The organism is Corynebacterium sp. ACRPH, assembly GCF_022347285.1.
Lineage (GTDB): Bacteria > Actinomycetota > Actinomycetes > Mycobacteriales > Mycobacteriaceae > Corynebacterium.
Map to the genome: position 1 here is coordinate 172,119 of NZ_JAKRND010000001.1, position 48,970 is coordinate 221,088.

General features: G+C 63.4%; 44 protein-coding genes (1 of these 44 running past the window's edge). 2 read left to right on the plus strand and 42 right to left on the minus strand.

The features are described from left to right. From nusB to aspS, 15 genes are all read right to left on the minus strand, one after another. Window positions 1–49 carry the beginning of a transcription antitermination factor NusB gene (gene nusB / locus MHX66_RS00790; protein ID WP_239198536.1) on the minus strand. The gene continues 569 nt to the left of window position 1, outside the view, so 49 of the gene's 618 nt are visible here — the first part of the coding sequence; its start codon is at window positions 47–49; its stop codon lies beyond the left edge, outside the window. A gap of 21 nt (window positions 50–70) precedes the next feature. Next, window positions 71–634 carry an elongation factor P gene (efp, locus tag MHX66_RS00795; protein ID WP_034987927.1) on the minus strand — a complete coding sequence of 188 codons (564 nt, stop codon included), beginning with the start codon at window positions 632–634 and terminating at the stop codon, window positions 71–73. 76 nt (window positions 635–710) lie between these two features. Next, window positions 711–1,787: a Xaa-Pro peptidase family protein gene (locus MHX66_RS00800; RefSeq protein WP_239198539.1), complete on the minus strand. Its 1,077-nt coding sequence runs from the start codon at window positions 1,785–1,787 to the stop codon at window positions 711–713. Window positions 1,788–1,815: 28 nt separating this feature from the next. Continuing rightward, the gene (gene aroQ / locus MHX66_RS00805; protein ID WP_239198542.1) at window positions 1,816–2,268 is read right to left on the minus strand and encodes a type II 3-dehydroquinate dehydratase; all 453 of its coding nucleotides are present in this window, start codon (window positions 2,266–2,268) and stop codon (window positions 1,816–1,818) included. A 46-nt stretch (window positions 2,269–2,314) separates the two neighbouring features. Beyond that, on the minus strand, window positions 2,315–3,421 hold the full coding sequence (gene aroB, locus MHX66_RS00810) for a 3-dehydroquinate synthase (RefSeq protein ID WP_239198545.1): 1,107 nt from the start codon (window positions 3,419–3,421) through the stop codon (window positions 2,315–2,317). Window positions 3,422–3,478: 57 nt separating this feature from the next. Beyond that, window positions 3,479–4,036 (minus strand): shikimate kinase, encoded by a 558-nt coding sequence (locus MHX66_RS00815; RefSeq protein WP_239198548.1) that lies wholly within the window; start codon window positions 4,034–4,036, stop codon window positions 3,479–3,481. Then, a complete protein-coding gene (gene aroC / locus MHX66_RS00820) occupies window positions 4,033–5,292 on the minus strand; it encodes a chorismate synthase (protein WP_239198551.1) in 1,260 nt (419 codons plus the stop codon). The genes MHX66_RS00815 and aroC overlap by 4 nt, the downstream gene beginning before the upstream one ends. A 54-nt stretch (window positions 5,293–5,346) precedes the next feature. Continuing rightward, entirely contained in the window at window positions 5,347–5,802 is a 456-nt protein-coding gene (locus tag MHX66_RS00825; protein ID WP_370646240.1) for a prepilin peptidase, read from the minus strand. A gap of 100 nt (window positions 5,803–5,902) precedes the next feature. Further along, window positions 5,903–6,787 carry a shikimate dehydrogenase gene (locus MHX66_RS00830; protein WP_239198554.1) on the minus strand — a complete coding sequence of 295 codons (885 nt, stop codon included), beginning with the start codon at window positions 6,785–6,787 and terminating at the stop codon, window positions 5,903–5,905. A 97-nt stretch (window positions 6,788–6,884) separates the two neighbouring features. Continuing rightward, a complete protein-coding gene (gene mltG / locus MHX66_RS00835; RefSeq protein WP_370646242.1) occupies window positions 6,885–8,021 on the minus strand; it encodes an endolytic transglycosylase MltG in 1,137 nt (378 codons plus the stop codon). A 136-nt stretch (window positions 8,022–8,157) separates the two neighbouring features. Further along, window positions 8,158–8,625, minus strand: coding sequence for a Holliday junction resolvase RuvX (gene ruvX / locus MHX66_RS00840; RefSeq protein ID WP_239198560.1), 468 nt, complete (start codon window positions 8,623–8,625; stop codon window positions 8,158–8,160). 21 nt (window positions 8,626–8,646) lie between these two features. Next, window positions 8,647–11,310 (minus strand): alanine--tRNA ligase, encoded by a 2,664-nt coding sequence (gene alaS, locus MHX66_RS00845; protein WP_239198563.1) that lies wholly within the window; start codon window positions 11,308–11,310, stop codon window positions 8,647–8,649. Window positions 11,311–11,363: 53 nt separating this feature from the next. Then, window positions 11,364–12,758: a replication-associated recombination protein A gene (locus tag MHX66_RS00850; RefSeq protein ID WP_239198566.1), complete on the minus strand. Its 1,395-nt coding sequence runs from the start codon at window positions 12,756–12,758 to the stop codon at window positions 11,364–11,366. A gap of 19 nt (window positions 12,759–12,777) precedes the next feature. After that, the gene (locus tag MHX66_RS00855) at window positions 12,778–14,064 is read right to left on the minus strand and encodes a phosphotransferase (protein ID WP_239198569.1); all 1,287 of its coding nucleotides are present in this window, start codon (window positions 14,062–14,064) and stop codon (window positions 12,778–12,780) included. A 10-nt stretch (window positions 14,065–14,074) separates the two neighbouring features. Beyond that, window positions 14,075–15,877: an aspartate--tRNA ligase gene (gene aspS, locus MHX66_RS00860; protein WP_239198572.1), complete on the minus strand. Its 1,803-nt coding sequence runs from the start codon at window positions 15,875–15,877 to the stop codon at window positions 14,075–14,077. 100 nt (window positions 15,878–15,977) lie between these two features. Between aspS and MHX66_RS00865 the strand changes: the two genes are divergently transcribed. Next, entirely contained in the window at window positions 15,978–16,937 is a 960-nt protein-coding gene (locus tag MHX66_RS00865) for a neutral zinc metallopeptidase (protein ID WP_347933862.1), read from the plus strand. A gap of 42 nt (window positions 16,938–16,979) precedes the next feature. Here MHX66_RS00865 and MHX66_RS00870 read toward each other — a convergent pair whose 3' ends face one another. The 4 genes from MHX66_RS00870 to MHX66_RS00885 all read right to left on the minus strand — a co-directional run bounded on the left by MHX66_RS00870 (window position 16,980) and on the right by MHX66_RS00885 (window position 24,295). Continuing rightward, window positions 16,980–19,784, minus strand: coding sequence for an ExeM/NucH family extracellular endonuclease (locus MHX66_RS00870; RefSeq protein WP_239198575.1), 2,805 nt, complete (start codon window positions 19,782–19,784; stop codon window positions 16,980–16,982). Between the two features lie 84 nt (window positions 19,785–19,868). Beyond that, window positions 19,869–22,007 carry a bifunctional UDP-sugar hydrolase/5'-nucleotidase gene (locus MHX66_RS00875; protein WP_239198578.1) on the minus strand — a complete coding sequence of 713 codons (2,139 nt, stop codon included), beginning with the start codon at window positions 22,005–22,007 and terminating at the stop codon, window positions 19,869–19,871. A 250-nt stretch (window positions 22,008–22,257) separates the two neighbouring features. Beyond that, window positions 22,258–23,598, minus strand: a complete 1,341-nt coding sequence (gene hisS / locus MHX66_RS00880; protein ID WP_239198581.1) for a histidine--tRNA ligase — start codon at window positions 23,596–23,598, stop codon at window positions 22,258–22,260. Between the two features lie 22 nt (window positions 23,599–23,620). Continuing rightward, on the minus strand, window positions 23,621–24,295 hold the full coding sequence (locus MHX66_RS00885; protein ID WP_239198584.1) for an MBL fold metallo-hydrolase: 675 nt from the start codon (window positions 24,293–24,295) through the stop codon (window positions 23,621–23,623). A gap of 113 nt (window positions 24,296–24,408) precedes the next feature. Between MHX66_RS00885 and MHX66_RS00890 the strand changes: the two genes are divergently transcribed. Beyond that, the gene (locus tag MHX66_RS00890; protein ID WP_239198587.1) at window positions 24,409–25,275 is read left to right on the plus strand and encodes a peptidylprolyl isomerase; all 867 of its coding nucleotides are present in this window, start codon (window positions 24,409–24,411) and stop codon (window positions 25,273–25,275) included. A 22-nt stretch (window positions 25,276–25,297) separates the two neighbouring features. On the opposite strand, the gene MHX66_RS00895 is transcribed toward MHX66_RS00890, so the two are convergent. The 23 genes from MHX66_RS00895 to MHX66_RS01005 form a co-directional block, all read right to left on the minus strand. Further along, window positions 25,298–27,565, minus strand: a complete 2,268-nt coding sequence (locus MHX66_RS00895) for a bifunctional (p)ppGpp synthetase/guanosine-3',5'-bis(diphosphate) 3'-pyrophosphohydrolase (protein ID WP_304504305.1) — start codon at window positions 27,563–27,565, stop codon at window positions 25,298–25,300. 74 nt (window positions 27,566–27,639) lie between these two features. Continuing rightward, window positions 27,640–28,230, minus strand: a complete 591-nt coding sequence (locus tag MHX66_RS00900) for an adenine phosphoribosyltransferase (RefSeq protein WP_239198590.1) — start codon at window positions 28,228–28,230, stop codon at window positions 27,640–27,642. A 96-nt stretch (window positions 28,231–28,326) separates the two neighbouring features. After that, window positions 28,327–29,973, minus strand: a complete 1,647-nt coding sequence (locus MHX66_RS00905; protein WP_239198593.1) for an ABC transporter substrate-binding protein — start codon at window positions 29,971–29,973, stop codon at window positions 28,327–28,329. Window positions 29,974–30,069: 96 nt separating this feature from the next. After that, the gene (gene secF, locus MHX66_RS00910; protein ID WP_255717064.1) at window positions 30,070–31,332 is read right to left on the minus strand and encodes a protein translocase subunit SecF; all 1,263 of its coding nucleotides are present in this window, start codon (window positions 31,330–31,332) and stop codon (window positions 30,070–30,072) included. 60 nt (window positions 31,333–31,392) lie between these two features. Then, on the minus strand, window positions 31,393–33,300 hold the full coding sequence (gene secD, locus MHX66_RS00915; RefSeq protein ID WP_239198596.1) for a protein translocase subunit SecD: 1,908 nt from the start codon (window positions 33,298–33,300) through the stop codon (window positions 31,393–31,395). A gap of 113 nt (window positions 33,301–33,413) precedes the next feature. Continuing rightward, a complete protein-coding gene (gene yajC / locus MHX66_RS00920) occupies window positions 33,414–33,728 on the minus strand; it encodes a preprotein translocase subunit YajC (RefSeq protein ID WP_239198599.1) in 315 nt (104 codons plus the stop codon). A gap of 45 nt (window positions 33,729–33,773) precedes the next feature. Continuing rightward, window positions 33,774–34,865, minus strand: coding sequence for a Holliday junction branch migration DNA helicase RuvB (gene ruvB, locus MHX66_RS00925; protein ID WP_239198602.1), 1,092 nt, complete (start codon window positions 34,863–34,865; stop codon window positions 33,774–33,776). A gap of 64 nt (window positions 34,866–34,929) precedes the next feature. Continuing rightward, window positions 34,930–35,565, minus strand: a complete 636-nt coding sequence (gene ruvA / locus MHX66_RS00930) for a Holliday junction branch migration protein RuvA (RefSeq protein WP_239198605.1) — start codon at window positions 35,563–35,565, stop codon at window positions 34,930–34,932. After that, window positions 35,562–36,125 (minus strand): crossover junction endodeoxyribonuclease RuvC, encoded by a 564-nt coding sequence (gene ruvC, locus MHX66_RS00935; RefSeq protein ID WP_239198608.1) that lies wholly within the window; start codon window positions 36,123–36,125, stop codon window positions 35,562–35,564. Before ruvC ends, ruvA begins: the two co-directional genes overlap by 4 nt. A gap of 31 nt (window positions 36,126–36,156) precedes the next feature. After that, window positions 36,157–36,912, minus strand: a complete 756-nt coding sequence (locus tag MHX66_RS00940) for a YebC/PmpR family DNA-binding transcriptional regulator (RefSeq protein ID WP_239198611.1) — start codon at window positions 36,910–36,912, stop codon at window positions 36,157–36,159. A 129-nt stretch (window positions 36,913–37,041) separates the two neighbouring features. Next, window positions 37,042–37,629, minus strand: a complete 588-nt coding sequence (gene pdxT, locus MHX66_RS00945; RefSeq protein WP_239198614.1) for a pyridoxal 5'-phosphate synthase glutaminase subunit PdxT — start codon at window positions 37,627–37,629, stop codon at window positions 37,042–37,044. 4 nt (window positions 37,630–37,633) lie between these two features. Continuing rightward, window positions 37,634–38,506, minus strand: a complete 873-nt coding sequence (locus tag MHX66_RS00950) for an acyl-CoA thioesterase II (protein ID WP_239198617.1) — start codon at window positions 38,504–38,506, stop codon at window positions 37,634–37,636. Further along, on the minus strand, window positions 38,506–39,408 hold the full coding sequence (gene pdxS, locus MHX66_RS00955) for a pyridoxal 5'-phosphate synthase lyase subunit PdxS (RefSeq protein WP_297666572.1): 903 nt from the start codon (window positions 39,406–39,408) through the stop codon (window positions 38,506–38,508). Before pdxS ends, MHX66_RS00950 begins: the two co-directional genes overlap by 1 nt. A gap of 84 nt (window positions 39,409–39,492) precedes the next feature. Then, the gene (locus tag MHX66_RS00960; RefSeq protein ID WP_239198620.1) at window positions 39,493–40,017 is read right to left on the minus strand and encodes a hypothetical protein; all 525 of its coding nucleotides are present in this window, start codon (window positions 40,015–40,017) and stop codon (window positions 39,493–39,495) included. After that, complete coding sequence (locus tag MHX66_RS00965) at window positions 40,014–41,195, minus strand: glycosyltransferase family 4 protein (RefSeq protein WP_239198623.1); 1,182 nt, start codon at window positions 41,193–41,195, stop codon at window positions 40,014–40,016. The genes MHX66_RS00960 and MHX66_RS00965 overlap by 4 nt, the downstream gene beginning before the upstream one ends. Beyond that, window positions 41,192–42,160: a phosphatidylinositol mannoside acyltransferase gene (locus tag MHX66_RS00970; RefSeq protein WP_239198626.1), complete on the minus strand. Its 969-nt coding sequence runs from the start codon at window positions 42,158–42,160 to the stop codon at window positions 41,192–41,194. The genes MHX66_RS00965 and MHX66_RS00970 overlap by 4 nt, the downstream gene beginning before the upstream one ends. Then, window positions 42,160–42,825: a phosphatidylinositol phosphate synthase gene (gene pgsA, locus MHX66_RS00975; RefSeq protein ID WP_070487582.1), complete on the minus strand. Its 666-nt coding sequence runs from the start codon at window positions 42,823–42,825 to the stop codon at window positions 42,160–42,162. The genes MHX66_RS00970 and pgsA overlap by 1 nt, the downstream gene beginning before the upstream one ends. Before the next feature lie 33 nt (window positions 42,826–42,858). After that, a complete protein-coding gene (locus MHX66_RS00980) occupies window positions 42,859–43,428 on the minus strand; it encodes an HIT domain-containing protein (protein ID WP_297666574.1) in 570 nt (189 codons plus the stop codon). A 7-nt stretch (window positions 43,429–43,435) separates the two neighbouring features. Then, a complete protein-coding gene (gene thrS, locus MHX66_RS00985; RefSeq protein ID WP_239198674.1) occupies window positions 43,436–45,439 on the minus strand; it encodes a threonine--tRNA ligase in 2,004 nt (667 codons plus the stop codon). Between the two features lie 145 nt (window positions 45,440–45,584). Beyond that, entirely contained in the window at window positions 45,585–46,838 is a 1,254-nt protein-coding gene (locus tag MHX66_RS00990) for a Dyp-type peroxidase (protein ID WP_239198629.1), read from the minus strand. A 5-nt stretch (window positions 46,839–46,843) separates the two neighbouring features. Further along, entirely contained in the window at window positions 46,844–47,521 is a 678-nt protein-coding gene (locus MHX66_RS00995) for a copper chaperone PCu(A)C (protein WP_239198632.1), read from the minus strand. A 100-nt stretch (window positions 47,522–47,621) separates the two neighbouring features. Further along, the gene (locus MHX66_RS01000; RefSeq protein WP_239198635.1) at window positions 47,622–47,942 is read right to left on the minus strand and encodes a hypothetical protein; all 321 of its coding nucleotides are present in this window, start codon (window positions 47,940–47,942) and stop codon (window positions 47,622–47,624) included. 66 nt (window positions 47,943–48,008) lie between these two features. Continuing rightward, window positions 48,009–48,593 (minus strand): copper resistance CopC family protein, encoded by a 585-nt coding sequence (locus tag MHX66_RS01005; RefSeq protein WP_239198638.1) that lies wholly within the window; start codon window positions 48,591–48,593, stop codon window positions 48,009–48,011. Between the last annotated feature and the right edge of the window lie 377 nt (window positions 48,594–48,970).

The window sequence follows — 48,970 nt, forward strand, 5'->3', positions numbered from 1 at the left end:
AGGAAGCCGCCTTAGCTGCGTTGCTTCCAGCTGTGTGTTCCTCAGTCATGGGTGAAAAACAGTCGCTGACCTAGTTGTTTACGCGGGACAGGTACTCGCCGGTGCGGGTGTCCACCTTAACGACGTTGCCGGTCTCGAGGAACAGCGGCACCTGAATCTCGGCGCCGGTCTCCAGGGTGGCGGGCTTGGAGCCGCCGGTGGAGCGGTCGCCCTGCAGGCCTGGGTCGGTGTGCTCGATCTTCAGCTCCACGGATACCGGCAGCTCGGCGAACAGCGGCTCGCCCTCGTGGAAGGAAACCTGGACGCTGGTGTTCTCTAGCAGGAACTTCGCGCCTTCGCCCATCAGGTGCGGAGCCAGCTCGATCTGGTCGTAGGTCTTCTCGTCCATCAGGACGAAGCTGGTGCCGTCGTTGTACAGGTAGGTCATGTCGCGGCGGTCAACGGTAGCGGTCTCCACCTTCACGCCTGCGTTCCAGGTCTTGTCGATGGTCTTGCCGGAGACGACATCCTTGAGCTTCGTGCGCACGAAAGCGGGGCCCTTGCCCGGCTTGACGTGCTGGAATTCGACGATCTGCTGCAGCTTGCCATCAACCTTGAGGACAAGGCCGTTCTTGAAGTCAGCGGTGGTTGCCACGAATGGTCTCCTTATTGAGATTGCGATTGCGAGTATTAAAAATTTTTGGCTGCTACAGTCTAGCAGCCGCCCAAACCTAAACGACGATGAGTTCCGTCGGCGAGACGTTGAAGCTACGCGCCCCATCGTTGGTGATAACGTACGTGTTCTCGATGCGCAGGCCCGTCTTGCCGGGGATGTAGATGCCCGGTTCGACCGTTACCGTCATGCCTTCTACTAGCTCGTCTTCGGGATTGACGCCCGCCGCTGCCCGCGGGGCTTCATGCACGTCGAGGCCCACGCCGTGTCCCGTGGAGTGCACGAAGAATTCCCCGTAGCCGGCGTCGGTGATCACGTCGCGGCAGGCGGCGTCCACGTTGCGCAGCGCCACCCCCGGGGCCAGGATCGCCTCGCCGGCCTTCTGGGCGCGGTAGACCACGTCGTAGAGTTCGCGGGCCAGCTCGTCGGGCTCGCCCACGCAGACCGTGCGGGTCTGGTCGGAGGCGTAGCCGTCCAGGTACACGCCGAAGTCCACGGTCACCAGGCCGGGAACGATTCTTTCGCGGGAGACTCCCGCGTGCGGCTTGGTGGCGTTCAATCCGCTGGCCAGGATCGTGTCGAAGCTCAGCCCGTCGGCGCCGGCGGTGCGCAGCTGAAACTCCAACTCGGCTGCCGCCTGGATCTCCGTGATGCCCTCGCGGATGCCGTCGTCCTCGATGAAGGAGCGCCACACGCTGTCGGCCAGCTCGCCGGCCGCGGCCAGAGCCTCAATCTCCAGTTCGTCCTTGACCAGGCGCAGATCCTCTACCACTGAGGAAAGCACCGGCGGGTTGTCCAGTGCCCGGGCCTGCCCGTAGTCCAGGCTGGGTTCCACGGCGAAGTCCTTCCCCGCAAACTCGGCGGCATGGTCGAACAGCTTGCCGCCGATTTCGATGGAGATGTCTTCCGGCTCGCCGGTCTCGACGCGGATCTGCGTGTCGTAGCGCCCGTCCGTCAGCAGCAGATGGTGGCCGTCTTCGCGGATCACCATAAGCGCGTTGGAGCCGGAGAATCCGGTCAGGTAGCGGACGTTCTTCAGGTTGCTGATCAGCAGGGCCGCATGCGCTGAGTCCTGGATTCTTGCTGTGGCCTTGTTGCGGCGGGCGCGATAGGCGGCAGAAAATTCTTTAGACATAAACTTCCAACTCTCCTTCCGACAGTTTCTACTGTGCGAAGAACCGCAGGGCGGCGACGTATCCGTAGATGCCCAGGCCGGCGATCACTCCGCTGGCCAGGGGGCTTAGGTAGCTGTGGTGGCGGAACTCCTCGCGTGCGTGCACGTTCGAGATGTGAACTTCCACGAAGCCCGCTCCGTCGGCGATCTCCGCCAGCGCGTCGCGCAGCGTGACGGATGTGTGGGTAAAGCCGCCGGGGTTGATGATTACCGCGGCTCCCTCGTCGGCGGCGCGGTGCACGCGATCCAGCAGCTCGCCTTCGTGGTTGGACTGGAAGAAGTCTACCTCGATGCCCAAGGACGCCGCCTCGCGGGCCAGCAGGTCCTCCACATCGGCCAGCGTGGTGGTGCCGTAGACTTCCGGCTGGCGTTTGCCTAGGCGGTTGAGGTTCGGGCCGTTGATCACGCACACCTTCGGCGCCTGCGGCTGTGCTGCATTCATCGCTGTCTCCTCCTAGTTGGTTGTCTCTAGTTGGCTGTCGCCCCTCTTAAGCTTTCACGCTAGCGGCGTAGGCCGCGCGCAGCAGCTCCTCGCTGGGGCCTTCCAGGCGGGTGGGCTTGCCGATCTGCTCGAGCACCACGAAGCGAATCTTGCCGTCCTTGTTCTTTTTGTCGCGCCCCATCGCCGCCAGCAGCTCGTCGAGCTCGGCGCCGTCGTAGCTGGTCGCCAGACCTATCGCGTTAAGGATGTCTCGATGACGCCGAACGTCTGCCTCGCTCAGCAACCCAGCCGCCTTGGCCAGTTCCGCATCGAAGATCATGCCCACGGCAACTGCCTGGCCGTGGCGCCAGCGGTAGTCCTCGTGGTGTTCGACCGCGTGGCCGTAGGTGTGGCCGTAGTTGAGGATCTCGCGCAGGCTGGATTCCTTCAGGTCCACCGCCACAACGTCGGCCTTCACCTGGATGGCTCGGGCGATCAGCTCCGGCAAGCTGCCGTGCGGATCCAGCGCGGCCTGCGGGTCGGCCTCGTAGATGTCCAGGATCTCCGTGTCCGCAATGAAGCCCGCCTTGACGATCTCTGCCGAGCCGGCGACCATCTCTGCATCCGGCAAGGTTTCCAGAACCTCCAGGTCGACGATGACCGCGCTGGGCTCGTGGAAAGCGCCCACCAGATTCTTGCCGGCGGGCGTATTGATGCCGGTCTTGCCGCCGACTGCAGCGTCCACCATCGCCAGCAAGGTGGTGGGATAGTGCACGACCTTGATCCCGCGCATCCAAGTGGCGGCGATGAAGCCCGCTAGGTCCGTGGCGGCGCCGCCGCCCAGGCCGATGATGGTATCGGCGCGGCTCAGGCCAACTTGCGCGCAGACATCCCAGCACTCGGCGGCGGACTGCGCCGTCTTCGCCGACTCTGCGTCCTCGATCTGGTGGGTGTGCGCGGCGTAGCCGGCATCGGTCAGGCGCTGGGACAGCTCGGCGGCGCGGTCTGCGAGTGCGGGCTGGTGAATGATCAGGTAGTTGGCCGTGGTTCCCGCGGCCTTCAGGATCTCCTCGGTGGCGAAGTCGATGCCCCGGTCGATGACCACTTCGTAGGGCGACTGGGAGGCCACCTTAATGCGCTGCTGCTGAAAGTCTGCGGGCTGTGTGTTGGTCATGGTTGGAGAGGATCCTTATGTGAATTCTGATTACGGGGCCGGAATATTGGACCCGGACTAAATGGTCCGGGTTGGGTGGGAAGCATCGCGCTCGTTGAGCCGCTCCAGGCGCACTTCTTCGATGAACATCAGAATGTCGGTGACCACGCGGCGGGGCTCCTTGCCGTCGCAGCGCACCATAAAGTTGGAGACTTCCTCGTAGTACGCCGACCGCTGCGCAAAAAGCTGCGCGTACTTGCCACGCGGGTCGGCGACGTTCAGCAGTGGGCGGGTGTTAGAGCCGGACGTGCGCCGCACGCCCTCGTCGATGGAGACGTTGAGGTACACCACCGTGTGGTCGGCGAGCAGCTTTCGGGTGCTTTCGGTGACCACTGCCCCGCCCCCGAGGGAGACGATTCCGTCGGTCTGCAGGGCTTCAGCCACCACGATGGCCTCTTGTTCGCGAAAACCCGGCTCCCCGAGCTCGCCCATGATCTGGTTGCAGGTCTTGCCGAGCTTCTCCTCGAGCATGTGGTCGGTGTCCACGAGCTGCAGGTTTAGCGCGTTGGCCAGGCGCTTACCGATGGTCGTCTTACCGGAGCCCGGAAGCCCCACCAGTACCGCGCGGGGGCTCATCGGATTTCTCCGTCCGCCACTTCCCCGTCGGCCAGTTCGCTGGCGTCAGCGGACCAGTCGAGGCGGGTATCTACGTATTCCAGGTAGGACTGCACGTTGCGCTTAGTCTCCTCCACGGAGTCGCCGCCGAACTTCTTCAGTACGGCGCGGGCCAGCACCAGGGCGACCATGGTCTCGGCCACCACACCGGCAGCCGGCACTGCGCACACGTCGGAACGCTGGTGGATGCCCGTGGCGGCCTCGCCAGTGGCCATATCCACGGTCTTCAGCGCGCGCGGGACTGTGCTGATCGGCTTCATGGCGGCGCGGACGCGCAATTCCTCGCCGTTGGTCATGCCGCCTTCCAGTCCTCCGGCACGGTTGCTCAGGCGGTGTACGCCACCGCCAGCAGCTGCCTCCATCTCGTCGTGCGCCTCGGAGCCACGGCGGCGGGCCTCCTCGAACCCATCGCCGATCTCCACGCCCTTGATTGCCTGAATGCCCATAAGAGCGGCGGCCAGCTGGGCATCCAGGCGCTCGTCACCGGAAATGTGGGAGCCCAGGCCGATCGGCAGGCCCTTAACAACGACCTCGACGATCCCGCCGAGGGTATCGCCGGACTTCTTGGCAGCCTTGATCTCGTCGATCATGGACTCTTCCGCTGCGGAATCGAAGGCGCGCACCGGTGAAGCGTCGATGCCTTCAAGGTCGGAGAACTCCGGGCTCGGCCCCTCGTAGGGCTCCGAGCGGCCAATGCTGATGACGTGCGAGAGCACCTCCACACCCAGCACCTCGCGCAGCAGGGCGCGGGCAAAAGTACCGGCTGCTACGCGCGCGGCGGTCTCGCGGGCAGAGGAACGCTCCAGAATGGGGCGTGCCTCTACGTGGTCATACTTCACCATGCCGGAGAAATCGGCGTGGCCCGGTCGCGGGCGGGTCAGCTTCGCGCCGCGGCCACTGGCCATCTCCTTTGCGACCTCCGGATCGGACTCATCGATCGGGTCTGCGGACATGATCGTGGTCCACTTCGGCCACTCAGTGTTACCGATCATCACGGCAACCGGGCTGCCCAGGGTCTTACCGTGGCGCACACCGCCGACGAAGGTCACTTCGTCCGCCTCAAACTTCATACGCGCGCCGCGACCGTATCCCAGTCGACGGCGTGCCAGCTGATAAGAAACGTCTTCCCGAGTTACCGACAAACCGGCCGGGAGGTTCTCGATTATCGAAATGAGGGCCTGGCCGTGCGATTCACCTGCAGTAGTCCAACGAAGCATAAAGAGCATGATACAGGCCATATGCAGCCTTAGCTTCAATGACGTCCCGGATTATTAACGGAAGATTAATGACGCCACCACCACCGCCCCCGACGCCACCAACATCGCTGGGCCGTGGGGACTCGCCCGATCCCCGCCTCCCTGGTGCCCACCGTGGAAGAAGCAGTGCAGCACACCGCTCACCCCAATCGCAGCCAAGGCCCCCAGAGGAGTAGCGAGAGCTGCCAGAGTTCCCGTCGTAAGCGCAAGCTTTGCATCTCCGCCACCGGCTACCAACCGAGGATGTAGCAGTGGAAGTCCGAAGGCAACCACCCACCAGATCACACCGCCGAGTAAAGCCCAGCTGTTAAGACCGGGGATGAGCACAGGCATGACCCCGGCGGCGGGTATCGCGGGAAGGGTTAGATAGTTGGGCAAGCGGGAGGTGCGGGCGTCAATAGTAAAAAGGGCGATACCCCACGGCACGAAAGGCAGCAGCGGCCACCAGGGAAGAAGCGAAGTCGCATACACGCTTCGGAAGAATAGCCAGGCGCGCGGACAGACCCCGTGCGCACGGCCTCGAGAAAGTCCGGCCTGTGGATAGCGAAAAGTTATCCACAAGGGCGAGAAACTAGGCTTGCCCCTTGGCTCGCAGCACGGTATCCAACATCAGCCCCTCCGGAGCCGGGTGGCCCGTGAACAGGCGGAACTGTTCCTCAGCCTGGCCCGCCAGCATGCGCAGACCGTCGGCGTGCGGGATCGACTTCGCCTTGGCCGCGGAAAGCAGCGGCGTGGGATAGGGATCGTATATCACGTCCACGATGCCCGCGGCCGCGCACAGCCCCTCGGCCAGCTCCTCGGCGGCATGGGCTGGGATCGTGGAGATCACGGCGGCGGCATCGGCGCAGATCCCAGCGATGTCGGCCTCCTCGAAGCGGGACCAGGAAAAATCCATGCCCATAGTTTCCACCATGGCCTGCAGGTTCAGGGCGCGCTCGGAACGCGCCAGTACCGTCATCTCGGTGACCCCGGCTGCCGCCAGTGCTGCAACGGCCGGGCGGGCAGTGCCTCCGTTGCCGACGATCACCGCTTTGGCACCCTGCAGAGCGGAAGTGTCCCCGTCGTAGAGGTGCTCCAGGCAGCGGGTCACACCGTCCACGTCCGTATTGTCGGCCAGCCACTGGCCATCGCCCTGCGGCACCAACGTGTTGGCGGAGCCGATCTCCTGGGCACGGTTCGTCGCCAAATCCGCCAACTCCAAGGCCGCCTGCTTGCCGGGCATCGTCACGGAGAAGCCGCGGACCTGGTCGCCGGACTCGCTCAACAGGCGGCGAATATCGCGCGATTCCCCCGCCTCCACGCGGAAGTAATCCATCTCCAACCCCAGCGCACGGTATCCGGCGCTGTGCAGCTGCGGGGACAGCGAGTGCTCGATCGGGCTGCCCAGCACCGCGCAGCGCATACCGGGCGTCTCCAGGAACTCATCTACCGACAGCACGTGGCCTGCGGCGGACATACAAATTCACCCTTTGCTTATGAAGATTGCTCTTGAGTCTCGGCTAGTTTTAGCCAGTGCTAGCTAGTTCTGGCTAGCTAGCGGTTTAGCTCGAAGACTAGCGGTTCGAATCCAACACACCGTTGCGGCGGGATTCCTCAATAGCCCGTTCGTGGGCATCGAAATCGCGGTTGAAGACCGTTCGACCGTCCTTGTCCACCGTAACGAAGTACAGCCAGTCGCCCTCGGCCGGGTTCTCGATTGCGTGCAGAGCCTGTAGGCCAGGCGAGGAAATCGGAGTTTCCGGCAGGCCCTCCTTGGCGTAGGTATTCCACGGGGTCGACCGCCTACGATCCTCGTCCGTGGTGGCGACCTCAACTTCGCTCAGGTCGTAGTTCACCGTCGAGTCGAACTCCAGCTTTTGGTTTTCGTGCAGGCGGTTCAGGATCACGCGGGCGACCTTGTCGAAGTCGCCTTCCGGAGCCTCGCGCTCCACCAGAGATGCCGCCACCAGCATATCGTAGGGGCTTAAGCCAACCTTTTCTGCGGAAGACAACAAGCCGGTGTTTTCGTACTGCTCCTTGGAAGTCTTCAGCAGAGTCTTGAGGATTTCTTCCGGGCTGCTGGTCGGGTCGAAGAGATGCACGCCGGGAGAAATCAAGCCCTCGATGCGCTTCGGATCATCGCCGCGCGCATTCACCTTATCCAAAGCCCAGTCAGCGATCTCTAGCTGCTCCGGCGGGGTCTGTGCCGCCGCCTTCTGCAGATCCTCGACGGACACACAGTTTTGTTCGTCCTGGCAAGTCTGTTCGGAGACCAACGTGAAGATACCCTTGCGGTTATCTCCGTCTACCACCTGGACGTCATGGAGGGTCAGGCCATTCGGAATGTCAACCACGCCCCGGCGGCGTTCATCGCTAGACAGCCACTCCAGGGCCTTGTCGGCGGACATCTGCTCTTGCAGTGAGTAGTAGCCTGCCTGCAGCTCCGGTTCCTTACGCTCCGCAGCGGACATCAGCGCTCGGCGGGAACCCACCACGTCCTTTTCCACCAGCTGCTCTGACAAGCTATCCACAGAGTCACCGGGGCTCACGCGAACCATGACGACGTTGCCATTACCCTCACCCTCGTAGTCGCGCACAGCCACAACGTCGCGCTGGTACCAGACGTAGGCACATGTACCGATCAGGAGGACGACCAGAGCGAGAGCCAGCGCGGCGGCAAGCTGACGGCGCCGTCTAAACTTCGGCTGCATTTTACGGGTCGGTCCCATAGGTCAGTGTGGCCTTTCGTACAGGGTTAAACTCTTAGGTTTTCTCTTTGACGTCAGATACAAGCTGAGCCTGACGGTGTTAAGCGTCGCCGGTCATTTTCTCACGAATTGGTAAATTTTAGGAAAGCGCGCGCCGCCGCGTGTCTAACCACCCCTGCAGAATATGTACCGCTGCTGCCTGGTCGATCTTCTTTCTGCCTTTTTTACTATTGACGCCAGAGGCGTGAAACGCCTGCGTAGCGGCCATCGTAGACATTCTTTCGTCCACCATGCGCAGCGGAATGTCCGGCAATTCATCTTTAACCAAGCGGGCAAATTCCTCGGCATTAAGGGTGCTTTGTGTATGGTTCCCGCGCAGCGCGACCGGCAGACCAACAACGATCTCCACCACGAAATTCTCGCGGCAGATCTCCGCCACGCGCTGCACATCCGCGTCGTCCGCGGTGGCCTGGACGGTCTCCACGGGTGTGGCGAGGATGCAGTCCGGATCCGAGATCGCCACCCCAATGCGCACGGTGCCCACGTCGAGGCCGAGCCTCCGGCCACGGCCGGGGTCGGTGGCTGGGTCTGGCCTTTCGGTCTGCATCAGCGAAAACTCCCCGGCCGACTATCCGCGCAGCGCGCTCTTGACGGCCTCGATGCCGGCGGGGATGCCGGCGGCGTCCGAACCAGAGCCCTGCGCCATGGCCGGCTTACCGCCACCGCGACCGGCAACCTTCTCCCCGAAGGCCTTGACGAGCTCGCCGGCCTTGATGCCCTTGTCCACGGCAGCATCGTTCGCAGCGGCGACGAAAGGAACCTTCTCCCCGTCCACGGAGGCGAATACCACGACGGCGGGCTCGGAGCCCAGGCGGTTCTTCGCATCCATGGCGAGGGTGCGCAGGTCGCCTGCGGCCACGCCTTCCGGCAGCTCCTCGGCCAGGACCTTGACCTCGCCGATAGTCTCAGCCTTCTCTACCAGCTGGCCTACCTGCCCCTGCAGCTGCTGGGCGCGCAACTGCTGGATCTGCTTCTCGGCGGCCTTCAACTTGGCGGTGAGCGCGTCGATGCGCTCCGGCAGTTCCTCGCTCGGGGTCTTCAGGCTGGTTGCCAGGCCGGCCACCAGAGACTTCTCGGTGCTGAGGAAGCGGAAGGAATCCATGCCGGTGTAGGCCTCGATGCGGCGCACGCCGGAGCCGACGGAGGACTCACCGAGTACAGAGATCGGGCCGACCTGGGAGGAGTGCTCCACGTGGATACCGCCGCACAGCTCCATGGAGAACGGTCCGCCGATCTCCACGACGCGCACCTCGGAACCGTAATTCTCGCCGAACAGAGCCATGGCGCCCATCGCCTTGGCTTCCTCCAGGGAGGTCTCGATGGTGTTCACCTGGTAGTCGCTATCCACGGCGCCGTTGGCGATCTCCTCGATCTGGTTCAGCTGGTGCTCGGTCAGCTGCTCGCCGTAGTTGAAGTCGAAGCGCAGGTAGCCCGGCTTGTTCATGGAGCCCGCCTGGACGGCTGTCGGCCCCAGCACCTCACGCAGGGCGGCGTGGATCAGGTGCGTGCCGGAGTGCGCCTGGCGTGCCTGGTGGCGCCACGCCTTGTCCACCGTGGCCTGCACCTTCTGCCCCACGGCCAGCTCGCCGCCGCTGACGGTCACGTGGTGTACCCAGACCTTCTTACCGACCTTCTGCACGTCCTCCACCCGGGCAGCACCGGAGGTGGTGGACAGCTCGCCGCGGTCGGCCATCTGGCCGCCGGCCTCGGCGTAGAACGGGGTGCGGTCCAGGATCACCTGAGCGGCAGCGCCCTCCGGGGCAGTCTCCACCAGTGCGCCGTCGCGGATGATGCCCAGCACGGAAGCTTCGTCAGCCAGGTTCTCGTAGCCGGTGAACACGGTCGGGTGGTTATCCACGAATGGACGGTAGATCGTCTGATCCACGTGGCCCAGCTTCTTGGCGTTGTTATCGGCCTTGGCGCGGGCCTTCTGCTCCGCCATCAGGTCGTGGAAGCCGTCGATGTCCACCTTCAGGCCGGCCTCGGCGGCCATCTCCTGGGTCAGGTCGATCGGGAATCCGTGAGTGTCGTGCAGGGAGAAAGCAACGTCGCCCGGGACTGTATCCTCGCCGCGTTCCTTCGCGCCGTGGGCCCAGTTGTCGAACATCTGGGAGCCGGATTCCAGGGTCTTCAGGAAGGACTTCTCCTCGGACAGAGCTACGGCGCGAATGCGCTCGTAGTTCTCGGCGATTTCCGGGTAGGAGGGCGTCATGGTCTCCCGCACGGTGTCCATGAACTTCTCCAGGGTCTCCCCCGTTGCACCCAGCAGGCGGGCGGAGCGGATGATGCGGCGCAGCAGGCGGCGCAGAATGTAGCCGCGTCCCTCGTTGCCGGGGGTCACGCCGTCGAGCATCAGCATCAGACCGGTGCGGGAGTGGTCGGCGATCACGCGGAAGCGCACGTCGTTGGCCTGGTCTGCGCCGTAGTTGGCGCCGGTGACCTCCTGGGCCACGTCGATGACGGGGCGCAGCAGGTCGGTCTCGTACACGTTGTCCACGTCCTGCAGGATGCAGGCGACGCGCTCGATGCCCAGGCCGGTATCGATGTTCTTCTTCGGCAGCTTGCCGACGATCTCGAAGTTGCCCTTGCCCAGGCCCTCGCCGCGCTCGTTCTCCATGAACACGAGGTTCCAGATCTCGATGTAGCGGGTGTCGTCGACGATCGGGCCACCCTCCTGGCCGTGCTCCGGGCCGCGGTCGTAGTAGATCTCCGAGCAGGGGCCGCACGGGCCGGGAATACCCATGGACCAGTAGTTATCCTCCATGCCGAGGCGCTGGATTTTGTGCTCGGGTACGCCGATCTTCTTGTTCCAGATCTCCGCAGCCTCGTCGTCGTCGGTAAAGACGGTGACCCACAACCGCTCCGGGTCGAGGCCCAGACCGCCTTCTTCCACCGGATCGGTCAGCAGCGTCCAGGCGTGCGTGATCGCACCTTCCTTGAAGTACGCGCCGAAGGAAAAGTTGCCCGCCATCTGGAAGAACGTGTTATGGCGGGTGGTAATGCCAACCTCGTCGATGTCCAAAGTGCGCACGCACTTCTGGATGGAGGTCGCCGTGCCGTTCTCAAACGGTGGGTTCTGCTGGCCCAGGAAGTAGGGCTTGAACGGAACCATGCCGGCGTTCACGAACAGAAGGTTCGGGTCGTCCAGGATCAGCGATGCGCTGGGTACCTCGGTGTGCCCGGCCTTGGTGAAGTGCTCGATGAAGCGCTGGCGGATCTCATGCGTTTGCACGGTGGCTTTACCTCGTAGAGTTCTATGTCGACTGTAAATGGAATGCGTACATTCTACCCCCGGGTCAGGAAGGAGCGAACGATAGCCCTAAGGCTACTCAAGCGCGCGGCAATGGTCTTTTCGTTGCCGTGGGTTGTCGGCCGGTAGTACACCGCGTCCTTCAGATCGTCCGGCAGGTACTGCTGCGGCACCACGCCCTTCGGATCGTCGTGCGGATAGACGTATCCCACCGCGTTACCCAGCGCCTTCGCCCCTTGGTAGTGGCCGTCGCGCAGGTGAGCCGGAACGGCCCCGCCTTTGCCCGCCTGCACGTCCCCAATGGCGGAGTTGATGGCCGCGATCACCCCGTTGGACTTCGGCGCGGTCGCCAGGTGGATCGTAGCCTGCGCCAGGTTGAGCCGTGCCTCCGGCATGCCGATGAAGCTCACCGCGTGATACGCCGCCACCGCCACCTGAAGCGCCTGCGGGTCGGCCATGCCGATGTCCTCGCTGGCGTGGATAACCAGCCTACGGGCGATGAAGCGCGGATCTTCGCCGCCTTCCAGCATGCGGGCTAGGTAGTGCAGCGCGGCGTCCGGATCCGAACCGCGGATGGATTTAATGAAGGCACTGGTGATGTCGTAGTGCTGGTCGCCGTCGCGGTCGTATCGCGCCACTGCCTTGTTAAGGGACTTTTTTACTTGTGACGCCACCAGCTCCGCCACTCCGTCCTCCCCTTGCGGCTCGACTCCCTCGGCCGCGGCCTCCAGGTACGTCAGGCTACGGCGGGCATCACCGGCAGCCATGGCGACGAGCTGGTCCATGGCCTCGGGGGTCACCCGCAGTTGGCCGGCGTATCCGCGCTCATCGTCGAGAGCGCGCTGCAGTACGGTGCGGATGTCGGCGTCACTAAGAGAAGAAAGTTGGACGAGCAACGAGCGCGACAACAGCGGCGACACCACGGAAAACGACGGATTCTCGGTGGTGGCGGCGACCAATAGGACGGTGCGGTTTTCGACGGCGGCGAGTAGCGCGTCCTGCTGGGTCTTGGAAAAGCGGTGCACCTCGTCGATGAACAGCACGGTGTGCTCGCCCATGACCAGGCGCTTGCGGGCCTGCTCGATGATCGCGCGGACTTCCTTGACGCCGGAGTTCAGGGCGCTTAAGGCCTCGAAGCGGCGACCGGAGGCCTGGGAGATGAGGCTGGCGATGGTGGTCTTGCCGGTGCCAGGCGGGCCGTAGAGGATGACGGAGGTATCGCCGTGGCCCTCGATCAGGCGGCGCAGCGGCGAGCCTGGGCCCAGTACCTTATCCTGGCCGACCACCTCGTCGAGGCTGCGGGGTCGCATGCGAACCGCCAATGGGGCGTGGGAGCCGGGGTGAAAATACGCCTCGGCGGCGTGCGCGTCGGTTCCGTCTGTGGCACCGGCGCCACTGCCCTGCTGACCTTGGGAAAACAGATCGTCCATCGGCTTTAAGCGGCGGGCGCTACGCTTCGCGCTCGTTCGGGAAGGCTCTCAGCTGCGACAGCACCTTCAACAGAACCTGCGCAAACTCGCCGATCGCCGCGAAGTCTTGGGAGTCGCGGCGGCGGGAGAAACGCTTGATGGCTTCCACCGTCGTGGCCAAATCCTCAAGCTGCTCCTCCGACATGTGGCGGATAGAGCGCGAGACCTCCTGGTTGTCTGATTCATCGCCGAAGACGAACGAGGGGTGCTTGGCCACGGAAAGCCGACCGTAGTACATCATGATCAACGACAGGAAAGCCCAGCCGATGAGGGCGGACATGACCCAGTCGTGGAAGACCCTATCTTCGGAAATGGCAGGCCAGATTTGCTGTGCCTCCGCACGCCAGGCGGCGAGGAACTCCGTGGTCTCCGGCTCGTCCAAAGCCGGGGTGGAATTGTCCTGCGGGAAGCCCGCCACCACGCAGGCGACGTCGAAGGCTGCGTCCCGGAACCCGGCCCATTCATAGTCCAGCAGCACGATGTTGTCCGTGAGCATGACGTTGTCGGGCGCCAGGTCGAAGGGTGTGAAGACAAGGAACTCGGACTTGCTCTGACGCTCGACGGCCTTGGTGGCGTAGCGCTGCACCACCGGGTCGATGGTCAGGCCGTTCGAAATCATGAGGTCCACGCCAGACTGGATGAGCTCGCCGACGTTGATGTCGGACTCTTCAATCGCCTCGGGACTGATGTGGTGGCGCTGGCACTGGCGGCGCATCAGGGTGGAGTAAGACTGCGCGCCACCGAAAGTGGCAGCGTGCATCTTGCCCAGTGAACGGCCGAGCTTACGCAGGGCTCCGATGCGGGACTTGGAATCTTGCAGGGTCAGCACGTCTGTAAAGCTCGTGCCATCGCCCGCGTCCGACAGAACCAGCAGGCGCTGGTCGATGTCATAAGCCAGCAGTACCGGGCCGGGGCGTACCGTCTCCGCCAGGGTGTTGGTGTACTGGTAGGCCACGACCTCGCGGAGCATGCCCAGGGCATCCGGGCCGAACTCCCCTGCGTCGCCGGCACCCTCGTTGGAGCCATCGCCGGCCCCGCCGCTGCCATCAGCGTTCGCGGCGCCCGCGTCCCCTTCGCTTTCCGGCGGCAGCTGCTTGATAACCACCGTGCGTTCCTGCAGGAAGGGGTCGGCGGAAATCCGGCAGCGCAGAACCATCGAGGAGCCACTCCCACCCAGATCCTGCGGATCGCTGAGTTCGGGTGAACCTCCGAAGCGGTTCGCCAAAACCTGGGTTGCCGCCTCGACAGTGGACTCGACTGATTGCACTACTACTCGCCTACTTTTCCTTCTGGCCCTTGGGGCCCTTCTTCGGCTTGAAATCGATACCGGATTCCTTACGCTGCTCCGCGGAGATCTCGCCCGGGGCGTCGGTCAGCGGATCCACGCCGCCACCGGACTTCGGGAAGGCGATGACGTCGCGGATGGAATCGAAGCCGCCCAGCAGGGAGACGATGCGGTCCCAACCGAACGCGATACCACCGTGCGGCGGGGCACCGAAGGCAAACGCATCCAGCAGGAAGCCGAACTTCTCGCGGGCCTCCTCCTCGGTGATGCCCATGACCTTGAACACGCGCTCCTGCACATCCGGCTGGTGGATACGAATAGAACCGCCGCCGATCTCGTTGCCGTTACACACGATGTCGTAGGCGTAGGCCAGCGCTTCGCCCGGGTTCTCGTCGAAAGTATCCAGGTACTCCGGCTTCGGGGAGGTAAAGGCGTGGTGCACTGCAGTCCAGGCAGAGTGACCCAGGGCCACGTCGCCAGACGCGGCGGCATCCGCAGCCGGCTCGAACAGTGGGGCGTCAACAACCCAGGTGAAGGCCCAGTCGCCTTCCTTGATCAGGCCCAGCTTGTTAGCGATCTCGCCGCGGGCAGCACCCAGCAGGGCGCGGGACGGCTTGGTCTCGCCTGCGGCGAAGAAGATGCAGTCGCCCGGCTTGGCACCGACGTGCTCGGCAATGCCCGCACGCTCTTCGTCAGTAATGTTCTTGGCAACCGGTCCGGACAGCTCGCCGTCCTCGCCCACCAGAATGTAGGCCAGGCCCTTCGCGCCGCGCTGCTTAGCCCACTCCTGCCAAGCATCCAGCTGGCGGCGGGGCTGGTCTGCGCCGCCTTCCATGACCACTGCGCCGACGTATTCGTTCTGGAACACGCGGAAGGTGGTGTTCTTGAAGAAGTCGGTGCACTCAGTGATCTGGATGTCGAAGCGCAGGTCCGGCTTGTCGGAGCCGTAGTACTTCATGGCATCGGCGTAGGTCATGCGCGGGATCGGGGTGGAGATCTCGTAGCCGATCTCCTTCCAGATCGCCACCAGGATCTCCTCTGCCAGAGAGATCACGTCTTCCTGGTCCACGAAGGACATCTCGACGTCCAGCTGGGTGAACTCCGGCTGGCGGTCGGCGCGGAAGTCCTCGTCGCGGTAGCAGCGGGCGATCTGGTAGTAGCGCTCCATGCCAGCCACCATCAGCAGCTGCTTAAACAGCTGCGGGGACTGCGGCAGGGCGTAGAACGTGCCCGGGCGCAGGCGTGCAGGCACCAGGAAGTCACGGGCGCCCTCTGGGGTGGAGCGGGTCAGCGTCGGGGTTTCGATCTCCGTGAAGTCGTGCTCGGCCAGAACCCCGCGGGCAGCCTGGTTAACACGGGAGCGCAGGCGCAGCGCATCGCCCTGGGTCTTGCGGCGCAGATCCAGGTAGCGGTACTTCAGGCGGGTTTCCTCGCCCACCTCGCCGGAGGAGGACGGATCGTCGATCTGGAACGGCAGCGCCGCCGCCTCGTTCAGAACCTCCAGGGCGAACACGTTGACCTCGATGCCGCCAGAGGCCAGGTTCGGGTTCTCGGAACCCTCCGGGCGAGCCTCGACCACGCCGGTTACCTTCAGGCAGTACTCGCTGCGCAGGTCGTGCGCACGCTCCGCCACCTCGGACTCGCGGAAGACGACTTGTGCCACGCCGCTGCGGTCGCGCAGGTCGATGAAAATGACGCCACCGTGGTCGCGTCGACGACCAACCCAGCCGGTCAGGGTCACTTCATCACCAATATTCTCTGGGCGCAGTTCGCCCGCCAGGTGTGTGCGCAGCACGTTCCTATAGTCCTTCCTCGATTTTTAGCCTTTTCGGCCTTACAGCTTACCTTGTCCGCAATAGGGTGTATACGTCGCCCGGGTATGGCACGATTCACTTGTGACTTTTAACAACAATCTGAACAACTATTCCGATCGTGGGCAGCGCGGAGGCACGGGATCCGGCGGGGGCGGATTCGGCTTCGGCGGTGGGGGTGGCAATCAGGGTGGAGGTGGCGGCTTGTTCACCGGCCTGCTTTTTGGCGCCCTCGCCCGCCGCTTCGGCATTCCCGGAATCATCGTTGCCGCTGTTCTCGTGTTCCTCTTCAACGGTGGATTGGGAATGCTGAGCGGGAACAACAGCGCGGATCAACGTGCGGGCGTCAGCAACAGTCGCACGGGCGAAGGCTTCGAGCACTGCAAAACTGCCGAAGACGCCAACAACAACGACGATTGCCGTGTATTGGCCACGGCGAAGTCGGTCGACCAGTTCTGGAGCTCGGCTCTGCCCGAGGAGGCTGGCAAGAAGTACAGCGAGCCGGGCCTGGTGCTCGCCGAGGGGCAGACCAGCACCCGCTGTGGCTCTGCGAACCTCGCTAGTACCGGCCCGTTCTATTGCCCCGGCGACGAGACGGTCTACATGTCCGTCCCATTCTTCGACGAGCTGAAGCAAATGGGTGGATCCAACGGCCCATTCGCGCAGATGTACGTCACCGCCCACGAGTTCGGCCACCACATTCAGAACCTGGAGGGCACCCTGGGCTTGAGCGATTACGATAACCCGGGTGAGGATTCCAACGCGGTGAAAATGGAGGTCCAGGCCGACTGCTACGCCGGAGTGTGGGCCCAGAACGCCGACAAGGGCGAGGACGCTCTGTTGGAGCCCCTCACCCAGGAGCAGGTCGAGCAGGCCATCACTACTGCTCGCTCTATTGGCGATGACGCCATCCAGTCCAGCGCCGGACAAGAAGTAAATCCTGACAAGTGGACTCACGGGTCTTCCGAAATGCGCGTGGACTGGTTCATGCGCGGCTACCAGGGCGGCACCATGAAGTCCTGCCACCAGGACTTCCAGCGCTAAGCCCCGCACACGTAGCCCTGCGGCGCCCCGCCTGCAGCGCTCTTAACGCTGCGGTGGCAGGTACGGGCGCAGCCAGTTCGGCACTGCGCTGGCCGGGATCAGGTGGTTCACCCATCCCCACAGGCCCGCACCGGCGGCGCCCAGTCCGATAATGCCCAGGATGATCGTGGTGATGATGCCTGCCTTAGCGGAGCCGCTGAGCTCCGTCTTGGAACCACCCAAGGACCCGGTGGAACCAGTGGAACCCGAGGACCCGCCCGGCTTGTCCGGGTTGGTCGAGTCGTCAGGGGCCGGGCCTGGCTGCGGGGCCGCGCCCGGGGCGTTGAAGCCCACCTTGATCGGGTCGTGGTCCGAGGCACGGAACACGTTCGGCTCGTAGAAGTCCACTACGTTGTAGTTGCGGCGAGAGTACTCGAAGGCAACTGACTCGTCGGCGTTGATGTCCCACACGTCCGCGCCGGTGGCCATCTCGGTGGCCTTCTCGTTGGCTAGGACGTGGTCCAGGGAGCCCACTCGGCCACCGAATTGGTAGGAATGGCCGGCGTCGAATTTGGTCTCGAGGTTGGTGTAGCCGGCCTCCTCGATGAGGCGGATGGCATCCTCCTTCGCGTAGGCGTTGAAGTCGCCCAGGATGAACTGCGGCTTGTCCTTGAAGTCCGCGTCTTCGCTCAGCCACTTCACGAGCTGGCTGGACATTTCTGCGCGCAGCTGGGCGTTGTTGCCCTGACCATCTCCCTTATCCGCGTCGCCGCGAGCCACGCTGCCCTTGGACTTGTAGTGGTTCACGACGGCGACGAAAGCCTGCTCGTCCTTCGCACCCTTGTTCTTGAACTGCTGCGCCAGCGGCTGGCGAGCGATCTGGTCGAAAGCCTCTACGTCGAGGATCTTGGACTCCCCGACCGGCTCGACCTTGTCCGGCTGGTAGATGAAGGCCGTGCGGATGACATCCTCGTTCTTGGCGACTGTGGCCGGGCTCTTAACGTACTCCCACTTGCCACCGGCCGCGTTGAGCTCGTCGACCAGGTGCTTCAGCGCTGCGTCGCGGTCCTTGCCGAACTTGGCGGAGTTCTGGATCTCCTCCAAGCCCAGGACCGAAACATCCAGGGTGTTGATCGCCTTGACGATCTTGGCCTGCTGATCCTTGAACGCCTGCTCGGAGTAGGCACCGCGAACGTCGCACTTGTCGGCGGTAACAGGGTTCCCCTCGCGATCCTTGTAGGAGCCGCAGTTGCCTTGATCCTGACCCAGATCGGTGAAGTAGTTCAGAACGTTGAAGCTGGCGATGGAGTGGCTGCCGCCGACCTCTTCGGGGCCGTTCTCCTCGGCGGGGCGGGAGTCCTCCCAGCTGATCGGCAGATCCGCCTGCGCGGTTTCGCCCGTGATCTGGGAGGTTGGCTGCAGGGACCACTTGTTGAAGCCATAGGACAGCACCGTCGGCTGGGAGAAGCTCACCTGGTCGCCGGCGCGAAGGGACTTGATGCCCTCGGCGGTCTTCAGGTAGGGCTGCGGGGTGTTCTGCGCATCCTTGTTGCGGAAGAAACTCAGCGTAGCGCCGTCGTCGAGGGTGACTACGCGTTTGGCGTTCTCGGCCTCATAGTCCTGGGCTTCCTTCCCCGGTGCCACCTTGGAGGTCGCCTGGTACAGCGGCTCGTTACCCTCCACAAGATCTACGGAACCGTACTGGTTCAGCTCGTAGTTGTTGGTGACGGTGTAGGTAGCGGAAGGCTGGAACATCATGTGCTCGTTGGCCTCGCGGGTCGCCTCGTCCAAAGGAACAGCATCCGTGATCGGCTCCGGCTTCTCGCCGCAGTCCTTTGACGGGTTGTCGGACTCGGTGTACTCGGCAGAGCCGAGCTGGGTGGACTCGTAGTGCTCCCCCACCTCGCCGGTGACTACGACGCACTTGCCGAGGTCCGCCGGGGTGCCGCCCTTGCCGGTGTAGACGAACACTGCCTGGGATGCTTCGCCAGCCTTACGCAACTGTGTCGCGCCGCCCTCCTGGATGACGAAGCCATCCAGGCGACCCGAAGGGTAGCTTGCGGTGACCCAGCCGGCCGTCTTGACCTTCTTGTCCACCAGCGGGGACTTCTCCCCCGTTCCCTGAATATCGGAGATCTTGTGTTCCTCGGCGTCTCCCGGCTGCTCCGGTTCGCCAGGTTGCTTCGGGTTCTCCGGCTGCTCTGGGTTTTCTGGGTTACCCGGATTGTCCGGGGCTTCCGCGTTCGGATCCAGGGCGTCGCCACCGCTGAAACGCGGCTTCGGATCGCCGACGGTGAAGTCGGCGCTGTTGTCGTCGGTGTCCTTCCCATCTCCATTACGGGCAGCAGCCGTGGTGTTAGAGAGAGCCGCGGTGCCAGCGGTCTCGTTCACCTGCGCATTGCCATAACCCACGATGTCGATTGCTGGGTTTCCAGCGGCCCACTTCTCGGAAGAGTCAGCCAGGACGACGGTGCCGTTCGTACCGCCCATGGCCAAATCGTCCCCGGTGGCGTCAGCAACAAAATCCTGGGTACCGCCCTTACCCGCAGCGCCCTTGATCAGATAGAAGCCCTTCGGCTGGATGGTGCCGGATAGCGCGATCGGCTTGCCGTTGTTGTTACCGCTGGCGGAGAGGTACTGGACGGTCCACCCATCGAGTTCGATCGGCTTATCGGTGGGGTTGAACAGCTCAACGTAGTCGTTCTTCAGGGTCGCGCCCTTGTTTCCGCCGCCGCCATAGACAGCGCTGATGACGACGTTATCGCCGTCCGGGGTAGCCAGGGCAGTCGGGACGGTGAGGACGTTGGCTCCCAGGGCCAGCGCGCTGAAGGTGGCCACGGAGGTGATGGTCTTGAAACGAGCCTTCATGGATCTAGATCCTGCTTTCTGGTGAAGATAGCTCCCGCTGGTGAAGCGGGAGCTAGATGTGATTGGGGATTTGGTTACGGCGGGTTAGATCTTCAGCAGGTCGCGGGCCCACTTCGGCAGGACATGAGTCGGAACGCCACCGTTGTTCTGCACCCATGCGATGGCCGTAGCACCACCAATGATCAAGGCGAGGATGCCCAGGATGGCGCCGATGATGCCGCCGGTGGAGGAACCGGATAGGGAGCCTTCTGCACCCGAGTTCTCGTCCGACGTTGCACCGCAGCCACGATCGACGTCGAGCTTGCCCTCAACCGAAATCGGATAGTTGAGCTTAGAGCCAGCATCGGTGGTGATCTGCAGGAACGCTGCCTCCTCTGGAACAGTCAGGTTGACTTTGGCCTTACCGGTTTCGTCAAGGCCATCGGTGATGGTGTTGTCGGTGTTGGCTGAGGCCTCGCCGATGGTGATGGCCTTCTCCCCCTCGCAGCGCAGGAATTTAGCGGTCGCCGTGGTCGGCTTCTTTTCCTTGCCGGTGTAAGCCAGAGAGCTGAGATTGACGGTGACGTCCTTTGTCGGAGCCAGCACGTTCCCGCGCAGGGCCTCATCGGAAATCTGCGCCTCATCCACGGCAGTGCCGGACAGCTGAACGCCGACGGAGGTCTGGTTCGGGCGCACGGCGATGTCCTTATTATCCTTCAGGTAGCGGTTGAACACATCGATGTCCATCTGACCCGCGTCCTGGAACTTGCCGCCCTTGAATGCATCGAAGCTGTCACCACCGTTCAGCAGGAAGCTGGACCCGGCCACGCGGTACTTTTTGCTCGGGTCAAGAGGCTTGCCATTGACGGAAACGTAGCTGATGCGCTTGCCCTGCTCGGCATCCGGGTCGTATGCGTACTGCACGTTCTTGGACAAGCCCAACGCCAGCATTGCGCGCTCCCCGCCCGGCTTCCACTGCTGTTCGAGGGCCTGCTTCAGCTGCTCACCGGTGATCTCCACAACACCCAGGGAGTTGCCAAAAGGCTGAACTGCGAAAGCCTCTGCGTAGGTCACGTCACCCGAGGCCAGGTCAGCGCGGACGCCACCAGCGTTCATCACGCCCAGGTCGGCCTTCAAGTCGGTCAGCTTGTTAACGCCGTACAGGGTGGCATCCGCGATCATCGAGTTGAGAGAGGACTCGGTACCGCGGTTACCGCCGGATTCGCCGTCGGAGTTTGCGCCGCGGTAAAAGTCGTTCTTCAGGGTGGTAACGACCTTTTCGCCCTCGGTTTTCGCCGATTCCTTTGCCGCGGAAACGATCTTCGCCACGTCCTCATCCGGAGTATCGCCACATACGTCCATCATGTCCTTGGCGCTGCGGTTTTCGGCGGTGACGGACACAACCTTCTTGGCTGCCTTGTCGTAAACGATGTCGATGTCGGCCAGATCCATGCCGTAGTTGGCCGGCTGCACCAGCACTGGCTTACCGTCGAGCTTGCGTAGCACATGGGTGTGGCCGGCAATAACTGCGTCCACGTCCTGGGAGAATTTAGTGTTGTCCATCCCCTCATGCACCAGGCCGATGACTACGTCCGCCTCACCAGATTCCTTCAGTCGCTTGGCTTCTGCGTTAGTCGCAGCCACCGGTTCGGAGAAGCTGAGGCCTTTGATGCCGTCCGGAGAAACCAGGTTCGGGGTGTCCGCAGTGATGGTGCCGACGTATCCGATCTTCACACCGCCTTTTTCGATAACCGTGGACGGCGCCATGTCGCTTCCCTTGACGTTGGCACCCAGGTAGGGGAACTTCGCATCCTTGTCGCCGTTAACACCTACGCGATCCTTCAGGTCTGACCAGCCCTTATCGAACTCGTGGTTACCCACGGCGGAAGCCTCTAGTCCCATGGCGTTCAGCGCATCGAGGGTCGGCTTGTCCTTCAGAATGGAGGACTCGAAGGGAGAACCACCGATGTTGTCACCTGCGGATACGAAGCTGGTGTTCGGGTTGCCTTCGCGTTCCTTGTTCACGTAGCAGGCCATCACGGCCGCGCCGGGCTCGCTGATTTCTCCCTTGCGATCCTTAGCCTGGGAAAGGTGGCCGTGGAAGTCGGTGACGCCGATGATGTTAAGACTAACCTGGTCAGCCTCGGCGGCGTACGCGGGAACATTCAGCCCCGCGAGGGCCAGGGTCGGCGCCATGGCCAGGGTCATGACGGCACGGGAACTGCGGCGAGACAGCTTGAACACTTTGGGTTTCTCCTCGTTGAAACAAATCACTAAAGGTTGCGCAGCAAGGGCGTGCTGCAACGAAGGAGAGCTAACCACCGTTACTTGTTCTTGTCCGCGCAATCCTTTGCGCAAATCACGCTGTGACCAGGCACTTCATGCAAAGTAATGGAAGTATTAAACTTTAATTCATCAAAAATACCCCCGCGTAGTGTTACGCGAGGGTACAGATGTGACCAGTGTTACTTCGGTCTTAAGCTCAGCCGTTCTGCTAGACGCCAGCAGTTTTTTCTGCCGTCTTCTCGGCCAGCAGCTCCACGACGGCGGTCAGATCCACCTCGTGCTGTTCGTGAGCGCCGAGATCCTTCACCGTCACCGTGCCCTCGGCCAGCTCCTTATCCCCCAGCACCAGGGCATACAGCGCACCAGCACGGTCGGCGCCCTTCATGGCTCCCTTCAGCCCGCGGTCGCCGTAGGACATATCGGCGGCGACCCCACGCTCACGCAGGTCGTCCACGATGCCCACCATCCGCCGCTTGGCCTCCGCGCCGAGTGCCACGCCGTAGACATCGACCCTTCTTCCTGTTGACGCCCTCTTCTCCTCCGCTTCGAGCGTCAGCAACGCCCTATCAACTCCCAGCCCGAAGCCGATTCCGGAAAGATCCTGCCCGCCCAGCTGAGCCATCAGGCCGTCGTAGCGGCCACCGCCACCGATGCCGGACTGTGCGCCCAGGCCGTCGTGGACGAACTCAAAGCAGGTCTTCGTGTAGTAGTCCAGGCCGCGCACCATCCGCGGGTTGATGGTGTAACCCACGCCCAGGTCGTCCAGCAGCCCGGTCACGGTCTCGAAGTGTTCGCGGGAGGAATCGCTGAGGTGGTCCAGCATCAAGGGAGCCTCGGCCAGCATCTCCTGCATCTCGGGGCGCTTATCGTCCAGGACGCGCAGCGGATTCAGCTGCGCGCGACGCTCGGTCTCCTCGTCCAGCGGCAGCGTGGACAGGAAGTCCTGCAGCTTCTGCCGGTAAGCGGGGCGGTCGTCCCAGTCGCCCAGGCTGGTCAGCTCCAGACGAAAGCCGTTCAACCCGATTGAGGTAAAGCAGCGGTGCGCCAGTGCGATAACCTCGGCGTCCAGAGCCGGGTCGTCCACGCCGATAGCCTCCACACCCACCTGCTGCAGCTGGCGGTAGCGGCCGGCCTGGGGGCGCTCGTAGCGGAAGAAGGGGCCGTTGTAGACCAGCTTGACGGGGAGCTGGCCGCGGTCCAGGTTGTGCTCAATGACGGCACGCATGACGCCCGCCGTGCCCTCCGGCCGCAGGGTCACCGAACGGCCGCCCCGGTCGGCGAAGGTGTACATTTCCTTCGACACGACGTCGGTGGATTCGCCGACGCCACGGGCGAACAGAGAGGTCTCCTCGAAGATCGGCAGCTCCACGTGCTCGTAGCCTGCGGCGTGCGCGGCGGAGGTGAACGCATCCTTGACCGCCTTGAACTCCGCCGATGTTGGCGGCACGTAGTCCGGCACGCCCTTCGGCGCGCTGAGCGCCTTAAACTTCTCGGCCTTGTCTTTCTGAGCCTTCTGGGACTTCTGTTGCTTCTTCTCGCTCTCAGTCACAAGTAAACAGTCTACTAAACGGCTATTGCACTGCCGCCAGAAAGCTATTGGTGCGCTTTTCCTCCCCGATGGTCGTGTGCGGGCCGTGCCCCGGCAGCACAATGTCCTCGTCGGCGAAATCGGTGGTGAGCTTCTTGAGGCTCAGCATCATGTCCTCGGGCGAGCATCCCGGAAGGTCGGTGCGGCCCACTCCCCCGCGGAACAGCACATCGCCGCCGAAGATCAGCCCATTCGCGCGGAACATGACATGCCCCGGTGAGTGGCCCGGCATGTGATGAATCTCGAACTCCGCGCCGCCAATACTGATGGAATCTCCCAGGTGACGAATGTCCTCAATCGCCGGCATGTTCGCAACGTCGAAGGGCTGCGCCAGCGGGCCGGCGGACTGATCCATCTCTAGCATGAAGCGATCCAACTCGTGGACGTACACCGGCACCCCGAACGCTCCCGCGTCGCGGATGTGGTCGATGTGCCCGTGGGTCAGAACGACCTTCTCGACGAAGAACTTGTGCTCCTCGGCGAGCCTTTGGATGTTCTCGAACGCCCCCAACCCCGGGTCTATAACGACCGCCGGGGAGTTTTCCCCGCTGGTGGCGTCCGAACCATCAATCACCACATAGCAATTGGTTTCGAAAGGGCCGGCAGGAAAAGAAAGGATCTGCGTCGTATCCGGCAGGAGGGTTGCGTCTGTGCTCATGCCACTAAACCCTAGCGAAAACAGCAACGAGCCCGTGCCCCTTCACCCGAATCGGCCAGTACGTAGGGCATAATGGAGCACCGTATCTAGCACAAGAAAGGTCCTAGAAAAACGTGTCTGACAACAACTACCCGAACGCGGCCCAGCGTGACCAGGCGCTGTCGGAGCTAGAGAAAGCTCTAAAGTCCCGCGAGCGCAAGGCCAAAATCGCGCCGCTGGGCGTGGTCGCAGCAACCCTCGCCGTGCTGGTGGTCATCGTCGGCGGAATCTGGTTCGCCGCCACCTACTCCTCTGACGAAGAGGAAGACCAGGTCGCCGAGAGCGAGCAGCAGCAGTCCGAAGAGCCGGATGTGAAGCCCGTGGCGCTGCCGGCAGGCCCCAAGGAGCCCTACGGTGACACGGTGAAGTGCGAGTACAAGAAGGATCCGGAGGGCGAGCTCAGCGACGCCGGACTGCCCAACGGCGAGGACGTGACTGCCAAGGGAACCGAGAAGGTCACCCTGACCATGAACGGCCAGAAGGTCGGCCTGGAGCTGGCCAACGACAAGTCCCCGTGCTCCACCAACTCCTTCAAGCACCTGGTAGAGAAGAAGTTCTATGACTCCACCAAGTGCCACCGCTCCGTGAAGTCCGATTCCATGACGATCCTGCAGTGCGGCGATCCCGAGGGTACCGGCGCAGGCGGCCCGGGCTACTCCTTCGCGGATGAATTCCCGAGCAATGGCGTGGACGAGGACAAGGCCGACTCCCCGGTCAACTACAAGCGCGGCACCCTGGCGATGGCCAACAGCGGCCCGGATACCAACGGCAGCCAGTTCTTCCTGGTCACCGGCGACACCACCCTGCCGCCGAGCTACAACGTCTTCGGCACCATCGACGAGGCCGGATTGAAGGTGCTGGACAAGCTGATGGAAAAGGCGCCTGAGGGCGATGCCTCCCCGTCCGAGGACATCAACATCGAGTCTGCGGTGCTGGGTTAGTTTGCTGGGCTAGCCTTCTGGGCTAGCCGCCCGTCGTGACGCGATAGACGTCGTAGACACCCTCGACGTTTCGCAGCTGGTTCATCATGTAGCCCAGCTGCTTCGTATCCGACACCTCGAAGGTGAAGCGGATCGTCGCCACTCTATCGCCCGCGGTGTGCGAGTTCGTGGCGATGATCGGCACCTTCTGGTCAGAGACCACGCGCGTCACATCAGAGAGCAAACCGTTGCGATCCAGCCCCTCGATCTGGATCGTGACCATAAACACCGCATTGTGGAAGCTGCTGGCCCACGAGACCTCGATGATCCGCTGCGACTCCTGGTGCAGCTTCTCAGCGTTGGTGCAGTCCGTGCGGTGCACGCTTACACCACCGCCCTTGGTGATGAACCCGAAGATTTTATCGCCCGGCACCGGGGTGCAGCACTTCGCCAGCTTCGCGGAGAAATCCGCCTCGCCCTGCACCAGAATGCCGGAACCATCGCCGCGGCCTTCCTGCGGGGTGTTCGCAATCTTCGAGGTCGCCGAGCCCGACTGCAGAACATCATCGGCCTCGGATTCCGGCTCCATCCCCTCAACCAGGCGGTGGCAGACGTGCCCGGCAGTGACCTCTCCCCGTCCAATGGCCGTGTAGAGCGCCTCGACATCCTGGTAGTTCATGTCGCTGGCCAGCAGGCGCAGGGATTCGTGAGTAAACAGGCGGTGCACCGCCAGGCCACCCCGCTGCGCTTCGGCGGCCAGCAGGTCGCGCCCCTTCTCCGCCGCCTCCTCGCGGCGCTCCTTGGCGAACCACTGGCGGATCTTCGTCTTCGCGCGCGGCGAAACGACGATATTCATCCAGTCCTTCGACGGCCCGGAGTTCTGGTCCTTGGAGGTAAAGACCTCCACCTTGTCGCCGGTGTTCAGCTTGGATTCCAGCGCCACCAGCTTGCCGTTGACCTTCGCACCAATGCAACGGTGCCCGATCTCCGTGTGCACCGCATAGGCAAAGTCGATCGGCGTGGAACCGTTCGGCAACGTAATGGCATCGCCCTTCGGCGTGAACACGAAGATCTGGTTCGTCGACAGATCGTAGCGCAGCGAATCCAGGAACTCGTTCGGATCCGCGGCCTCCTTCTGCCAGTCCAGCAGCTGGCGCATCCACGCCATCTGGTCCACCTCTGCGGACTCGCTGTTGTTGTTGCCGCGGGTTTCCTTGTATCGCCAGTGCGCCGCGATGCCGTATTCGGCGTTGTGGTGCATCTCGTGGGTGCGGATCTGCACTTCCAGCGGCTTAGTGTCCGGGCCGATCACGGTGGTGTGCAGCGACTGGTACACGCCGAAGCGCGGGGAGGAAATATAGTCCTTGAACCGCCCCGGCATCGGCTGATATAGGGTGTGGATGGCACCCACAGCCGCGTAGCAATCCTGCACGCTATCCACCAGGATGCGCACGCCCACCAGGTCAAAGATCTCGTCGAAGTCGCGGCCGCGGACGATCATCTTCTGGTAGATCGACCAGTAGTGCTTCGGGCGGCCCTCCACAGTGGCGTGCAGCGAACTGCGCGACATGGCCAGCTCGATCTCCTGCTTCACCTTCGCCAGGTACTGGTCGCGCTTCGGGGCGCGGTCGGCAACCAGGCGCACGATCTCGTCGTACTTCTTCGGGTAGAGGATGGCGAAAGCCAGATCCTCCAGCTCCCACTTCACAGTCGCCATGCCCAGGCGGTGGGCCAGCGGGGCAATAACCTCGAGCGTCTCGCGCGCCTTCTTCGCCTGCTTCTCCGGCGGCAGGAAGCGCATGGTGCGCATGTTGTGCAGGCGGTCGGAGACCTTGATCACCAGCACGCGCGGATCCTCCGCCATGGCGACGATCATCTTGCGGATGGTCTCCGCCTCCGCCGCGGATCCCAGCACCACCTTGTCCAGCTTCGTCACGCCGTCCACCAGGCGGGAGACCTCGCTGCCGAAGTCGCGGGAGAGCTCCTCCAGGGAGTAGTCCGTATCCTCCACCGTGTCGTGCAGCAGCGCCGCTACCACGGTGGTTGTGTCCATGCCGATCTCCGCGGCGATCGTCGCCACCGCCAGCGGGTGCGTGATGTAGGGCTCGCCGGACTTGCGCTTCACGCCCTCGTGCAGCTTCTCGGCGGTGGCATAAGCGCGGTTCAGCAGGGCGAGGTCGGCGCGTGGGTGAAAGCGCCTGTGCACGGAAATGAGCGGCCCCAGTACCGGGTTGATCTTTGGCTTACCGGTGCCGGTGAGGCTTCGCGCAATGCGAGCCGCCATCCACAGCGAACCCTTCTCGTTGCTCATAGCCGCTTAAAGTCCTGCCTGTTTCTTCTCTTCTCTTTATTGACGCCACCTGCGCCAATTACCCCTGAGGGCTATCAGACGGCCTGGTCGACCACGTAGAGCGGAAGATCCTTCAGACGATCGCGACCGTCCAACGCGGATACTTCGAGCACCACGCCGAGTCCGCAGACCTTTGCCCCGGCGTTTTCCAACAGCTCGCGCGAGGCAGCGAGCGTACCGCCCGTAGCGAGCACGTCGTCGATGAGGAAGACGTTCTTGCCCTGCAGCGGGATCGCGTTGTCAGCCGGGATCTCTAGTGAGGCCGTGCCGTACTCCAAAGCGTAGTCCACATGGTGGACAGGGGGCGGCAGTTTGCCGCCTTTTCGAACTGCCAGGATGCCCACGCCCAGCTCGTAGGCGACGGCACTTCCGAGCAGGAAGCCGCGGGCATCCAATCCGCCGATCAGATCGATGTCAAAATTGCGGCAGTGCTCCGCCAGGTCTTGCACCAAGAGCTTGAAAGAATGCGGATCTGCCAGCACGGGGGTCAGGTCTTCGAAAACAATGCCTCGCGAGGGAAAGTCCGGGACAACCCGGATGCTGCGGCGCAATGCGCTCGCCGCGCTTTCTGCTCGCTGCGGTTTGCTGTCTTGGCCGGCGTGGTCGGCGTGGGAGGCGGAAGTCAAGCTCTTGGGTCTCTTTCTCTCTTTTGGCTGCGAGGGATCTGCGGCGGCACGGGCATTTCCTACCTTAACGCCCCAGCCAGCCTTACAGGTGGGGGCTTACTTGCTGGGTTCTTCCTCTTCGGGAGCTACGGGGGGCTCACTAGCGTCCGTTCCCTCTGCCCCGTCGCTGCCTTCGTCAGAGGCACGGCCGGTCGCCACTGGCTCGTCGGACTCCACCCAGCGATCCATATTCCAGCTCACCCCAGTATCCGAGGAGCTATCCAGAATGTTAGCCGCATGAACCTCGGCCAGGATGGTGCGCGGCTCGGTGACCAGCGGCAGGGTCATGGCGTCGTCAGCCAACGCAGTCTCCGCACCCCGGATCTCCTTGAGCCCGGAGCCCGGCGTGGCGTTCACCGCCGAATTCCGACCGTTAGCGGAACGGGTGTCGAGGGCAACGTCGTAATCCACGCCCAGCAGGCCGTAGTCATCGGCCGAGCGGGGCACGGGTTCAATGTTTACCCCTGCCTTGGCGCACTGGGACTTAAGGGCGTCAACAATCTTCTTATACCGCGGCACCGAATCGAGGAAGCCCAGGCGGATAGTCATCCCGTCGAGCTTAGAGCGAGCCGCATCGACATTGACCTTGGTGTTCCGCCCATTGATGTCGTCCAAGTAGGCGCGTAGCGGGTGCTCAGTGCCGATCACCCGCAGGCCGGTTGGCTGCACAGCGGCGCCGGCCTCCTCCTCCACGGCCTTAGCGATAGCCTCGCGGTCGATACAGGCATTCAGGGCCTTGCGAGTCTCGGGGGCTTGCAGCGGGCCCAGGTCGGAGATCCGCAGAGTATCCACGCGCTCCGAGTTGCTCTCAACCACGCGGAACTCATCACCGTTTAGCCCGAACTCCTCGGCCACCTTGCCAGGGGTTTCCCCGGCGCCGCGGTTAGTATCCACCACGGAAAGCTGATTGTGCTCCGCCAGCTCCTTTACGTCCGCCCCCTGCGGCCAGAGGTACACCGGAGACTGGGCGGGTTCCACGCCGTTCCACTCGGGATTCTTCTCCAGCTTCAGCGAGCCATCTACCTTCCGCGCGGTAATCTTGTACGGCCCGGAGGTCGGCACCCGAGAAGGATCAGTTTTCGAGAAGGTGAACACATCCTGCCAGGCCTTACCCAGCTCCGTCAGCGCTTGTTCGTCCTTATTTTCAATGGCGGATACAACGTCCTCCACCCCGGCCTTCTCGGCCACGGTATGGGAAGGCAGCACCGTGCCTGGACCGAACAGCTCGCGGTAACGTTCACCTCGCTTGTCGGCGAAGTGCACACTGAACTGCTTGGCGCCCGCTGCGCAATCAATCTTCTCCACCTGGCCGAACAACGGCATGTCAGAGCCGAAGAGATCCGGGCGAGAGTTGGCCTGCAAGCTCAGCAGAAAGTCATCGCAGACCACCGGCTTTGAATCCGAGTAGGTGGCCTTCTCGTTGATGGTGTAGTCCACCTGTCGAGGATTCCCGGGGGCCGGCTTAGCCGTCACCAAGTCGCCATTCGGCAGGTTCTGTCCGCGCGGCCCGGCGATGAAAGCTCCCGGGTAGAGGCGGGCGGAAACCTTCGCGGCATCCGTCGCCACCCCCACCGTCGTGCCCGCGTTGGAAGTCACCAGGTCGCTCGTGAGCACGTACCCAAACTGCTCCGGAGGGTTACTCAGCGGGGAGTCCCCGGAGCAGGCAGCCAGCCCGGCAGTAGCCAGGGCTGCGGTTAGCGTCAAGGCTGCGGTAGACCGTACTGCATGCCGCTTGCGGTTCACTGGTCGCCTTCCTTCTTCCAACACATCTAAACGTTTAGGGCCTGCGGATTTTCCCAGCTACATGCCAGGGCGCCAGGACCTTCCGGCATCTTCGTTGTGGGTCTCGCGCTTGAAGTCCTCCGTGGAATCATCTGCCAGGCGGGCATTCGGGCTGGATACACTACGCTTTCCGGCCTTCTTCGCCTCGTCTGCATCCGCGCCTGCGGCGGAAACGCTCACCTTTTCGCTGGTGTCTTCGGCAGTCTCCACGGCGGCGTCCTCATCAGAAGAACCCTCCTTCGACACCGCGAGGGAACGGGCGCGCTCTACTCGAGCCTCGTGCTGCTTGTACTTCTGCTGGCGCATCTTGAACGTCACTAGCAGCGGTGCAGCGAAGAAGATGGAGCTAAACGTACCGGCGATCACGCCGATGAACTGCACCAGAGCAAGATCCTTCAGCGTGCCCACACCCATGATGCCCACGGCCACGATCAGCAGCGAGGCAATCGGCACGAGGGAGAAGATGGATGTGTTGATCGAGCGCATGATCGTCTGGTTGATGGCGAGGTTCGTTTCCTCGGCATAGGTGGCGCGCGTCGAGCCAAACAGGCCGGACGTGTTTTCCTGCACCTTGTCGAACACCACGACCGTGTCGTAGAGCGAGTACGCCAGGATGGTCAGCAGGCCGATCACGGTAGCGGGCGAAACCTCGAAGCCGACCAGCGCGTAGATACCGGAGACGACAGTGAGGTCGATCAGCAGACAGATGATGGCCGCGGCGGCCATGTCGCGCTCCATGCGGACCGCGATGTAGAGGAACACCGCCAGCAGGAATACGCCCAAGGCAATGAGCATCTTCTTGGTGATGCTGCTACCCCACGACTCGGAGACGGTGGAATCGCTAATCGCATCCTGGGTTACTTCGCCCACATTGTTCTTCGGGTGGTACTCGTTAAACAGCGCCGAGCGGGCCTCGCGGATCTGCTCCTCGCTCAGGCGCTCGGAGGTGATCTCGATGGACTCGGCATCACCGCTACCGACAGTCTGAGTGGACTGCGGGGCGATGCCCGTGGCCTCCTCGAAGACCTCGGAAACGCTAGATTCGGTGGCCCCGCCTGCCGGTGGCATCGTCATGCGCGTACCGCCCTCGAAGTCGATGCCCAGCGAGAAGCCGCGCACCAGGATGGACAGCAGACAAGCTACTACCACCGCGACGAGGATGCCATAGAGGCGACCGCGGTTCTGCACAATGGCGAACCCGCCGTTGCCGTTATAGAGCTTCTCGAAGAAGCCCGCCGCCTCGGTATCGGGCGCGTCGACCGGGGTGGCTTCGGCCGCCAAAAGCTCCGCGGACTCCACGGCCTCGGACTCTTTCACGCTTAGGGTTTCGGGGTTACTCACTTACTTCCCCTCCTTGTCGTCGGTGGCCGGGGTGTCTGCCTTTGTGGACGCCTTAGATTGCGAATCATCCGGGTCTTCAGCCTTCTCTGGCTTCTCTGCCTTGTCGGCCTTATCAGCCTTCTTGGCCGACTTAGCCCGCACGGCGCGCTCGTGGGGCTTCCGCCCGTACTTGCGCTCCGCAACGCGGTAGGCCGCGCCCAGGCCGTTAAGCTTCGGCGAGGCGAAGTGCGGTCGGCGGGACATCAGGATCAGCAGCGGGGCGGTCAGCAGGAACGCCACCACCAGGTCGAACACGGTCGTCAGACCCAGGGTGAACGCGAAGCCCTTGACGTCTCCGACAGCCAAGAAGTACAGAATCACGGCGGCGATCAGGGAGACGATGTTACCCGTGACGATGGTGCTGCGGGCCCGCTGCCAGGCGCGTGGCACTGCGGAGCGGAACGTAGCGCCGTTCTTGATCTCGTCCTTGATCCTCTCGAAGTAGATCACGAAGGAGTCGGCCGTGGTGCCCAGGCCGATAATCAGGCCGGCGATGCCCGCCAGATCCAGGCTGTAGCCAATCCAACGCCCCAGCAGAACAATGAATCCGTACACCAGGGCGAACGCCGCGACGAGGGACACGATGGCCACAACACCCAGACCGCGGTAGTAGGCCAGTGCGTACAGGCCAACCAAAACCAGGCCCACCAGACCGGCGATGATGCCGGCCTTCAGGGAGGCGGCACCCAGCGATGGGGAGATCGTGGTGGTAGTGCCACCCGGCTCGCCGTTCTCACCGACGAAGCTCAGCGGCAGCGCGCCGTAGCGCAGGTTATTGGCCAGATCCTGGGCTTCCTTTTCGGAGAAGCTACCCGTGATCTGGGAGACCTCGCCCGGGGGCGTCGGCGACTGGATCTCAGGTGCGGAAATGACCTTGGAGTCCAGGGTGATGGCCACTCGCTTGCCCATCATCTGCTGGCCGAGTGCGTACCAGGTCTCGCCACCCGGGGTCTGCTCGCCGGTCTTGAACTTGAAGGTGATGGCCATCTGCGCCGAATTCGGTTGCAGGCCGCCGGTGATCTGCGAGTTCGTGTCGATCATCTCGCCGGTCAGGCGCTCGCCGTTCTTCTCGTCGGTCTCGCCTTTCAGCAGCGGCGCCGGGCCCAGAACCATGGGGCCCTGGTCGCTACAGGTGACCAACGGCTTGTCCGCATCGTCGGAGCCTGCCATGGGATCGTTAGCTTCACAGTCCAGCAGCGCACCGGCTGCCTGTTGTTTGTTTCCGTCCATGCTCTGGCGGTCTGCCTTCAGCACCTCGACCTGCTTGTCGCGGCGTTCCTGCTCCTCGACAGAATCCTTTGGCTCCGCCGGTGGCTTGGCGGAGACCTTCAGTTCCTTCGGCGCATCCTCCAGGCCGAGCTGTGGGAATGCCTTAACCATTTGCCCAAGGCGCTCGTTGGCGAATTCTGGGGTGATAATTCCGTTCTCCACCCAGCGGTTCGCCATCTTCTTCAAGGCCTGTGGGAAGTCCTTGCTGGGCTGCCCCGGCTGCGATTCGGGGCGGAACAGCAGCTGCGAGGTCTTGCCCAACGAGCGCGCCTCGCCCGCGTCCGATCCAGGAACGGTAATGACCAGGTTGTTGCCGTCGGTCACCACGGAGGCACCGGAAACGCCCATGCCGTTCACGCGGTTTTCCAGAATGGTGCGCGCCTGGCTCAGCTGATCCGGCGTGGGCGTATCCCCCTGCGGAACCAACGTCACTCGGGTACCGCCCTGCAGGTCGATACCCAGCTTGGGCTCGAAGGATTTGTTTCCCGTAAACATGATCAAGCCCAGTACGATGAGGACGAGCACCACGAATGCGGCGAGCGCCCGCTTCGGCCACGCGAAGCCGCCCTGTGCAGCAGTTCTCTTTTTCTTCTTTGCCACCGCTTTAAGTCTCCTGCAATCCAGCCGCGAACACGCGCGGCCGGTGTACTAAAAAATCTAACCCCGTGATACTAACGCCTGGGTTCGGACAAACGGAATACCGAACCAGCTAGTTAGTCTTCTTTTTCTTCGGTCAGCTGCGTCTCTTGCTGCGAGCCCGGCTCCACAGAGTCGACGGTCTCCAGGATGGAAACCTTCTCCCAGGTGGTCACCACGCCTGTCGCGATCTCCAGGTCGACGGTCGTATCCCCCACGTGGACCACGCGGCCGTGGAGGCCGGAGGTGGTCTTTACGACCATGCCCGGGCCCAGCTGATCCTGAAACTGGCGGATCTGCTGAATCCGCTTGTTCTGCTTGCGGATCTGGACCAGCGGCAAGCCGACGAACACAAGTAGGACAAGGACGATGAGAATAATTTCAAATGGCATAGTGACAATTTTGCCATATGCCCGTTCCACATCCTCTTTACCCCGCTATAGCCCGATTGTGCCCTCAGGCGGTTCCAAACCGATGTGCCGCCACGCCGCCGCCGTCGCTACGCGCCCTCGCGGGGTGCGGCTGACCATTCCGGCGCGCACGAGGTAGGGCTCGCAGACTTCCTCGACCGTTGACGGTTCTTCGCCTACCGCCAGCGCAAGGGTATTGACGCCCACAGGGCCACCACCGTGGCCTTTCACCAGGGCTTCGATGACCGCCCGGTCGAGCCTATCCAGACCAGATTCGTCCACGTCGAAGACCAGCAGCGCGGCACGCGCAACCTCGACGGTGATCTTTCCGTCGGCATTCACGTCCGCGAAGTCGCGCACCCGGCGCAGCAGTCGGTTGGCGATGCGCGGGGTTCCGCGGGAACGGGAGGCGATCTCCGCTGCGGCGTCACCAGTAATTTCTACCCCCAAGATTCCCGCAGCGCGCGTGACGACCCGGGTTAGATCGGCGGTGTCGTAGAACTCCATCTGGGCGGTGAAGCCGAAGCGGTCGCGCAACGGCCCGGTGAGCATTCCCGCACGGGTGGTGGCGCCCACCAGGGTGAACGGGGCGATCTCGATGGGGATGGAGGTGGCGCCCGGGCCCTTGCCAACGATCACGTCGATGCGGAAGTCCTCCATCGCCATGTAGAGCATCTCCTCGGCGGGGCGGGCCATGCGGTGAATCTCGTCGATAAACAGCACGTCGCCCTCCATCAGGTTGGAGAGCATGGCGGCCAAGTCGCCCGCGCGCTCGAGGGCGGGGCCGGAGGTCATGCGCAGCGAGCTGCCGAGCTCCTGGGCGATGATCATCGCCATGGTGGTCTTGCCCAACCCGGGCGGGCCGGCCAACAGCACGTGATCGGGGGCTACCCCGCGGGAGCGCGCGCCGCCCAACACCAGGTCCAGCTGCGTGCGCACCTTCGGCTGGCCGATGAACTCATCCAGTGACTTGGGGCGCAGCGAAGTATCAATGTCCGATTCCCCGGCGGACCGCTGCGGGTCCAGATCCGCGTTCTGTGCAAAGCCTTGGCCACCGGGTGCGGCGCCCGGCCCCACGCCCGGTGGAAGTTCAAACTCTGTGCGCTCGGTGTCGCTCATGGTCTCCAGTCTCCCCTATTCTTCAGCAGCGTACTTGGGCTTGCATGTGCCTATTTACATGTGCCTATTTAATTGCCGCCAGCGAGGCGCGCAGCAGCCCGGAAGCATCCGGGGCTTGCGGGGCGGACCATTGGGCCAATACTGCGTCGATGGTGGTACCGGCCTTGGACTCCGTGAACCCGAGCCCCACGAGCGCCTCGAGGACCTGTTCCCGCACGTCCGCCGCCACGGCCTGGCCATCCCCGGCAACGCCCGCGGCACCGGCCACTCCGTCACCCCCAGCATCTGCGATCTCTACCAGGTCCGCGACCTTGCCCTTCAGGTCCACAGCCATGCGTTCGGCCAAACGCTTGCCCACGCCGGGGGCCTTCTGCAGCTTCTTGTGGTCGCCGTTGGATACCGCCCGGGCGAGTTCCTGCGGGCTAATAACCGACAGGATCGCCAACGCCAGGCGTGCGCCCACGCCGGAGACGGACTGCAGGGTGGCGAAGGCGCGCTTCTCGTCCGCATCCTTGAACACGTACAGCGTCTGCGAGTCTTCGCGCACCACCATCGTGGTCGTCACGAAGACTTCCTCACCCCGCGGCAGCTCCGCGATGGTGGTGGCGGTGCCGGTGCACTGGTAGCCCACGCCCGCGCACTCGATGGTCACGTAGTCCAGGCCCTTATCAATCACAGTTCCGCGCAGCGATGCGATCATGGTTTCCCCTTTACTAGATGGTTCAGTGGCGCCCGCCAGCAATGGCATACGGCCAGCGCCAGCGCATCGGCCGCATCCGGCGGCTTGGGTGCTTCGCTCAGCCCCATGATACGGGTAATCATGCGCGTCATCTGCGCCTTATCCGCCCGGCCGTTGCCGCTGATGGACTTCTTCACCTCGCTGGGGGTGTACATGTGCACATCTACCCCGCGCTTGGCGGCGGCCAGCATCAACACACCGGAGGCGTGGGCGGTGTTCATCACCGTGGAAACATTGGAGCGCTCGAACACGCGCTCCAGCGCCACTACGTGCGGTTGGTAGTCGTCAAACCACTCCTCCACCGCGTCGAAGAGCTTGTTGAGGCGCCGCTCCACCGGCATGTCCGACGGAGTGCGCACCACCCCCACGGCCACGGGGTACACGGCCCGCCCCTTCCCCGCCTGCACCACGGATAGTCCGCAGCGCGTCAGCCCAGGGTCTATTCCCATCACGCGCAGCCCGGCCAGCGAGGTCGGGCCACCGGTGGGGCTACCCCAGGCGGAATTATGTGGAGTGTTCATCGTGTAGCTAAGAATAGCACACGTGTTTTAATTATTCGCTGTCCAGCTCCGCCAGCACGTCATCCGGCATGTTCATGTTGGTGAACACGTTCTGCACGTCGTCGGAATCCTCCAGCGCGTCGATCAGGTTGAACACCTTCTTCGCGGTGGTGGCGTCCGCCGGAACCTCCATGGACGCGCGGAAGTCCAGCTCGATGGAGTCGTAGTCGATCTCGGCATCCTTCAGCGCGTCTCGAACCGCGTTGATGTCGGAAGACTCGCACACGACCTCAAACTTCTCGCCGATGTCGTTGACCTCTTCCGCGCCGGCGTCCAGCACGGCGAGCAGGATGTCGTCCTCGGTGTTCTCGCCCTTGTCCAGCACTGCCACGCCCTTGCGGGTGAACAGGTAGGAAACGGAGCCCGCGTCCGCCATATTGCCGCCGTTCTTGTTCATGGCGGTGCGCACGTCGGTAGTGGCGCGGTTTCGGTTATCGGTCAGGCACTCGATGAGCATGGCCACACCGTTCGGGCCGTAGCCTTCGTACATCACGGTTTCCCAGTTAGCGCCGCCGGCCTCTTCACCGGAGCCGCGCTTGCGAGCGCGCTCGATGTTGTCGTTGGGCACCGAGGACTTCTTGGCCTTGGTGATCGCGTCCTGCAGCGTCGGGTTTGCGCTGGGGTCACCACCACCGGTACGGGCCGCCACTTCGATGTTCTTAATCAGCTTGGCGAATTCCTTGCCACGCTTTGCGTCGTTGGCAGCCTTCTTGTGCTTGGTAGTTGCCCATTTGGAGTGGCCGGCCATGATCCTCTTTCGGTAGTCGGGTTCGTCTGTTTCGCTTCCATACTAGACCCCTACGGTGTAGCCGCCGTCACGCACGTCGCTTTTTCTTTATGACGCCCCCACGTCCCAACCGCCGAAGCTATGCGGCAGCTATTCCACGCCGTACTGCTTAACCATCCGTAGGAAGTACTCGTGCACGCGGTCATCCTCGGAAAGCTCCGGGTGGAAGCTGCATCCCAGCACGTGCCCCTGCCGCACGCCGACGACCGTGCCATCCGGCAAAGTGGACACAACTTCTACCCCGTCGCCCACTTCCTCCACTTTGGGTGCGCGGATAAAAACGGCCTCGACGGGCGTGTCGATGTCCCCGAACGGCAGCTGGGTCTCGAAGGAGTCCACCTGCCGGCCGAAGGCGTTGCGCCGCACTGTGATGTCCATGGCGTGCAAGCTGTGGGCGTCACTACGAGTGTCCAAGACCCGATCGGCCAGCAGAATCAGCCCAGCGCATGTGCCGAACACGGGCAGGCCGTCGGCAACCAGCGTCCGCAGAGGCTCCAGCATTCCGCCGAGTTCCAGCAGCTTGGACATGGTGGTGGACTCGCCGCCGGGCATGATCAGCCCGTCGAGGCCTTCGAGGTGTTCGGGGCGGCGAACAGCACGGGCCTCGTGGCCCAGGCGCTCGATACTACGCATGTGCTCGACGAATCCGCCCTGCACGCTCAACACACCAATGATCATCTGCCTACTGCTCCTTTTGATCCTTCAACGGCACCGACTGGGCACCGTCGCGCAGGGTGCGGGTCAGCCCCTCCTGGGTGACCACGGCCACCAGGTCGCCCTGCTGGTTGAAGATCCTCCCGTGGGTCAGCGCACGGCCACCGTGGGCGGACGGGGAAACCTGGTCATACAACAGCCACTCGTCGGCGCGGAAGGGGCGCAGGAACCACATGGCGTGGTCCAGCGAGGCCTCCTGGAACTCCGCCGGGCGGTGCGGCACCAGCGCCGACGACAGCAGGGTCATGTCCGACATGTAGGCCAGGGTGCAGACGTGCAGGGTGTCGATATCCGGCAGCTTAGACTTCGTGCGGAACCACACCACCTGCTGGGAGGCCGTGTACTTGTTGTGCTCGTAGTCCTCCGACGGGACGATGCGCACGTCCCAGTCGGCCCATTCGTCGCGGAACAGGCGCTGGACGCTGGTTAGCGACTCGGTATCTATCGCAATCGACTCAGGATCCGGCACCGCGCGCATCTCGTCGGAGTGCTGCGGGCCGTGATCGTCGCGGATGTGAAAGCTGGCCTGCATGCTGAAGATCGCCTTGCCGTCCTGCACAACTTTCACAGAACGGGAGACGAAGGACCGACCGTCGCGGACACGGTCGACCAAGAACACCGTCGATGCATCGGGGTTGCCCGGGCCAACGAAGTAGCCGTGCAGGGAGTGCACGACGAAATCCTCGCTGACGGTGCGGGTGGCCGCGACCAGGGCCTGCGCGGCAACCTGGCCGCCGTACGTGCGCGCCAGCTTCGACGGCAGCGGGCTGCCGCGGAAGATGTCGCGGTCGATGCGCTCTAGATCCAGGACATCCAGGATCTTCGGACGGTGCGGAGACATTACCAGCCGCGCTCCGCCAGACGGTGCGGCTGCGGGATCTCGTCGACGTTGATGCCGACCATGGCCTCGCCCAGGCCGCGGGAGACCTTGGCGATGGTAGCCGGGTCGTCGTAGTTCTGGGTGGCCTGCACGATGGCGCGGGCGCGCTGCTCCGGGTTGCCGGACTTGAAGATGCCGGAGCCGACGAAGACACCCTCGGCGCCCAGCTGCATCATCATCGCAGCGTCAGCCGGGGTGGCGATGCCACCGGCGGTGAACAGAACGACCGGCAGCTTGCCATTGGCAGCAACCTCGCGCACCAGCTCGTAGGGAGCCTGCAGCTCCTTGGCGGCCACGTACAGCTCGTCCTCGGCCATGGAGGTCAGGCGGTTGATCTCCGCCCGGATGGTGCGCATGTGGGTGACTGCGTTAGAGACGTCACCGGTGCCGGCCTCGCCCTTGGAGCGGATCATGGCCGCACCCTCGTTAATGCGGCGCAGCGCCTCGCCCAGGTTCGTAGCGCCGCAGACGAAGGGAACCTCGAAGTCGAACTTGTCGATGTGGTTCTTGTAGTCGGCCGGGGTGAGTACCTCGGACTCGTCGATGAAGTCCACGCCCAGGGACTGCAGAACCTGTGCCTCGACGAAGTGGCCGATGCGGGCCTTGGCCATAACCGGGATCGAGACGGCATTAATGATGCCCTCAATCATGTCCGGGTCGGACATGCGGGAAACGCCACCTTCGGCGCGAATATCGGCGGGCACGCGCTCCAGCGCCATAACGGCGGTAGCGCCGGCATCCTCGGCGATCTTTGCCTGCTCCGGGGTAACGACGTCCATGATCACGCCGCCCTTGAGCATGTCGGCCAGGCCGCGCTTCACGCGAGCGGTACCGGTGTTCGCAGCAGAAGAGTTATTGGTCACGATGCTTAACTTCCCATCTATGAAGAGTTTTAGATCGGCTCTAGTCTAACCTGTCTACTTTCCAATCCCACTATCGGGATTGGATTAGAACTTACCCTCCGCTGAGCCCCCGTTATCGGCGGAATCTTCGTTGGGTGCGGGGCTGGACAGAAGGGCTTCGTAATACTCCGGCAGCGGCGCCCGGCCGGCCAGGCGCAGGGCGCGCACCAGCGGGCGGGAACGCACACTCAAGGTATCGGAGACCGCATCGTTGTAGAAGCGGGCCGCCAGATCTACCTTCGCCGAGGCTTCCAGGAAGTTCGGGTTGGTCCACACTTGCGAATCCAGCTCGCTCAGCAGCTCGTTCTCCGCCTCGCTCCGCGCGCCCATGTCGGTGGCCCGCAGTGCCACGCGGTTCACGTGCGCCACGTCCTGCCCTAGCTCCGGCTGCAGCGTGGCAACCACGCTCGAGCGGGAGTGCAGCGCCCCCTCCAGACTCACGCGCGCGGAGTCCGTGCGGATGTGCAACCGGTTCAGCCGGCTGGCCATCCCTGAAGCCCACACGCCCGCAACGATCGCGAGGATCAAAACCACCGCGACAATGAAGCCCCACACGGGAATCGTGATCATGCGAGTGTCACCTTTCGCCCCTTGACCGTCACCGTGTCATACACCTGCTCCACCTGGTCGGTGACCGTCTGCCAATCGAAATCTACGGCGCGCTGCGCCCCGGCCGCGATGAGTTTGCCTCGGCCCGCGTCGTCGCGCAGCAGGCCGATAGCCTTCTCGGCCAGGTCCTCGGCCGAACCATTGCGGAACAGGCGCGCAGACCTTCCGTGCTGGCCGACGGCTTCAAAGGCCGGGATGTCGCTGGCCAGCACCGCCGCCCCAGCCGCCATGCCCTCCACCAGGACGATGCCGAAGCTCTCGCCGCCCGTATTCGGAGCCACGTAGACATCGCTTGCGCTCAGCGCGCTGGCCTTGTCCGCGTCGCTGACACGCCCGAGAACGCGCACGTGGGTGTCACTAGGTTTAGCGCTGGACCCCAACCCCACACAGACGGACAGACCGAGTTTCCGCACGCGCTCAACCAGGGCGTCAATGTCGCCGCCACCGGCGATCAGCAGTTCCACGTCCGGCACCTCCGCGACGATCCGCGGCATGGCCTCCAACAGGATCTGCAGGCCCTTGCGGGGTTCCTCGAAACGGCCCAAGAACATCAGGCGCGGACGCGGCCGGGGCTGCCCAGTTGTTCCCAGCCCGGCCAGGGGTTCAGCGTTCCGGTAGACGGAGGTCTCCACGCCGTTGGGGATCAGCACCGGGTCGCCCGCCAGGTTCTCCACCTGCCAGCGGCGGGCCTCCTCGGAAACCGCGATGCCACCGTGGATGCGCTCCAGGTACGGGCGAAGGAAAGGCAGCGCCACTTTAAGGATCTTCGACTCGCTGGCCGAGGCGTGATACGTCGCCACGATCGGCCCTTCCGCCACGGCCATGGCCATCATCGAATAGGACGGGGAGTTCGGCTCGTGGATGTGCAAAAGGTCGAACTGGTTATCGCGGATCCACTGCTTCAGGTGCTTCTTCGTCCGCGGGCCGAAGCTCAGGCGTGCGACCGAGCCGTTGTAGCGAATCGGAATGCTGGAACCACCCAGCTCCACAAAATCTGGCAGCCCCTCGGTGGATTTGCCGGGGCCGATCAGGCTGACTTCGTGTCCGCGCTTGCGCAGCTCCGTGCACAGGTCGATGGCGTGGATCTGCACGCCGCCCGGTTCGTCGAAGGAGTACGGGCAAACCATTCCTACCCTCATTGGCCCTGCCCTTCCGGCTGGTCTTCTTCACCCAACCCCAGGCGCTTGCGGCGCGCCTCCGATAGGTCCGAGAACCACAGCGGCTGCAGCATGTGCCAATCCTGCGGATCCATGGCGATGCCGCGGGCAAAGTTATCCGCCATCTGCTGGACGATCTGCTGCAGGCTCCGCCCTTCCACCTCTACGGGAGTGACCTCGTGCTCCCAGGTCTCCGGCGTGCCTCGACGCTCGGGACGGGGGTCCGTGGACCCGCCGCGGAACGCCACTCGCGCGGTGAACAGGTTCGCCCCGGTGCGCTGTGCCAGCAGCGCCGCCCCGGCAGGCATGGAGGTCTTCTCCCCGAAGAACTCCACCTCTATCCCGTGGCCGGTCAGGTCGCGCTCCCCCATCAGGCACACGGTCCCGCCGCCGCGCAGCACTTCCTCCATCCGCTCCAAGGGCGGCACGTCCGCGCCCGTCAGCGCGATGATCTCAAAGCCCAGCGACTCGCGATAATCCACGAAAGCCTCGAACAGGATCTCCGGCTTCAGGCGCTCGGCCACGGTGGTGAAGGTCCCGTAGTGGTGCACCAGCCACACCCCGGCCATGTCCCAGTTGCCCGCGTGCGGCAAGGCGATGACGGTGCCCCGGCCGGATTCGGCACTCGCGTGCAGTAGCCCCAGCGAGCCGGGCACGAAGTTTCGGTTGAGCTCCTCCGCCAGCTCGCGTCCGGCCATCGCCGGCAGCTGGAAGGCCTCGCGCCAATAGCGCATGTAGCTGCGCATGGAGCGGCGCACCAGGTCGCGCGTGACGTTCTCCGGCCCGACGATTCGGGCGAGGTTGCGGCGCAGTTGTTCTGGGCCTTTGCCCTTTTTGGACGCCACGTCCGCGCCCCATTCGAACAATGCTTTCGCCACCGGCTTCGGCAGCTTGGAGGTTATCTTCCAGCCAGCGATATACGCCGCGGCGGATAGCCGCTCGCCCATTAACCCTCACTCCCCTCGGCGGGGAACTCGCGGGCCCCTTCTGGGGCGGCGATGGTCTGGGACGCGGCGTCCGAACGAGCAACAATCACCAACCGCTCGACAACCGTGTACAGCGAACCAGCGGCGAGGATCCACAGCCCCCACGCCAGAACGTGAGGCACGCCGAGGCCGCCGATACCGACGGCGACCAGGGAAATAATGAGGCGTTCCGGCCGCTCGATGAGCCCTCCCACGACCTTGATGCCCGAGGCCTCCGCGCGGGCTTTGACGTAGCTGGTGACCTGGCTGGCGACAAGGATGACCAGGCAGACGCTCATCATCACCACGTTCGCGGGCTCCTGCAGGCCAAACCAGAGAACCAGGGCGCCGAAGATGGCGCCGTCGCTGAGGCGGTCGCAGGTGGCATCTAGCGTGGCGCCGAAGCGGGTGCCGCCGCCGCGCATGCGAGCCATCGTGCCGTCCACCATGTCGGTGGCGACCGTCAGACCGATGAGTACGGCGGCGGCGAAGTGGTGACCAGAGGGAATCAGCCAGAGCGCGAAACCGATCGCCAGCAGGGTGCCGAAAACGGTCACTGCATTGGGGGTAATCCCCATCTTGTGCAGCACCCGGGCGATCGGTTCAATGATGACCGCGGCGGGGCCACGGCCGTGCACGCTAAGCATCGCTGAAGTTATTCTCCCTAATGGTTTGAACCGCTAGTCGGTGGAACGGGTAACGCTTTCCCAGGCCTTCGCCAGCAGCGCACGGGTCTCCCGCAGCGTCTGTGGCAACACCTTGGTGCCCGTCATGACTGTCATGAAGTTAGCATCACCGGCCCACCTGGGCACTATATGTTGGTGCAGGTGTGTCGGAATGGAGCCTCCGGAGGCCTTGCCCAAATTGAGGCCAACGTTCACCGCATCGGGCTTGGAAACCGCCCGCAGTGCCTTCAGCGCAATCTTCGTAAACTCCGCCAGCTCTGCGGTTTCTGCGTCACTGAGCTCCGTGTAATCGGCCACTTGGCGATAAGGAACCACCAGCATATGGCCGGGGTTATACGGGTACAGGTTCAGCACGCAGTAGACGGACTTGCCGCGGGCGACAATCAGCGCCTCCTCGTCCGAAAGCTCCGGCAGCGTGGCGAAGGGGTCGGCAGATCGCTTGGATTTGGCGATGTACTGGGAGCGGTAGGGCGCCCACAGTCGCTCCAGCCCGCCTTGCAGGTCGGGTTGGGAGCCCACGCCTAAGTCCACATACGCTTCGGTCTGCTGTTGCTGCTGCTCCACTGCGGTGTTAAGCCTCCACCAACGGCTGGACCAGCTCCGAGCTTGGCTGGTCGTTGCGGCGCTCAGCGATCCAGGTGGAGATGATGCGCAGCGCATCCTCGCGCGGCACGCCATTGACCTGGGTACCGTCCAGGAAGCGGAAGCTCACCGCGTTCGCCTCCACATCGCGCCCACCGACCAGCAGCATGAAAGGCACCTTGCCGGTGGTGTGGTTGCGGATTTTCTTCTGCATGCGGTCGTCGGAGGTATCGACCTCCGCGCGGATGCCCTGAGCCCGCAGGTCTGCGGCGAAGTTCTCCAGGTACTCGTTGAACTCGTCGGCGACCGGGATGCCCACGACCTGATGCGGGGCCAGCCATGCAGGGAACGCACCGGCGTAGTGCTCCAGCAGCACGCCGAAGAAGCGCTCGATGGAGCCGAAAAGCGCACGGTGAAGCATGATCGGGCGCTGCTTGGAGCCGTCCGGCGCGGTGTACTCCAGGTTGAAGCGCTCCGGCAGGTTGAAGTCCAACTGCACGGTGGACATCTGCCAGGTACGCCCGATGGCGTCGCGGGCCTGGACGGAGATCTTCGGGCCGTAGAAGGCCGCGCCTGCCGGGTCCGGCACCAGCTCCAGGCCGGACTTGGTGGCCACGCGCTCCAGGATCTGCGTGGAACGCTCCCAGATCTCATCGGTACCCACGAACTTGTTCGGATCCTTGGTGGATAGCTCCAGGTAGAAGTCATCCAGTCCGTAGTCGCGCAGCAGGGAGATGATGAACTCCAGCACGGTGGTCAGCTCCTGCTCCAGCTGATCCTCGGTGCAGTAGATGTGCGCGTCGTCCTGGGTGAAACCACGGGCACGGGTGAGGCCATGAATCACACCGGACTTCTCGTAGCGGTACACCGTGCCGAACTCGAACAGTCGCAGCGGTAGCTCGCGGTAGGAGCGCCCGCGCGAGGCGAAGATCAGGTTGTGCATCGGGCAGTTCATGGGCTTGGCGTAGTAGTCCTGCGCCGGCTTGGTGACGTTGCCCTCGTCGTCGGTTTCCCCATCCAGCTGCATGGGCGGGAACATGCCGTCGGAGTAGAAATCCAGGTGGCCGGACTTCTGGAACAGGTCGCCCTTCGTGATGTGCGGGGTATTGACGAAGCTGTAGCCGGAGGCGATGTGGCGCTTGCGGGAGTGCTCCTCCATCTCCAGGCGCACGATGCCGCCGTCCGGGTGAAATACCGGGAAGCCGGAGCCGATCTCGTCGGGGAAGCTGAACAGGTCCAGCTCCTGGCCCAGGCGACGGTGGTCGCGCTTCTCGGCCTCTTCCATCATCGTCTGGTATTCCGCCAGGGCTTCCTTCGACTCCCAGGCCGTGCCGTAGATGCGCTGCAGCCCGGCCTTGGACTGGTCACCGCGCCAGTAGGCGGCGGAGGAACGGGTCAGGGCGAAAGCCGGGATGTAGCGGGTGGTCGGCACGTGCGGGCCGCGGCAGAGGTCGTACCACTCGACCTCCCCGGTGCGCGGGTTTACGTTGCTGTAGGCGGTCAGCTCGCCGGTTCCGACCTCAGTGGCTTCGTCGGAGTCCGGATCCACGTTGCCCTTGTCGGCAATCAGTTCGGTCTTGAAGGGCTCGTCTGCGTACTCCGCGCGAGCCTGCTCTGCGTCGGCATAAGCCTTGCGCTCGAACTTCTGGCCGGACTTAATGATCTTCTTCATCGTCTTTTCCAGCTTGTTCAGATCCTCCGGGGTGAAGGGCTCTGCAACCTGGAAGTCGTAGTAGAAGCCATTGTCGATGGCCGGGCCGATTCCCAGCTTGGTGCCGGGGAATTCCTTCTGCACTGCCTGCGCGAGCACGTGGGCGCAGGAGTGGCGGATTACGCCGCGCCCCTCATCGGTGTTCGCCGGAACGGCGGCGACTTCCGCATCCTGCTGGGGCGCCCAGGAGAGGTCGCGCAGCTGGCCGGCATCCTCCCCCTCGGTCTCCTTCACACAAACGATGGCTTCCGGACCCTTGTTGGGAAGGCCCAGCTCGCGCATGGCGGCTCCGGCCGGGGTGCCGGCCGGAACGCGGAAAGTAACGGCGACTGGGGTGATTTCGGGGGTACTCACTTGTGGATCGTGCTCCTTCTCGGGCTTTAGTGACGGTCACATACCTGGTGACAGTCCTCAACGCCCGTAGATTCTACCCCTCCAGGATCTCTTGCCCCCAGTACGCCCCGTTTTGCGTGCCGGGAAGTACCCAGAACACCGCTGAACCGACGTGGGTGATCCACGTATTCAACCGGTCCTTCTCCGCGAGGCGCTTCTGCAGAGGCGTGAATGCCTCGTCCGGGTCGGCCTGGAAGCAGATGAAAATCAGCCCGCTGTTGCCCAGGGGCGTGACTTCGTTGTCCCAGTTGTAGGCGCGGCGCCGCATATGGGTGCCCTCGCCTGCGGAGATGCCCACGTGGCTGCGCTCATCGATCATCGGCAAACCATCATCGCCGGTCTTGTTCAGATCCACCGGGTCGAACTCGTCCTTCGCTCCCGCCGGTGCACCAGTGTCTGCGTGCCGTCCGAACACGACCTCGCGGGACTTGCGATCCAGCTGCTCCCACCCCGGCATGTCGAACACGATCCGGCGGACAACCATGGCGCTGCCGCCCTGATCGTCCCAGATAGATTCGTCGTATTCTTCGTCGGTGCGGGGAATGGCGGTGCCATCCTTGAAGCCCAGCAGGTTGCGCGGGGTTTCGCCTGTCGGCGAGTCCACGAATCCGCGCTGGGTCCACTTCGGCGTCGCATAGTCACGACCGCCACGGGTCAGCACGCGCGCGGCATGGCTCACGGCCGTTAGGTCGTCGCCACAGATCTGCAGGACCACGTCGGCGCCACCAAAGTCCGGGTCGAGCTTGTCTCCCTTGAACTTCGGCAGCCCATTGAGGTTTTTCTTCACCCAGGAAGGAGCCTCGTCGATCAAGCCCGCATCCTTGATCAACTTGGGGCCCCACCCCGCAGTCACCGTTAGATTCTGCGGAGCGATCGATAGCTCGTGCTCCAGATCCGCCAGGGCGATCTGCCCCTGAGTCATGGAGCGCGCATCACCGGTCCAAATGCGCATCAGGCGTTCCAGGTTCTTCTTCAGCCCACCGCGCGGTAGCCCGTCCCTCTTGAGGTTAAAGGCCACCAACAGCGCGTGGTTCTGCGAGTCTTCCCGGATGCCCGCCTGGTGCGGGCCGTCGAAATCAATCTTTCTTATTGACGCCCCATCGCCAGCACCACCATTGCCAGCTGTTCCAGCAGAGTCTTCTGCCGTGCTGCAAGCTGCCAGGACGGATGCGGCGCCGGTCATTCCCAGTCCCGCAAAGAAGCCGCGGCGAGTGACTTTCACACCTTGGGCAGGCTCGGGGGTGGGGGCGTCAGAAATGGAAGAACGAAAACGTGCGGGGTCATGCATGGGTATTAGTGCTCGTGTCCGTGCTCTTCGCCGTGCTGCATGCCGTCCATGCCTTCCATGTTGCCGCCGTGCTCCATGCCTTCCATGTTGCCGCCATCTTCGTCACCGTAGTGCTCGTGGGTGGACTGCTGGACACGCACCGGAACGTTCTCCAGCTTGTATTCATTGCCGTCCTCGTCGACCAGGGTGAAGGACAGAGCATCGCCGGCGGCGATCTCGTCGGAGACGTCCATGATCATGATGTGGTTTCCGCCCGGCTCCAGCACGCTATCCTCGCCCGCGGGGATAGTCAGGCTGGAGATCTGCTGCATCTCACCGTCAGCGTTGACCTCGTGCAGCTCGTACTTCGCACCGTCAATGTCGCCCTTCACCTCGGTGATGGTGATGTCCTTGTCGGTGGTGTTGTGCAGAGTGCCAAACACAGACGTCATGTTCTTGTCTGCAGGCTTGGCGGTGACATAGGAGTCCTCGAACTCCAGCGCCTGCTCGTCGGCAGCCTTGTCGTCCGCGGACCCAGCAGATTCAGTGGACTCTGCGGACTCAGTAGCCTCCGCCGAGGTGGAAGCGTCGTTCTTGTCTTCCCCATCGTCCGAGCACGCGGAAAGGAACAGCGCACTGCTCAAGGCGACGGCGGCCACGGCTGCGGCGCGCTTCTTGGTGTTATTCAGGGAGGTCAGGGACATAACAAACCTTTCAATTAAAAGGCGTGCGGGCTTCCCAACCATTGCCGTGTCCGGGGCTCAATCCCGGACACGCTATACGCGATCTCTAGCGTTTCGCGTGCTAGTTGGTGGCACCCGACGCGGATGCTGCGCCGGTGGCGGTTGCCTCGGCGTTATCGGTGGCCACTTCAGCGCCGTCCATCTCAGTCTCTACGGAAGCGTCGGTCTCCTCCGCATCGGTAGCGTCGGTCTCTTCAGCCTCGGACTCGGACGAGTCGGTAGCTGCTTCCTCGGTGGACTGGATGCTCGGGCTAGCCGGGCCGGTGGTTGCGGTGTCCTCGCGCTGGTCGCCGTCATTCTCATTAGGAGGGGTGCAAGCGGACAGTGCAAGGGCGGTGGTCAGAGCCAGAGCGGCAGCGGTTGCAGAGCGGAACTTCTTCACGGGAAATCTCCTGATCAGGTAATCGTCAACTAATCGGACATGAGGAACGCTCTACCCTACTGTCGGCTAGTCGTCCTTCAAGTCGCGAAAGCGTGCGATGGCGATTGCCAAAGCACCCACAACTACGACGATACCGCCCAAAGGCAATAACCAAGAAGGAACACTCAGGGACTGCTCCCCCTGTGCCCCCTCCTCGGAGCCCCCTTCGGACTGGCTTCCGCCGCTGCTGCTACCTTCGCCGCCATCCGCGGAAGCCAGATTGAACTTCAGGCTGCCACGGGTGGAGTGACCGTCGGAGCTAGTGATCTGGTAGCCAACGGTGTACTCGCCACCGTCCTTCTTCTCCTGCACATCAGCCGGAACATCGACGGACAACTCCCGGCCATCGGCCGTCGGCTCGTCGCGGAAAAGCACCTCACCATCGTGCGACAGCGCGATGGTGTTGAAGCCCTCCTGCGGCTCGCCCGAGAAATTCAGGACGATCTTTTCCGGCAGATGATCGACCGTGGAGTTGGCCTCCGGGGTGGACTTCACCACGACGTCATGGGCAGAGGCTGGAGCACTGAAACCCACGGAAACGGCGGCAACCATTCCAGACGCCGCGAGGATGCGGGCGAAGGGGCGTCCAAAAGAAGAAAAACGGCGAGGCATGTAAACGGTGAACCTTTCTGTCACGACACTGCTGACACCATAGCGCCGAAAAGACTGAGCTCAATCCTGCGAGTTTTCCAGCGCTGTGGAAGTAGTCGGGCACCGCGGGCAAAGAGTTCCCAGGCCATACCCCCTCGGGGGGTGTCCCTATGTTTTTGTCAAGCGTCAGGCCGATGTTGACGAGTACAGTCTTGGGAGTAGTTTCTTAGGCGTGCCTAGGAGCCGACCAGCGTGTGCTGGTCGGCTTCGTTTTGGGCTTTATGCGGCGACGGGGCGTGGCGGGATTTCGCGGAAGAACTCCTTGTTTTTCAGCATCGCGTAGATGACATTGCATCGGCGTCGTGCCAGGCAGATGACTGCTGCGTTGTGGCGTTTTC

What these genes read in the sequence shown, in the direction of transcription:
- MHX66_RS00800 (WP_239198539.1), bottom strand. Translation starts at nt 1,787, where the DNA reads ATGTCTAAAGAATTTTCTGCCGCCTATCGCGCCCGCCGCAACAAGGCC.
- aroQ (WP_239198542.1), bottom strand. Translation starts at nt 2,268, where the DNA reads ATGAATGCAGCACAGCCGCAGGCGCCGAAGGTGTGCGTGATCAACGGC.
- aroB (WP_239198545.1), bottom strand. Translation starts at nt 3,421, where the DNA reads ATGACCAACACACAGCCCGCAGACTTTCAGCAGCAGCGCATTAAGGTG.
- MHX66_RS00815 (WP_239198548.1), bottom strand. Translation starts at nt 4,036, where the DNA reads ATGAGCCCCCGCGCGGTACTGGTGGGGCTTCCGGGCTCCGGTAAGACG.
- aroC (WP_239198551.1), bottom strand. Translation starts at nt 5,292, where the DNA reads ATGCTTCGTTGGACTACTGCAGGTGAATCGCACGGCCAGGCCCTCATT.
- MHX66_RS00830 (WP_239198554.1), bottom strand. Translation starts at nt 6,787, where the DNA reads ATGTCCGCCGCAGGCCACGTGCTGTCGGTAGATGAGTTCCTGGAGACG.
- mltG (WP_370646242.1), bottom strand. Translation starts at nt 8,021, where the DNA reads ATGCAGCCGAAGTTTAGACGGCGCCGTCAGCTTGCCGCCGCGCTGGCT.
- ruvX (WP_239198560.1), bottom strand. Translation starts at nt 8,625, where the DNA reads ATGCAGACCGAAAGGCCAGACCCAGCCACCGACCCCGGCCGTGGCCGG.
- MHX66_RS00850 (WP_239198566.1), bottom strand. Translation starts at nt 12,758, where the DNA reads ATGGACGATCTGTTTTCCCAAGGTCAGCAGGGCAGTGGCGCCGGTGCC.
- MHX66_RS00870 (WP_239198575.1), bottom strand. Translation starts at nt 19,784, where the DNA reads ATGAAGGCTCGTTTCAAGACCATCACCTCCGTGGCCACCTTCAGCGCG.
- MHX66_RS00885 (WP_239198584.1), bottom strand. Translation starts at nt 24,295, where the DNA reads ATGAGCACAGACGCAACCCTCCTGCCGGATACGACGCAGATCCTTTCT.
- MHX66_RS00895 (WP_304504305.1), bottom strand. Translation starts at nt 27,565, where the DNA reads ATGAGCAACGAGAAGGGTTCGCTGTGGATGGCGGCTCGCATTGCGCGA.
- yajC (WP_239198599.1), bottom strand. Translation starts at nt 33,728, where the DNA reads ATGCCATTTGAAATTATTCTCATCGTCCTTGTCCTACTTGTGTTCGTC.
- ruvB (WP_239198602.1), bottom strand. Translation starts at nt 34,865, where the DNA reads ATGAGCGACACCGAGCGCACAGAGTTTGAACTTCCACCGGGCGTGGGG.
- ruvA (WP_239198605.1), bottom strand. Translation starts at nt 35,565, where the DNA reads ATGATCGCATCGCTGCGCGGAACTGTGATTGATAAGGGCCTGGACTAC.
- ruvC (WP_239198608.1), bottom strand. Translation starts at nt 36,125, where the DNA reads ATGAACACTCCACATAATTCCGCCTGGGGTAGCCCCACCGGTGGCCCG.
- MHX66_RS00940 (WP_239198611.1), bottom strand. Translation starts at nt 36,912, where the DNA reads ATGGCCGGCCACTCCAAATGGGCAACTACCAAGCACAAGAAGGCTGCC.
- pdxT (WP_239198614.1), bottom strand. Translation starts at nt 37,629, where the DNA reads ATGATCATTGGTGTGTTGAGCGTGCAGGGCGGATTCGTCGAGCACATG.
- MHX66_RS00950 (WP_239198617.1), bottom strand. Translation starts at nt 38,506, where the DNA reads ATGTCTCCGCACCGTCCGAAGATCCTGGATGTCCTGGATCTAGAGCGC.
- MHX66_RS00960 (WP_239198620.1), bottom strand. Translation starts at nt 40,017, where the DNA reads ATGATCACGATTCCCGTGTGGGGCTTCATTGTCGCGGTGGTTTTGATC.
- MHX66_RS00965 (WP_239198623.1), bottom strand. Translation starts at nt 41,195, where the DNA reads ATGAGGGTAGGAATGGTTTGCCCGTACTCCTTCGACGAACCGGGCGGC.
- MHX66_RS00970 (WP_239198626.1), bottom strand. Translation starts at nt 42,160, where the DNA reads ATGGGCGAGCGGCTATCCGCCGCGGCGTATATCGCTGGCTGGAAGATA.
- pgsA (WP_070487582.1), bottom strand. Translation starts at nt 42,825, where the DNA reads ATGCTTAGCGTGCACGGCCGTGGCCCCGCCGCGGTCATCATTGAACCG.
- thrS (WP_239198674.1), bottom strand. Translation starts at nt 45,439, where the DNA reads ATGCGCGAGCTGGGCCTTCCCAACAAGGGTCCGGAAGCCATCGTTTGT.
- MHX66_RS00990 (WP_239198629.1), bottom strand. Translation starts at nt 46,838, where the DNA reads ATGCATGACCCCGCACGTTTTCGTTCTTCCATTTCTGACGCCCCCACC.
- MHX66_RS00995 (WP_239198632.1), bottom strand. Translation starts at nt 47,521, where the DNA reads ATGTCCCTGACCTCCCTGAATAACACCAAGAAGCGCGCCGCAGCCGTG.
- MHX66_RS01005 (WP_239198638.1), bottom strand. Translation starts at nt 48,593, where the DNA reads ATGCCTCGCCGTTTTTCTTCTTTTGGACGCCCCTTCGCCCGCATCCTC.